General features: G+C 58.1%; 52 protein-coding genes and 1 riboswitch (1 of these 53 running past the window's edge). Of the genes, 38 read left to right on the top strand and 14 right to left on the bottom strand.

Going from position 1 to position 57,671, the window contains the following annotated elements; genetic code table 11:
* Positions 1-562: the 3' portion of a cysteine synthase A gene (gene cysK / locus BCM02_RS26305; RefSeq protein ID WP_148932125.1), read on the top strand. Its footprint begins 371 nt before the window's first position; the window shows 562 of its 933 coding nt (coding positions 372-933); its start codon lies off the left edge, out of view; the stop codon is at positions 560-562.
* Positions 563-760: 198 nt separating this feature from the next.
* On the opposite strand, the gene BCM02_RS35450 is transcribed toward cysK, so the two are convergent.
* Both BCM02_RS35450 and BCM02_RS26300 read right to left on the bottom strand, forming a co-directional pair.
* Positions 761-898, bottom strand: coding sequence for a hypothetical protein (locus BCM02_RS35450; protein WP_187434417.1), 138 nt, complete (start codon positions 896-898; stop codon positions 761-763).
* Positions 899-1,243: 345 nt separating this feature from the next.
* Positions 1,244-1,504, bottom strand: a complete 261-nt coding sequence (locus tag BCM02_RS26300) for a hypothetical protein (protein WP_148932124.1) — start codon at positions 1,502-1,504, stop codon at positions 1,244-1,246.
* Positions 1,505-1,782: 278 nt separating this feature from the next.
* Here BCM02_RS26300 and BCM02_RS26295 point away from each other — a divergent pair, with 278 nt between their 5' ends.
* On the top strand, positions 1,783-2,499 hold the full coding sequence (locus tag BCM02_RS26295; protein WP_148932123.1) for a DUF4386 domain-containing protein: 717 nt from the start codon (positions 1,783-1,785) through the stop codon (positions 2,497-2,499).
* 25 nt (positions 2,500-2,524) lie between these two features.
* Here the strand turns inward: BCM02_RS26295 and BCM02_RS26290 are convergent, their stop codons facing one another.
* Complete coding sequence (locus BCM02_RS26290) at positions 2,525-3,109, bottom strand: Crp/Fnr family transcriptional regulator (protein ID WP_148932122.1); 585 nt, start codon at positions 3,107-3,109, stop codon at positions 2,525-2,527.
* A 260-nt stretch (positions 3,110-3,369) separates the two neighbouring features.
* Here BCM02_RS26290 and BCM02_RS35445 point away from each other — a divergent pair, with 260 nt between their 5' ends.
* A complete protein-coding gene (locus tag BCM02_RS35445; RefSeq protein ID WP_187434416.1) occupies positions 3,370-3,513 on the top strand; it encodes a hypothetical protein in 144 nt (47 codons plus the stop codon).
* A 76-nt stretch (positions 3,514-3,589) separates the two neighbouring features.
* Positions 3,590-4,102 carry a DUF402 domain-containing protein gene (locus tag BCM02_RS26285; protein ID WP_148932121.1) on the top strand — a complete coding sequence of 171 codons (513 nt, stop codon included), beginning with the start codon at positions 3,590-3,592 and terminating at the stop codon, positions 4,100-4,102.
* Between the two features lie 136 nt (positions 4,103-4,238).
* Here BCM02_RS26285 and BCM02_RS26280 read toward each other — a convergent pair whose 3' ends face one another.
* Positions 4,239-4,670, bottom strand: a complete 432-nt coding sequence (locus BCM02_RS26280) for an organic hydroperoxide resistance protein (RefSeq protein ID WP_281288237.1) — start codon at positions 4,668-4,670, stop codon at positions 4,239-4,241.
* A gap of 148 nt (positions 4,671-4,818) precedes the next feature.
* On the opposite strand from BCM02_RS26280, the gene BCM02_RS26275 reads away from it, so the two are divergent.
* The 3 genes from BCM02_RS26275 (at position 4,819) to BCM02_RS26265 (ending at position 8,128) form a co-directional block, all read left to right on the top strand.
* Entirely contained in the window at positions 4,819-5,079 is a 261-nt protein-coding gene (locus tag BCM02_RS26275) for a YqkE family protein (RefSeq protein ID WP_148932119.1), read from the top strand.
* Between the two features lie 322 nt (positions 5,080-5,401).
* Positions 5,402-7,678 (top strand): GDYXXLXY domain-containing protein, encoded by a 2,277-nt coding sequence (locus tag BCM02_RS26270; protein WP_187434415.1) that lies wholly within the window; start codon positions 5,402-5,404, stop codon positions 7,676-7,678.
* 183 nt (positions 7,679-7,861) lie between these two features.
* Positions 7,862-8,128, top strand: a complete 267-nt coding sequence (locus BCM02_RS26265; protein WP_148932117.1) for a hypothetical protein — start codon at positions 7,862-7,864, stop codon at positions 8,126-8,128.
* A gap of 85 nt (positions 8,129-8,213) precedes the next feature.
* Here the strand turns inward: BCM02_RS26265 and BCM02_RS26260 are convergent, their stop codons facing one another.
* Positions 8,214-9,149: a GH25 family lysozyme gene (locus BCM02_RS26260; RefSeq protein WP_148932116.1), complete on the bottom strand. Its 936-nt coding sequence runs from the start codon at positions 9,147-9,149 to the stop codon at positions 8,214-8,216.
* Between the two features lie 190 nt (positions 9,150-9,339).
* Between BCM02_RS26260 and BCM02_RS26255 the strand changes: the two genes are divergently transcribed.
* Positions 9,340-9,957, top strand: coding sequence for a phosphatase PAP2 family protein (locus BCM02_RS26255; RefSeq protein ID WP_148932115.1), 618 nt, complete (start codon positions 9,340-9,342; stop codon positions 9,955-9,957).
* Between the two features lie 231 nt (positions 9,958-10,188).
* Positions 10,189-10,409: riboswitch (cyclic di-AMP (ydaO/yuaA leader) on the top strand.
* Between the two features lie 233 nt (positions 10,410-10,642).
* Positions 10,643-11,827, top strand: a complete 1,185-nt coding sequence (locus tag BCM02_RS26250; protein ID WP_148932114.1) for a KamA family radical SAM protein — start codon at positions 10,643-10,645, stop codon at positions 11,825-11,827.
* A 151-nt stretch (positions 11,828-11,978) separates the two neighbouring features.
* Here the strand turns inward: BCM02_RS26250 and BCM02_RS26245 are convergent, their stop codons facing one another.
* Positions 11,979-13,520, bottom strand: a complete 1,542-nt coding sequence (locus tag BCM02_RS26245) for an MDR family MFS transporter (RefSeq protein ID WP_148932113.1) — start codon at positions 13,518-13,520, stop codon at positions 11,979-11,981.
* A gap of 290 nt (positions 13,521-13,810) precedes the next feature.
* Between BCM02_RS26245 and BCM02_RS26240 the strand changes: the two genes are divergently transcribed.
* The 3 genes from BCM02_RS26240 to BCM02_RS26230 all read left to right on the top strand — a co-directional run bounded on the left by BCM02_RS26240 (position 13,811) and on the right by BCM02_RS26230 (position 16,252).
* Positions 13,811-14,662 carry an alpha/beta hydrolase gene (locus BCM02_RS26240; protein ID WP_148932112.1) on the top strand — a complete coding sequence of 284 codons (852 nt, stop codon included), beginning with the start codon at positions 13,811-13,813 and terminating at the stop codon, positions 14,660-14,662.
* Between the two features lie 99 nt (positions 14,663-14,761).
* Positions 14,762-15,346, top strand: coding sequence for an RNA polymerase sigma factor (locus BCM02_RS26235; RefSeq protein ID WP_148932111.1), 585 nt, complete (start codon positions 14,762-14,764; stop codon positions 15,344-15,346).
* A gap of 396 nt (positions 15,347-15,742) precedes the next feature.
* Positions 15,743-16,252, top strand: a complete 510-nt coding sequence (locus BCM02_RS26230) for a CBO0543 family protein (RefSeq protein ID WP_148932110.1) — start codon at positions 15,743-15,745, stop codon at positions 16,250-16,252.
* Here the strand turns inward: BCM02_RS26230 and BCM02_RS26225 are convergent.
* Positions 16,247-16,636, bottom strand: a complete 390-nt coding sequence (locus BCM02_RS26225; protein WP_148932109.1) for a hypothetical protein — start codon at positions 16,634-16,636, stop codon at positions 16,247-16,249. The genes BCM02_RS26230 and BCM02_RS26225 overlap by 6 nt on opposite strands.
* Before the next feature lie 704 nt (positions 16,637-17,340).
* On the opposite strand from BCM02_RS26225, the gene nrdI reads away from it, so the two are divergent.
* From nrdI to BCM02_RS26190, 7 genes are all read left to right on the top strand, one after another.
* Positions 17,341-17,700 (top strand): class Ib ribonucleoside-diphosphate reductase assembly flavoprotein NrdI, encoded by a 360-nt coding sequence (nrdI, locus tag BCM02_RS26220; RefSeq protein ID WP_148932108.1) that lies wholly within the window; start codon positions 17,341-17,343, stop codon positions 17,698-17,700.
* The gene (gene nrdE, locus BCM02_RS26215) at positions 17,687-19,771 is read left to right on the top strand and encodes a class 1b ribonucleoside-diphosphate reductase subunit alpha (RefSeq protein ID WP_148932107.1); all 2,085 of its coding nucleotides are present in this window, start codon (positions 17,687-17,689) and stop codon (positions 19,769-19,771) included. The genes nrdI and nrdE overlap by 14 nt, the downstream gene beginning before the upstream one ends.
* 42 nt (positions 19,772-19,813) lie before the next feature.
* The gene (nrdF, locus tag BCM02_RS26210) at positions 19,814-20,764 is read left to right on the top strand and encodes a class 1b ribonucleoside-diphosphate reductase subunit beta (protein WP_148932367.1); all 951 of its coding nucleotides are present in this window, start codon (positions 19,814-19,816) and stop codon (positions 20,762-20,764) included.
* A 311-nt stretch (positions 20,765-21,075) separates the two neighbouring features.
* Complete coding sequence (locus BCM02_RS26205) at positions 21,076-21,882, top strand: (2Fe-2S)-binding protein (RefSeq protein ID WP_148932106.1); 807 nt, start codon at positions 21,076-21,078, stop codon at positions 21,880-21,882.
* Between the two features lie 147 nt (positions 21,883-22,029).
* Positions 22,030-23,442: a SulP family inorganic anion transporter gene (locus BCM02_RS26200; RefSeq protein WP_148932105.1), complete on the top strand. Its 1,413-nt coding sequence runs from the start codon at positions 22,030-22,032 to the stop codon at positions 23,440-23,442.
* A 151-nt stretch (positions 23,443-23,593) separates the two neighbouring features.
* Complete coding sequence (locus tag BCM02_RS26195) at positions 23,594-24,490, top strand: RNA polymerase sigma-70 factor (RefSeq protein WP_148932104.1); 897 nt, start codon at positions 23,594-23,596, stop codon at positions 24,488-24,490.
* 500 nt (positions 24,491-24,990) lie between these two features.
* Positions 24,991-26,310, top strand: a complete 1,320-nt coding sequence (locus tag BCM02_RS26190; protein ID WP_148932103.1) for a phytoene desaturase family protein — start codon at positions 24,991-24,993, stop codon at positions 26,308-26,310.
* Between the two features lie 153 nt (positions 26,311-26,463).
* Here the strand turns inward: BCM02_RS26190 and BCM02_RS26185 are convergent, their stop codons facing one another.
* From BCM02_RS26185 to BCM02_RS26155, 7 genes are all read right to left on the bottom strand, one after another.
* Positions 26,464-27,240 carry a pirin family protein gene (locus BCM02_RS26185; RefSeq protein ID WP_148932102.1) on the bottom strand — a complete coding sequence of 259 codons (777 nt, stop codon included), beginning with the start codon at positions 27,238-27,240 and terminating at the stop codon, positions 26,464-26,466.
* 42 nt (positions 27,241-27,282) lie between these two features.
* Entirely contained in the window at positions 27,283-27,666 is a 384-nt protein-coding gene (locus BCM02_RS26180) for a DoxX family protein (protein WP_148932366.1), read from the bottom strand.
* A gap of 84 nt (positions 27,667-27,750) precedes the next feature.
* Entirely contained in the window at positions 27,751-28,209 is a 459-nt protein-coding gene (locus BCM02_RS26175; RefSeq protein WP_148932101.1) for a MarR family winged helix-turn-helix transcriptional regulator, read from the bottom strand.
* 211 nt (positions 28,210-28,420) lie between these two features.
* Positions 28,421-29,389, bottom strand: coding sequence for an ABC transporter ATP-binding protein (locus BCM02_RS26170; RefSeq protein ID WP_148932100.1), 969 nt, complete (start codon positions 29,387-29,389; stop codon positions 28,421-28,423).
* 44 nt (positions 29,390-29,433) lie between these two features.
* A complete protein-coding gene (locus tag BCM02_RS26165; RefSeq protein ID WP_148932099.1) occupies positions 29,434-30,225 on the bottom strand; it encodes an ABC transporter permease in 792 nt (263 codons plus the stop codon).
* Positions 30,222-30,998, bottom strand: coding sequence for an ABC transporter permease (locus BCM02_RS26160; protein ID WP_148932098.1), 777 nt, complete (start codon positions 30,996-30,998; stop codon positions 30,222-30,224). Before BCM02_RS26160 ends, BCM02_RS26165 begins: the two co-directional genes overlap by 4 nt.
* A 308-nt stretch (positions 30,999-31,306) precedes the next feature.
* Positions 31,307-32,077, bottom strand: coding sequence for a hypothetical protein (locus BCM02_RS26155; RefSeq protein ID WP_187434413.1), 771 nt, complete (start codon positions 32,075-32,077; stop codon positions 31,307-31,309).
* Between the two features lie 340 nt (positions 32,078-32,417).
* Here BCM02_RS26155 and coxB point away from each other — a divergent pair, with 340 nt between their 5' ends.
* The 19 genes from coxB (at position 32,418) to BCM02_RS26065 (ending at position 57,493) form a co-directional block, all read left to right on the top strand.
* Positions 32,418-33,461, top strand: coding sequence for a cytochrome c oxidase subunit II (coxB, locus tag BCM02_RS26150; protein WP_148932097.1), 1,044 nt, complete (start codon positions 32,418-32,420; stop codon positions 33,459-33,461).
* 66 nt (positions 33,462-33,527) lie between these two features.
* Positions 33,528-35,336 (top strand): cytochrome c oxidase subunit I, encoded by a 1,809-nt coding sequence (gene ctaD, locus BCM02_RS26145; RefSeq protein WP_148932365.1) that lies wholly within the window; start codon positions 33,528-33,530, stop codon positions 35,334-35,336.
* On the top strand, positions 35,333-35,953 hold the full coding sequence (locus tag BCM02_RS26140; RefSeq protein ID WP_148932096.1) for a cytochrome (ubi)quinol oxidase subunit III: 621 nt from the start codon (positions 35,333-35,335) through the stop codon (positions 35,951-35,953). The genes ctaD and BCM02_RS26140 overlap by 4 nt, the downstream gene beginning before the upstream one ends.
* A gap of 3 nt (positions 35,954-35,956) precedes the next feature.
* A complete protein-coding gene (locus BCM02_RS26135) occupies positions 35,957-36,274 on the top strand; it encodes a cytochrome C oxidase subunit IV family protein (RefSeq protein ID WP_148932095.1) in 318 nt (105 codons plus the stop codon).
* Between the two features lie 85 nt (positions 36,275-36,359).
* Entirely contained in the window at positions 36,360-37,280 is a 921-nt protein-coding gene (ctaG, locus tag BCM02_RS26130; protein WP_148932094.1) for a cytochrome c oxidase assembly factor CtaG, read from the top strand.
* A gap of 145 nt (positions 37,281-37,425) precedes the next feature.
* Entirely contained in the window at positions 37,426-37,893 is a 468-nt protein-coding gene (locus tag BCM02_RS26125; protein WP_187434441.1) for a DUF420 domain-containing protein, read from the top strand.
* A gap of 513 nt (positions 37,894-38,406) precedes the next feature.
* Positions 38,407-46,014, top strand: coding sequence for a pullulanase (locus BCM02_RS26120; RefSeq protein WP_148932092.1), 7,608 nt, complete (start codon positions 38,407-38,409; stop codon positions 46,012-46,014).
* 146 nt (positions 46,015-46,160) lie between these two features.
* Entirely contained in the window at positions 46,161-46,769 is a 609-nt protein-coding gene (locus BCM02_RS26115) for a uridine kinase family protein (protein ID WP_148932091.1), read from the top strand.
* A gap of 394 nt (positions 46,770-47,163) precedes the next feature.
* On the top strand, positions 47,164-47,979 hold the full coding sequence (locus tag BCM02_RS26110) for a hypothetical protein (protein WP_148932090.1): 816 nt from the start codon (positions 47,164-47,166) through the stop codon (positions 47,977-47,979).
* 23 nt (positions 47,980-48,002) lie between these two features.
* Positions 48,003-50,183 carry a GAF domain-containing sensor histidine kinase gene (locus BCM02_RS26105; RefSeq protein WP_148932089.1) on the top strand — a complete coding sequence of 727 codons (2,181 nt, stop codon included), beginning with the start codon at positions 48,003-48,005 and terminating at the stop codon, positions 50,181-50,183.
* Positions 50,184-50,816, top strand: a complete 633-nt coding sequence (locus BCM02_RS26100; RefSeq protein ID WP_187434412.1) for a response regulator transcription factor — start codon at positions 50,184-50,186, stop codon at positions 50,814-50,816.
* 422 nt (positions 50,817-51,238) lie between these two features.
* Positions 51,239-51,970, top strand: coding sequence for a hypothetical protein (locus tag BCM02_RS26095; protein ID WP_148932088.1), 732 nt, complete (start codon positions 51,239-51,241; stop codon positions 51,968-51,970).
* A gap of 72 nt (positions 51,971-52,042) precedes the next feature.
* Positions 52,043-52,432, top strand: coding sequence for a GntR family transcriptional regulator (locus BCM02_RS26090; protein ID WP_148932087.1), 390 nt, complete (start codon positions 52,043-52,045; stop codon positions 52,430-52,432).
* A gap of 19 nt (positions 52,433-52,451) precedes the next feature.
* Entirely contained in the window at positions 52,452-53,357 is a 906-nt protein-coding gene (locus tag BCM02_RS26085) for an ABC transporter ATP-binding protein (protein WP_148932086.1), read from the top strand.
* Between the two features lie 44 nt (positions 53,358-53,401).
* Positions 53,402-54,304, top strand: a complete 903-nt coding sequence (locus BCM02_RS26080; RefSeq protein WP_148932085.1) for an ABC transporter ATP-binding protein — start codon at positions 53,402-53,404, stop codon at positions 54,302-54,304.
* Positions 54,297-55,646: an ABC transporter permease gene (locus BCM02_RS26075; protein WP_148932084.1), complete on the top strand. Its 1,350-nt coding sequence runs from the start codon at positions 54,297-54,299 to the stop codon at positions 55,644-55,646. The genes BCM02_RS26080 and BCM02_RS26075 overlap by 8 nt, the downstream gene beginning before the upstream one ends.
* Positions 55,647-55,738: 92 nt before the next feature.
* Positions 55,739-55,909, top strand: coding sequence for a hypothetical protein (locus BCM02_RS35440; RefSeq protein WP_187434411.1), 171 nt, complete (start codon positions 55,739-55,741; stop codon positions 55,907-55,909).
* 107 nt (positions 55,910-56,016) lie between these two features.
* A complete protein-coding gene (locus BCM02_RS26070) occupies positions 56,017-57,225 on the top strand; it encodes a TraB/GumN family protein (RefSeq protein WP_148932083.1) in 1,209 nt (402 codons plus the stop codon).
* 46 nt (positions 57,226-57,271) lie between these two features.
* Positions 57,272-57,493 (top strand): hypothetical protein, encoded by a 222-nt coding sequence (locus BCM02_RS26065; RefSeq protein ID WP_148932082.1) that lies wholly within the window; start codon positions 57,272-57,274, stop codon positions 57,491-57,493.
* The last annotated feature ends 178 nt before the right edge of the window (positions 57,494-57,671 follow it).

Raw genomic sequence — 57,671 nt, 5'->3', positions numbered from 1 at the left:
GGGGGGCGCGATCCGCAAGGCGGAAGAGCTCGCGGCCGAGCTGCCGAACGCGTTCATTCCGCAGCAATTCGAGAACCCGGCCAACCCGGCGATTCACCGGCAGACGACGGCGGAGGAGATTTGGCGCGATACGGAAGGCACCGTCGATTTATTCGTCGCTGGCGTCGGTACGGGCGGCACGATCAGCGGCGCGGGCAGTCGCTTGAAGGAGCTGAAGCCGACTCTTGCGGTAATCGCGGTCGAGCCATCCGACTCGCCGGTCCTCTCCGGCGGCGCGCGCGGCGCGCACCAGATTCAGGGCATCGGCGCCGGCTTCGTGCCGGGGAACTTCAACCGCGACGTCGTCGACGAGATCGTGCAAGTCGGCAATGAGCAGGCGCTCGAGACCGCGCGCCAGCTGAGCCGGCGCGAAGGGCTGCTGGTGGGGATTTCCTCCGGCGCTGCCGTCTTCGCCGCGGCCGAGCTTGCGAAGCGGCCGGAGAACGCGGGCAAGACGATCGTCGTCATGCTGCCGGATACGGGCGAGCGATACTTGTCGACGCCGCTCTTTTCGGAGGACTAAATGGAATAAGCAATGGGGCGTTTCCGCTTGCGGGAGCGCCTTTTTTGCGTTCGGGGGAGCGCGTGGATATGTACGCCCTGATTTGTTCCTATTCAGCTTTAGATGGCCATAGCTCGAGTCGACCTCGACGGTTCTGCACATTCGCGTTCCCGGGCGGTCTTGCGATCCATGTCTTATCGACGTTGCTTCCCCGTTTGCTTACCGCGCGTTTGCCTGGAGCGAGGGGAGTTGATGCGTTGCCACGGTGCGTTCGGCATTCGCCGCGCCGACGCCGAGCGCCGTGGCGATCAGGACCGTGAGCGCGAGGGCTGCCGCGGCAGCGTCGAGCTTTTTCATAGGTGAGAGATTCTCCTTTATGCAAGTTCGCTTGATTTGGTTCTCGTCTTATCATGGTAATCGATTAGGATGAGGCGCAAATGAACGGTAAGAACCAAATTGAACTGGAAATAATTCCAATGCATTATGCGACGAAATGTCGTATACAGGCGGCGTGCAATAGGAAGGGGATACTAGGTTGCCGATGAAGGATCCTCGTTTTCTGTTCCATTCGACAAAAGAAGAAGATACTTCTAGAGGAGAAGGGCCGGGGTAATCCCGGAAGATCAAAATGGCGCCGCGGGGAACAGTCCCCGGGACGCCATCGTCATTGACGGAGCGCGGCTTGGGCCAGCGCGCTGTCGGTTAAATTTCGATCGGGATTTTGCCGCCTACCGGCTCGAACGGTTCGGCTTCTGCTTCATACGCTTCGTAAGTCCGCGTATCGAGGAACAACGGCAGCCCTTCGGCCACATGAAAGGTCGTGCCGGAGAAGGAGCAACGGTCAAATCCGAAATCCATCGACGTTATGAGTACGGTGCAGTCCTTGAAGGAACACCCGATATAGTGAAAGCCATCGAATTGAATGGTTTCGTTCTCGAATACCTGGTTCATGACAAAGCGCATGCAAAGTTCAGCTCCTTTTGGGGTTGGTTCGGTGCAAATAGGGGCGACGCAACTTGTCCCTATGTTATCAGGAGCGGCGTGCGCAATTTGTCGGATTATGATGCGGATGGGTACGAAACACCTTAAGTTTTATTAAAACTTCGGGGTTAAAAAAGTAAGCGTTTTCTTCTTCGGATGGGCGGACCGGTTGCTATCCCCGCCTCTTGATTTAAGTCAATGCCGCTTCCGCAGGAGGCGTATTACACTACAATCAAGAACCAATATCGGGAGGGAATAGAATGATCGCACAGGATAGCAGAGGGGAGCGCCGCATGTTAGCGTTGACGGCCGGCGTCGCGCTGCTTGCGATGGCGGCAGCCGCGGCTTTTGCGTATGGTTACGCGCATGGGCGTCTGCTTGCGGAAGGAGACGGGGCAGCGACCTTGCATAATCTACAGGCGCATTCATGGCTGCTGCGGGCAGAGCTATTCGGCTGGCTCATCATTCTCGTCTGCGACATCGTGGCGGCGTGGGCGCTGTATCTGTTTCTGAAGCCGGTTCATCCCGGGCTCGCGCTGCTTGGCGCTTGGCTGCGGCTGGCCTACGCGTCGATGCTCGGGATCGCGGTGGCCTGCTTGATCGGCGTGCTGGTTCTGACGAGCGGAGAGGTAGATTTCGCGGACGTTCAGACGCCTTCGCTGGCGCTTGCGGGGATGCGCGCCTTCGATACGGTCTGGTCGACGGGGCTGATCGTATTCGGCGTCCACCTGCTTGTCGTCGGCGCGCTCGCGCTGAGGTCGGCGGATATTCCCCGCGTCTGGGGAATTCTGCTGCTTATCGCCAGCGCCGGCTATATCGCGACGCATGCGTGCGGCGTCTTCTTCCCGCAATACGCCGGGATCGCGGCAGGTTTGGAGGCGGCGTTCACCGTGCCGATGGCGGCGGGGGAGTTGGGCTTTGCCCTATGGCTGCTGCTGCGAGGCGGCCGTATTGGACAGCGCCCGACCGCATTATGAGCGAGCCTCGCTCGCATCGCTCATGTCAACGTTCGCCTTCCCGCACCCTTTTCTTGATCCGGCTGAGCGATTCCGGCGTCATGCCGAGGTAGCTGGCCAGCTGATGCTGAGGGACCCGATCCGCGAGGCCGGGCCTTCGCCGCAGCATGGAACGATAGCGCTCTTCCGGCGTGGCGGCGATGAAGGCGGCGAACTCTTCCTGCATCTGCCCGAAGTTCGCCTCCATCATCCGGCGCGTCAACGTCTCGAGCTGCGCGTGCTTGCCGTACATGTCCTGCTCGATCGCAAGCTCGCCGACGACCAGCACGCAGTCTTCGAGGCAGGTCAGCGCATGCTCGGACGCGCGGTCCGGTCGATGCTCGTTGAATAACGCGATGGTCTGCTCCTCCGTGTAGAAATTGGAGGTGATGTCTCGGCCGGCCTCGTCGACCGCGTGCTGCCGGACGCAGCCCTTCAGCACGAAATAACACGAGGTCGTCTTCTCGCCCTGACGCAGGAGGATGGTGCCTCTCCCGAATTGCTCCACCCGAATATCGCCGGCGATCGCCTGCTGCTCCTCCGCGCTCAAGGTCGTGTACCGGCTCATATAGCGGAACAAAATGTCTTTCATCCGTCATGCCTCCCGTCGTCCGTCGGCTTCTGCTCTCATTATAAACCGGGCGAACGATTAGGGGCGTGAGTCATTCGTATCCTAAATCGTCTGCCCGGTAAAAAGCTGTCAAACCAATCCGCTTTGGCTGAATGCTGCATTCCCGCTCTTACGACCGTGAACGCAAACCAATCCGCTGTGTGGCGTCTAATTTTCGAACTCGACAAACTTCGCGGCCGCCTGTTCCGTCGTAACGATATAACGGCGGAGGGGATGGAGCGATGATTATTTTTATTTCTTCCAAATTGACCGGCAAAGTGAACCGGCTGGTCCGGCAGCGCCAGACCCGTCTGCTCATCAGGAGATTGCAGCCCGAGTTCGATAAACTGAAGGCGAGCCGGCGTCCGAGCGGACAGGACGCTTGACGCGGGCAGGCCGCGGCGCATACGATCGTGTGAAGAGACTCCCGCGGCGAGCGGGAGAGAGCGGAGGACAGGACCGATGCCAAGCAACATGACGGTGCGCGCGTTCAAATACGGCGCGCGCCCGCATTACGAGTGGGAGACGACGCTGCTCGAGCGGGGCGACGCGCATGTTTTCGTACTGAGCGCGCTAGGGCGGCGGTTGCGCCATTTTACGAAGAACGCCGTGTTTACGATCGACCGCTGGACGGTAGAGTATTTCGCGGCGGACTGCTGGTTCACGGTGAGCGCCGACGTGGTTGACGGTCGGATCGTGCATTATTATTGCAATGTGAACGAACCGGCCCGCATAAGCGAAGACGAGGTGTCGTTCGTCGATCTCGATCTGGATTTGTTGGGCGCGGACGGGCTGTGGCGAGTCGTCGACGAAGACGAATTCGCTCAGAACTCAGTCGCCTTCGGTTATCCGGAAGCGTTGATCGCGCGGGTGAGAGAAGAGCTTGCCGCCTTGCGGCGGCGCATCGAAGAAGGCGGGTTTCCGTTCGACGGGACGCTAGAGCGGCTGGCGGCGAAGGTGCCTCGGAATATGTAAAGATGCGGCTTGGCCATCTCGTCAACCGTTCTGCCGGCGGCGGGAACGAGAACAAGCCTGCGGGCGCTCCGCATTGCACGCGGAGCGCCCGCAGGCTTGTCTATTGCAGGGCAGGCCGAAAGAGCGGCCGCGCGGATCAGCGCTGAGGCTGCTCCGAAGCTTGCGCGATACGAAGTTCGACGTCGATATTGCCCCGGGTCGCGTTAGAGTATGGACACATCTGGTGTGCCGCCTCTGCCAGCTCGCGGGCTTGCGTCTCGTCCAGGCTGGGAATCGCGATCTCCAGCACGACCGACAGCTTATATGTATGGCGCTCGTCCTTGTTCAGCGCGACATGGGCGGTGACTTGGGAGTCCGCCGCTTCAATTCCTTTGCCGCGGGCGATCATCTTCAGCGCGCTGTGGAAGCAGGCGCCGTAGCCGGCCGCGAACAGCTGCTCCGGGTTCGTCCCGTTCTGCGCGCCTTCTTGCGGCATGCCGAGCTTCACGTTCAATTGGCCGTCATCGGAGCGCACGAAGCCTTCGCGGCCCCCGTGGGAAGTGACATGGGCGGTATAGACCGTTTTCAATAACATCCTTCTCCTTTCGCTATGACGCTTACGAGCTTCTTTACCCGCTTGGCCCGCGGCGTGAATCGCGGCGTCGTTCCGCCGGGCCGCGGAGGAGACGTTCGTGCTATAATGACAGGAGAGCTAACGAACCCGAGGTGATCATCCTATGGCGAAAAAAAGAAAACCCGCCGCGCCGTCCGCGCCCTCCGCGCAGGACAAACCGGCGACGCTGGCGGACCTGCTTCGTCCCGAGATGGTGCAGAAGCTAAAGGCGCAATCCGACCAGCTGAAGGCGGCCGAGGCGCAGCAGCGGGAAGACGCGCGCGTCCGGGCCGAAGAAGCGCGCAAAGCCGAGCAGAAGCGGCTGGATAACGATTTCGAACATTTGCTGAACAACAGCAAGCTCGACTGGCGCAAGCACAAGTAGCGCGGCGTACCGCGCGAACGGGAGCTGCCGAGCGGCGAACCAATCAAGACCGGCGGTAACCCCGCCGGTCTTATTCGCGTTGCTGCCCCACTCGACTTGCGTATACCAGCCACGAAGCGTGGATGACCGCGAATAGGGGTATACCATATTCAACTTGGCATTAGGCGGGCTTAAGTACCAGGTACCAGACGAAGATGGTACTTATTCGACCTTCGTTCGGCCGCTATACTGAGAGCATCGGCAGCGAGTGCGGTCGTACAAGGCTGCTCGCAGCTGCCGATCTTTGACCGAAGCCATGACTTCAACTAGGAGGGTTCTTCCGATGCAGAAGACCTATGTCATCCGAACGGGATACGCGCTCGGGGCGGCCATGATCGCCGCCGCGGCGATTTACTTTTTTGCTTCGGGATGGGGGGCGTTCGGCCGCGCAACCCGGATTGCGCTTAGCGTGCTGCTGACCGCCGCGTTGTACGGCGCCTCCTATGCGCTCTGGCGCCGTCCCCGCACCGCTTGGCTCGGGCGGATCGCGGCGGTGACGGGCTGCGTCGCGTTCGGCGTCAGCGTCGTCTTGCTGGGGAGGATCTATAATTCGCACGCGGACAGCTACGGGCTGTTTCTGATGTGGAGCGTGCCCACGCTGCTCTTCGCTTGGTTCGCCGGGTATTGGCCGTTCAAGCTGCTCGCCTACGCGCTGCTGCACCTGGCGTTCTACGCCTACGTCGACGCGGCCGGATGGCGGAGTCCGGACGAGACGCTGGACTTTATCGTCGGCGCGCTGGTCGCCGCGGCGAATCTCGCGCTGTTCCTGCTGCTGGCGAAATACCGCGGCGAGGAGAAACTGCTGCGCACGCTCGCTTTTCTGATGACGGGTTTCCAGCTTGTCTATCTGTCGAACTCCTTGAGCTTCGATTCGGCAGGACTGCTGATGAATGCGGGATTCGTCGTATGGGTCGCCGCCGTTACCCGTTCCGCGCTGCGCCACCGCCGGGACGGCAAGCAGCTATTGGCGATGGCCGGCCTGCACGCGGCGTGTTTTCTCATTCTGAAATATATCGAGCTGGTCGTCCATTACCCGAACGTCCTGTTCTTCGCGCTTGGCGTCGCCTTCGTAATCGGGCTGCTCGCCGCGAGCGCCGTCTTCATCCGCTTCTTGAACCGGTTGGATGCGGATGAGCCGGGTGCCTACGGGGAGGAGGGCCTGCAGCGGGAGCATGAACTTGCGCAACCTGCGGATGCGCCGACTTCGGCGGGAGCGGGGCGGAAGCGCGCAAGCCGCAGAACGGTGGCGGCGCTCGATATTCAACGCGTGCTGTGGGCCGTCGTCAGCGGCGTTGGCGTCGTGATCGGCGCGGCCTGCATCGTCGGGCTGACCGTGCTGGCGGCGGAGGACGCCACGCCCGAGGCGCTGGCGGTTATCAGCGTCCTGCTGCTGCTCGCGGCGGCATTCGCGATGAAGGCCGTGCCGGCGCCGATCCGGTTCACGGTGCTGATGACCGCCGTCCTGCTCGGCCTCGTGACGGCCGCGTGGGCCGGCAAGCCGATGTACGCGCTGCTCTATGTCGCGCTGTCGCTGATCGCGTGGGCGCTAACCAAGGGAATCGCGAAGCCGCTCCTCTTCTATGCATTGGCGAACGTGTATGCCTTCTGGCTGATGGATGCGGCGCTGCCCGACTCGCTGCGGGGCGGGTGGAACCAGCTGGCTGCCCTGTTCGCGGTCAACGCGCTGGCTTGGGCGGCGGGCTCGCTCGTACGGGACGCCGACCGGAAGCGGTCGCTGCGCTATGCCGCCTATTTGGCGCTGCTGACGCTTGGCCTGCTGCTCACGTGGGAAGAAGCCGGCCAGATGACGCGTTTCATCGCCGCCAGCTTGATTTATTTCGGCGCGCTGACGGCGCTGCTGCTGACGCAAGCGCACGGGGCGAACCGCTTTTACTATCGTTGGGGCGCGGCCGCATGGGCGGTCTTCCTGGCCGTCAAATATTACGATACCGCGTGGAAGCTGCTGCACAAATCGTTCAGTCTCGCCTTAGCCGGCGTGCTCGCCATCGCCTTGACGGCGCTTTACGACCGCAGATTCGGCAGCCGGGAAGCCGCGGAAGCGCCTTCTGTAACGAGTCTAGGCGCCAAAGCATTCGTGTCGATTCTGCTGCTCCAAGGTTTGCTGCTGGGCGGTACGATCACGGTCAACGAGACGGCGCTGGCAGGCGGGACGACGGTCAAGCTGGAGCTGGCTCCGCTGGATCCGCGCTCGCTGCTGCAGGGGGATTACGTCGAGCTGAATTACGGGATTTCAACGCCTCCCGATCGGGCGGCCAGCGCCTTCGAGCAGCTCGAATACGGCGCCAAGATCAAGGTTGTGCTCGCGCCGGACGCTTCGGGCGTGTATCGGTTCAACCGCTTGCACCATAGCGGAGAGAAGCTCGGGGCCGGCGAGGTCGCGTTGAACGGCCGATGGGAAGGGTTCCGGATCGAATACGGCATCGAGCACTTCTTCATTCCGGAGGGAACGGGAGGCGAGGTCGAGCGAACGGCCAAGTTCGCGGAAGTCGTCGTCGGCCTTTCGGGCAACGGCATGATCGTCGGCCTGCTCCCTCGTTAAGATGCGGGACCGGATAGATTGCGGGCGGCGTCCGATAGGCGCCGCTTTTTGGCGCGAGCGTTGCCGTGGCGCGGCGGACGCAGGTATATTCGCTAGCTCGGCGGGGTACAATAAATTGACAACAAGAGGTGTAACACGCTATGCTATTTTACATAAAAATCTTGAAAATAGGCGGTCTGAACAATGGCATTCAACCCGAAAATTACGGACATGGAAGTGTCGGATATCAATGACAAGACGCAACTGTACCAGTACGTTGTGACCCTTAATGACAAGTCAAAATATCGGTTGTTCCTTAGCAAAAACCCGGAGTGGAACCTGCAAGCGGCCAATCGCCTGCTGAACATTCCATGCCCGATGTGCCGCAAGGACTACTACTGCAAGTGCATGGATAAGCACCTCGACAAGCTCGAGGCCGAGTTCCTTACCAAGATCGAAGCGCAAGCGTAAGTGTCCCAGCCCAAACATAAGCCGCGCCCGCCGAGCAGCATGCTGCCAGGCGGGCGCGGCTTTTCGTTTCGGGACAGGCAGGCCCTTATCCGCGATAGTAGATGTGTACTTTCTTCGTCTCGCCGTCCCAATACGCGTTGCCGCCGAGCAAATTGGCCGCCGTTCGCACCGGCACGTACGTCGTGGAATCGATCACGGAGAAATTAGTGACGGCGGTCTCGCCGAATTGCGGCTGTTTGTCGACGTTGTCCCACGTGACCGGGTTGCTCGTCGCCGCGCCGATCTGGCGAAGCGGGGCGTACACGTGACCGTCGATGCTGCGTCCATACCCGGCCAGTTTGTCGTTGATGACGATTTTGATCGTGTCCGGCTTCGTCGTATCGTCGTCTTCGACCTCGGTATGCGTGCCGGTATACTGGTCGAAGAAAGCGCGTTCCATCACGTTCAGGTCGACGTTGCCGCTAATGCCGTCCGTCTGTCCGCTCTGGGAATATTGAAAGACGGCCCATCGGCTCCACGTGCTGTTGGCCATCGGCTTGTTCACGCCGTAGTGGGCGATCCAGAGCGGATACTCTCCCAGCTCCTTGCCAAGATAAGACCGCGCGAAGCTCGCGCCCGAGTAGATCATGACGGGATGTCCGGTCTGCCTGCGCACGTCCTCCAGCCAAGCGTCGACCCAGTCGGTGAGGGCCGCCGCGCCAATGGAAGACGCGGCGCCTTCCACGTCGAGAACATGAGGGAAGTCGGCGTCGTAGCCGCTGATCGTGCCGACGAAGTGCGCCGCTTCGGCGGCCGGGGTATTGCGCTCCGGATGCGCGTAGTGATAGAATCCGATTTTTACGTCTGCCGCCTTGGCGCCCGTGACGTTGCGTTCGAACCGAGGGTCGGTCGAACTGTTGCCCTCCGAAGACTTGATGAAGGCGAACAATTTGCCAGCCGCTTTGACCCGGCTCCAATTCACGTCGCCTTGATACCTGCTTACGTCAATGCCATCGACATTGCTATCGCTTCTCGCCTGCATATCGCCATCCTCCTTATTATGATCAGTCTATGCGGCTCGTCGCGCCTCCGACACGGCCAGGCTGCCGGAGGTAAGGAATGTTACGGACGGATTTCATACTTGCGGGCGCTTGGCCTATAATAAATATTTGTAAACGTTCCGGCTGGATCCGGACCCGGATACATAAATCGGCTTGGGGGTTCTTATCATTATGCTATGGTGGGTGTATTTGATTTTGGCGGCAGCGGGGTTTCAAGGGCTTGCGATGCTCGTGTCGCGCGAGAAATTGCTGCGGTTCGACTTGGCGGTCATCGATTTCATTCAAGGATGGGAATCCGAGGGATTTACGGCGTTCGCCAAGACCGTGACGACGATCGGCTCGGGCAAGGTCGTCATACCGCTCGTGCTGGCGACGGCGGCCGTGCTCTTCGTCGTGCTGAAGCACCGGAAAGAGTTATATTTGCTCATCGGCGGCATGCTCGGTTCGACGCTGCTGAACGAAGGGTTGAAGCAGCTCTACGAGCGCGCGCGGCCGGATATTCACCGAATTATCGAGGAGACGGGCTACAGTTTTCCGAGCGGGCATTCGATGGCGTCGTTCACGTTCTACGGCCTGCTCACGTATTTGCTGTGGCGCCATATGCCGTCGAAGCGCTGGCGCGGCGCGCTGGTCGCGTTCAGCGTGTTCATGATCGTCTGCATCGGCACCTCCCGCGTCTACCTCGGCGTGCATTATACATCCGACGTGCTCGGCGGGTATTGGGTCAGCGCCTGTTGGCTGGCCGTCTGCGTCAAATTATTCCGCCGCCTGGCGCATGTGCGCCGATAGCGAAATCCTGACCTGCACAAAGCCGTAGCACACCCGGCTTCCAGCGATGAAAGCGAGTGTGCCTACTTTACCTTATGGGGGTATGCGCTTGGATTATGACCGCTTCCGAACGGGGCGGTCATTTTTTATGCCCGATTGGCCGGAGAGGAGGCGATTTGGCCCGGAATAACGCGCGACGGGAGAGGGTGAATGACCGAATATTCGTTTGACAATTCTGACAGATGGGGGTACACTTAGCGTACGCTTAATTCCCGTGACGCTAAGGATCGGGAAGCGGGGGAACCAATTTCGGCCCCGTTGGCGCTTCGCTTGCCACGCGCAAGAGGAACGCTGCGGCCGGAACGCTTGCAGGCTTAATCGTCTGCGGGCAGGGGCGAATCGTTACGCCGGTAACGTAGGGAACCATCTATCCCGAGTCCGTCAGCTAACCTCGTCAGCAGAAGATGGGTCCCGTGATCAGCACCAACTTCGCTCACATTCAGGAGACCCGAACGAACGGGTCTTTTTGTTGTTTCATGAAGACCCGGTTGCAGTCCGAAGGCTTGTCGCGCCGTGCGCGCGTGAGGCTTTCGGGCGAAAGCGCTGGTCTTTTTTTTCTCCGGAACGAAACGCGCCGCCGACGCTTCATGAAGAGGCCTTTATCCATCATCTTACCCGATCATTATACGAGAAGGAGGTTTCTGCCATGCCAAGCCAGGACCCTATGAATCCGGCCGTCATCCAGGAGTCTGCCGCCCTAGCCGGCGGCCATCCGCGGACAGACGACGTCTTGCCCCACCTTCCCGAGGAAGCGGAATATTACGCGACGCTGATCGATTGGAACGACCCGCATGATCCGCTCCGCCTGTTGCATGATCCGCAGAATCGGCTGAACGGACGCGCCGGGGCGATTACGCCGCACGACGGGCTGCTGGACACCGTGCCGGGCTGCCAGCATGCGTTCGGCTCGAACGCGCTGCTGAACATCGCGCCGGAATGGTTGACCGATACGGCCAATCTTGAACCGGGACTCGCGTACATTGCCGGCCATCCGGAGATTAACCACGTGCTGCTGAGCGGATTCGACGGCTTTGGCCTCTCGATGCAGCAGCTGTCGATTCTGCTTGGTCGGCTTCGCGCGATCAGCCACGTGCAGATCATTCGGCTGACGACGGAGCTTCCCGTTCGCCAGCCGCGGCGCATTTACGAGAATGAGCAGCTGCTGGAACTGCTGCGGGCGCATTCGACGCCCGAGCGACGGATCTACGTGACGGCGCATATTACGCATCCGCGCGAACTGACCGCCGAAGCGAAACTGAGCTTGGAAGCGCTGCAGCAAGCGGGCGCGATCGTCGTCAACCGGACGCTGTTGATGCGCGGGATCAACGACGACGCCGCGGTGTTGGGCGAGCTGCTCGATAAGCTCGTTTGGGCGGGCGTGGCGCCGTATTATTTGGCCATGACGAACCCGAACGGCGCGCATGAGGCGCATGCCATTCCGCTCGTCCGCGCCTATGAATTGGTCGAGGAGGCGAAGGCGCTTACGACCGGTCTCGGCAAACGGGTACGGTTGTCGATGAATCATGCTTCCGGCATCGTCGAAGTGCTGGCGGTCGAGGATGGCCGCGCATACATGAAGCTGTACCGGGCGGGCGACGCGCGGCAGGGGCGTTTCGTCATGCGGGATTGCGGACCGGAGCTGACGTGGTTCGACGAGCTGCACGTGACGGAATCGGAAGCTCGCGCCGCGGCGGAATCCGAAGCCAGCGCCGCTCTGGAGACGGGCGGCGATCTCTGGCTGGAGCCTGCCCCGGACGTACGCATCGACTGGAAACAAGGCGAGCTCAGCGAGGAGATCGTCTCGATCAACATGATGCCGATCGGAGACTAAGCGGTTGATCCGACTTGCGTAGCGTTCCATATAGCGACGAACGACCGACAGGCGAATGCGGCCTGCCGGTTGTTTGGCGTTCAAATCGTTGCGACGCGCGCCAAAAAGCCCGGGACCGACTCGCGGTTCCGGGCCTTTCATAATTGCAACGTCAGTGCGATGCCGCGTACTCGGCTTCTTCGGCTGCCGGGTCCATGCGTTCCTTGCTCATGATCCATGCGGAGACGAAGGCGAGGGCGGCAGGAATAACGCCGATCGCGAACGTGAACGTGATCGAAGAGGATAGCCCCTCCGTGACTTTGTCCAGCACGTCGCCCGGGATGTTCTGACGGACGGCCGGGTTCAGCAGCGCATGCGGATCGCTGAAGTCGAGTCCTTCCGGCACGGTCTGGCCGGTGCCGGCGAACGAGTCGGACAGCTTGCGCGTCAGCGCGTGGCTCTGCAGAATGCCGAAGATCGTGATGCCGAGCGTCATGCCGAGCGAACGCAGGAAGTTAAGCGTCGAGCTTGCCGCTCCCCGCTGCTTGGCGGAGAAGGAGTGAATGGCGGCGTTGCTCAGGACGGAGAACGAAGCGCCGATGCCAAGACCGACCAATACCATGTACGCCGTCACCGTGACCCGGGACGAATCCGGCGACAGCGTCGTCAGCAGGGCAAGACCGACGACGAGTATGAGCAGTGTCGGGAGCATGATCGAGCGGTACGGCAGCTTAGTGAGCAGGAAGCCGCCGCCGGTAGCGGTGACGACGGAGCCGAGCATCATCGGCAGCAGCACCAGGCCGGAATTCGTCGCGCTGCCCCCCAGCACGCCTTGTATAAAGATCGGGATGTAGACCGACGCCGTAATGAATGCCGCGCCGCTTAGCATCGCGATGAGGTTGCTCGACGCGTACAGGCGGTTCTTGAACATGCTGAACGAGATGATCGGCTCCGCCGCGCGAGCTTCGATGAACAAGAACGCGATGCCGAACGCCGCGAAGCCCGCGAACAGGCCGAGTATCTGGCCGGAGCTCCATGCGTACTCTTTGCCGCCGAGTTCCAGCGCGAAGATGAGACAGACGATCGCGCCGATGAGCGTGACGGCGCCGAACCAGTCGATCGGTTGTTTGCTGTGCTCGTGCGATTCCTTATAGAAGAACGCGATCATCGCGAAGGAAAGCAGGCCGAGCGGCAAGTTGATGTAGAAGATCCATTCCCAGCCGATGTAGTCGGTGATGTACGCGCCGAGCAGCGGGCCGAATATGCTCGACATGCCGAAGACGGCGCCGAACAGGCCGCCGAGCTTGCCGCGGTCTTGCGGCGGGACGGCATCGAACATGATCGTGAAGGTGATCGGAATTAGCGCGCCCCCGCCGATGCCTTGGATGACCCGGTAGAGCGACAGCTCGACGATCGAGTCCGCGGTGCCGCACATAATCGAGCCGATCATGAAGACGATGATGCCGAAGACGAAGAAGCGTTTGCGCCCGTACATATCGGACAGTTTGCCGAAGATCGGCATGCCGGCCATTTCGGCGACCATGTAGGCGGAGGTGACCCAGACGAATTTGTCCAAGCCGCCCATCTCGCCGATGATCGTGCCCATCGAGGTCGCGACGATCGTGTTGTCCATCGATGCCATCAAGATGGCAAGGAGGAGGCCGGCGATGACGACGCCGGAGGATTTAGGTTTGGTGCTTATTTTCGTGCTCATGTAAGGGTAGATTCCTTTCTCGCTTGGATTGGTCCACGTGCGTCGGTCGTGGAAGTTTCCATAATTGACCTTCACATATGATACCTTGGCGCCGCGTAATTTAAAACAGTTGTTTTTCGGCTAGTTTTAGTATAGCCATCTATTCCTGACAGCAGTTTGTCAGGGTTCGAACGAGGGGACTTCTTTTTATTTCGGGGAGCCGGCGCCCCGCTTGGACGGGAACGAGCGCGGGCGGGTATACTAATGAGAGAAGGTCCATCTGCGAGTTTGGAAAAAAGGAGGCGGATCGCATGATCCACAAGGAACTCGTTTGGAAGGCAGCGGACGGCACCCGCATGTTCGGCTGCGAATGGACGCCGGAGCCGGGCGCGTTCGTCAAAGGCGTCGTCTGCATCGTGCACGGCATGGGCGAGCATGCAGGGCGCTACGAGCACGTAGCGGGCATGCTGACGGTCGACGGCTGGGCGGTGCTCGCGTTCGATCAGCGTGGGCATGGGCGCACGGAAGGCAAGCGCGGCCATACGCCGACGTACGAGGCGCTGCTTGAAGGCGTGGATTGGCTGCTAAAGCAGGCGGCCGAGCGCTATCCGGGCTTGCCGTGCTTTTTGTTCGGACACAGCATGGGCGGCAACGTGGCGATCAATTATCTGCTGCGCCGCAAGCCGGAGCTGGCGGGAGCCATTATCACGGGTCCCTGGCTGAAGCTGGCCTTTCAACCGCCGAAGTTGTCGGTCGTCGTGGGCCGGATCGTGGAGAAGGTATACCCGGCCTTCTCGAACGCGCGCCCGCTGGCCGTGCAGAACTTGACGACCGACCCGGAGATGGCCAAACGGTATATCGAGGATCCGCTCGGGCACGGGAATATTACGGCGGCGTTCTTCTTCGGCGTGCAGCGGGCGGGGCTGTGGGCGCTTGCGCACGCGTCCGGGCTGACCGTGCCGACGCTGCTTATGCACGGCGGGGATGACAAGGTGACCTCGCTTGCGGCCAGCCGACAGTTCGCCGAATACGCGGGCGAGACGTGCGAATTCATGGCCTGGCCGGGCTTCAAGCACGAGCTGCACAACGAGCGGGGCCGAAGCGAGGTGTTCGCCAGCATGTTGTTATGGCTGAATGCGCGGCGCATCGCCGTTGAAGCATAAACAACGCGGCCATCCTCGGCGGCCCGCGCGGACATCGGTTGTTCACATTGCGCTGGTACACTGGTAGCAGACGAACTTGCGACCGGGAGGGAAAGAGCGATGCCGCCGTGGACGACCGAGTTCGAGGATGCCGTGACGCCGCATTTTGCGCATCTTCGGACGTACTGCCGCTATTTGACGGCGAATGCATGGGAAGCCGAGGATTTATTTCAAGACGTTATGCTGCGAGCTTACCAGCATTTCCGCAAAGCCGGCGAGTTTCGGCATCCGCGTTCGCTGCTGTACAAGATCGCCCGCAATCTGACGATCGACGCCCACCGCAGACGGCGAAGCGTGCACGTCCCGGTGGATGAAGCGATGCAGCATCCGACCCACGACCCGAATTACGCGACCGTGCGGGGGATGATGGAATGGATGGCCGAGACGCTGTCGGAGCGGGAAGTCGAGATGCTTATGCTGGCCGAGGTGCTCGGGTATTCTTATCTGGATATCGCGCAGCGGCTAGGCTGCACGGTGCCCGCGGTCAAAATGGTGCTGCATCGCTCCAAATCCACGCTCCGCAAGCGAACGGCCGCATCGTACGAGACCGGCTTCAGGCCGGAGCGCCCGGGTCCCGTACGCCAAGCGGGCGAACGAGCGCTTGCCGTGGACCGCTGGACGGATGCGTTGATGCGGCTAGGGTAGCCGGAATAACCGCAGTCCGCGATAACAAGGGAAGCCGGAGCGGAATCCGACTTTCCCGGGCGCGACGGGAAGCAACGCGTTCCGTAACGCTTCATAATAACCTCTGTTTCCCCGTTCTTTCGCCAAAGCCGGTCAAGGGCCGGCCTTAATCCTCGATCCTCTCGGCTTCCGCCGCCGACGAGCGAAACCCGAAACCCGAAACCCGAAACCAAATTAAATCCGATATAAAGGCACGGCCTTCGCTTGCATGGTCCAGCTAAATTAGAATAGGCCATAGTCGTCGTAACCTGCGTCATTGAGAAAATTTACAATTAATTGGAAAATAACTCGTATGAGGGCGGGAGAAAGCGTCCATAATGTTGGGAAATCCTGTAATTCGAAAGAGGTAACCGAGGTATGATGCATATCGGCGTCGTCGCGGCGCTGCTCGTCATCAATTGGAAGCAAGCCGCGTTCGCGAAATGGAGGAGCTATCATGCCACCATCCTGTACATTATCGTTTGCGATTTGACCTACCACTATCTCTGCTCGCGCTATCCGTTATGGGTGTATGAGCTGCATAGACCGATAGGCAGCCGCTTCGCGACCGAATTGCTGTACACGCTGCTGTTTCTGCCGCTAACGGCGCTGCTGTATTTGGCGCGTTATCCGTGGGAAAGAAATTGGGCGGCGAAGGGGCGGTATATGTTGGGCTGGATCGCGGCGTACGCGTCGTGGGAGTGGTTGTTCCTCTCGCTGAAGGGGATTTCGCATCATAACGGGTGGAGCATGACGTGGTCGCTTCTCTTCTATTGCGAAATGTTCCCGATGCTGGCGCTGCACAGCAAGCGACCAAGGACGGCCTATGCGCTGAGCGTCGTTTGCGCGGGCGTATGGCTGGTCCTCTTCCGGGTGCCGCTTCTATGACCGTCCGACGGTCGGAGGACGTCGCGCGGCCTCTCCTGGACGCGGCTCTGGCGAGCTTCGCAACGACCGCATATCGCGAACCGCGCGCGACACGGCCAGCAGCATGGCGCTGACGGCGGCCAGATCGACCGCGATCAGCAGGCAGAGTCTAGCGAAGAAGCCGAGCGGGGGACCGGGCTCCGGCAGCCGCGTGCCCATGATCCTCTCCGCAACCGCGGATTTGACGTGAGCGTGCAGCGCCGGACCGCCAGGCGCTCCGGCCGTTCGTGCCGTCCCGGCGAACCAGCGGTCCGCGGACGCCAGGGCGGCCGCGCCGGAGGCGAACAGAACCAGCGAGAGGATGAGGTTAAGGGCGAGCCTGGCGCGTCGTCGCGTGGTGGTCATCGGCGGGCGTTCCTCCTTTAGCGTGCTTGCGGCATCATGCCATTGTTTCCCACTATAGCGCGGCAAGCTGAAGCCTTCCTAAAGCGTAGCTGAAAATTATCTTAAAAAGAGGTTCGCTCGCGCAGCCGCCTTAACAAGCGGTTCGCCCCCGTCGCGACTCCCCGATTTTCAAAGTCCTGCAATCGACCGTATCAACTCCGTCCTCCGGTACCGTACTCGCCTCCGACCCAACCATAGGCAGGCAACACTATATCTAGTGTCGGACTGTTGATAAATGTCGCGCGCAACGAAACCGCTCCAATGTTTTCCTCCCCGCATTCGACAATCGTCCACACGCCATCCACACCCCGTCCACAACCGCTTCGCATCCCGTCCACAAGCTGTCCACAAGGGCAAAAAAAATTCCGGAATAACGGAATTTCGGGCAGGAATTCCAGAAGTGCCGCAGTGAAAAGGCTTACCGCCGATTGCTACGAAACGGCGCTTTTTTTGTCGAAAAATTTTTAGAATCTAGCAAAGGCGCGCAGTTGCTGGGCAGAGGGCTTTCCATGCGAGATTCTGAGGGGGAGAACGATTGACAAACACTATATATTGATATAGATTTAGTTTCGGCCGACTACATATGGTTGAAGTCGAGGCAGACTGTGTATAGCATACTTACGAACGCGTTTCGTAGTATCTGTGTATAAGGAGAGAGAATGGCCATGTTGATCGCTTATGATTCCCGTACAGGAAACGTACGAAGATTTGTCGAAAAGGTCAAAGCCCGCGCGGTTCAAATCGATGAAACGATGACGGTGGACGAGCCTTTCGTGCTGATCACCTATACGACCGGATTCGGCCAAGTGCCGGATAAGGTGCAATCTTTCCTGCACCGGAATCATGAGCGCCTCAAGGGCGTTTGCGCAAGCGGGAACCGGAACTGGGGAGAAGGGTTCGCCAAGAGCGCGGACACTATATCTCGTATGTACGGGGTACCGGTCTTGCATAAATTCGAGCTCGCCGGCACGGCGAGAGACGTAGAGCGATTTGAACAGGGGGTGCGGGCAGTTGAAGCATATTGAATTGAACAATTTGCTCATGCAGCGCGACGCGGACGGATTTTTTCAGCTGGAACGCGATCAAGAAGCCGTAGAGGCGTTTATGGAAGAGGTCTACCGGAAGAGCGTGGTGTTCACGAGCACGGCGGACAAAGTTCGATATATGATTGATAACGACTATTACGAGGACCTGTACGAGAAGTATACGGCCGAAGAAGTCGAGGACGTATATCGCATCACGCACGATTACAATTTCCGCTTCCCGTCGTATATGGCCGCATCGAAGTTCTATACGGACTATGCCGTGAAGAGCAACGACCACTCCCTATACCTCGAGCATTACCCGGACCGCGTGGCGATCGTCGCCCTGCATCTGGGACGCGGCAACGGCGCGACGGCGCGCACGCTGGCGGCTTCCATGATGGAGCAGCGGCTGCAGCCGGCGACCCCGACGTTCCTGAACGCGGGCAAGAGCCGCCGCGGCGAGATGGTATCCTGCTTCTTGCTCGAAGCGGACGATTCGCTTAACTCGATCAACTACGTGCTGGCGACGTGCATGCAGCTGTCCAAGATCGGCGGCGGCGTAGCCGTCAACCTGTCCAAGCTGCGCGGGCGCGGCGAATCCATCAAGGGCGTCGAAGGCGCGGCGAAGGGCATCATGCCGGTGCTGAAGCTGATGGAAGACGCGTTCTCCTACGCGGACCAGATGGGCCAGCGTAAAGGCTCCGGCGCGGCGTACTACAACATTTTCGGCTGGGACGTCATGGAGTTCCTCGACAGCAAGAAGATCAACGCGGACGAGAAGTCCCGCATCAAGACGCTGTCGATCGGCCTGATCGTGCCGAACCGCTTCTACAAGCTGGCGGAAGCCAACGAGATGCTGCACGTGTTCGCGCCGTACACGGTGTATAAGGCGTACGGCCGGCATCTGGACGACCTGAACATGGACGAGATGTACGACACGCTGCTCGCGGACGACCGCGTCAAGAAGAAAGCGGTTATGAGCGCGCGCGACATGCTCGTGAAGATTGCGACCATCCAGCTCGAATCGGGCTATCCATATATTATGAACAAGACGAACGCAAACGCGGCGCATGCGCTCTCCGGGATCGGACAGATTAAGATGTCCAACCTGTGCACGGAGATCTTCCAGCTGCAGGAGACGTCGGAGATCGGCGACTACGGCATCGAGGACAAGATTCTGCGGGACATCAGCTGCAACCTGGCTTCGCTCAACATCGCGAACGTCATGGAGCACAAGAAGCTGCGCGAGTCGGTATTCGAAGGCATGATCGCGCTGACGGCCGTCAGCGACATGACGACGATCGCGAACGCGCCGGGCGTGGCGAAAGCGAACCGCGAGCTGCACTCGGTCGGTCTTGGCGCGATGAACCTGCACGGCTACCTCGCCAAGAACAAGATCGCGTACGAGAGCGACGAAGCGAAGGAATTCGCCCGCACGTTCTTCATGATGATGAACTTCTATTCCATCGAGAAAAGCATGGAGATCGCGCGCGACGCGGGCATCACGTTCGAAGGTTTCGAGAAGTCCGACTACGCGAGCGGCACGTACTTCGACCGTTACGTGGCGACGGATTACCGTCCGGCGAGCGAGAAGGTCAAAGGGCTGTTCGACGGCATGGACGTTCCGGGACCGGAGCAATGGGCGGCGCTGCGCGAGCAAGTGAAGACGCACGGCCTGTACCATGCTTACCGGATGGCGATCGCGCCGACGCAGAGCATCTCGTACATTCAGAACGCGACGAGCAGCGTTATGCCGATCGTCGAGCAGATCGAGACGCGCACGTACGCGAACTCGACGACGTACTACCCGATGCCGTTCATGAACAAGGAGAACTTCTTCTTCTACAAGTCGGCCTACCAAATGGACCAGCTGAAGGTGCTGGACCTGATCGCGGAGATCCAACCGCACGTCGATCAAGGCATCTCCACGGTGCTTCACGTCAACAGCGACGTGACGACGCGCCAATTGGCCCGTTACTATATCTACGCGGCAAGCAAAGGGCTCAAATCGCTCTACTATACGCGCACGAACCGCCTTTCGGTGGAAGAGTGCATCAGCTGCGCGGTGTAAACCGCGCAGTTTTACCGATGGGAAGGGGAAACACGCATGAGCATGAGAGCTGTCAATTGGAACCGACCGGACGATGATTTTACGATCACGTTCTGGAATCAGAATATTATGCAATTCTGGACCGACGAGGAAATTCCGCTCTCCGACGACAAAATGTCGTGGTTGACGCTGAACGACGCGGAGCGCGAGCTGTACATGAAGGTGCTGGGCGGCCTGACGCTGCTCGATACCGTACAAGGCGGCGTAGGCATGCCGAAGATTCTCGAGCATGTCGACGGCCTGCAGCGTAAAGCGGTGCTTGGCTTCATGGGCATGATGGAGCAGATCCACGCGAAGTCGTACTCCAGCATCTTCACGACGCTGGCGTCCACGGAAGAGATCGACGGCGTGTTCCGCTGGGTCGAGAACAATGAACATCTGCAGCTCAAGGCGGAGACCATTTCCCAGTACTACAAGGACATCGACTCGCCGAAGAGCCTCTATTTGGCGATGGCGGCATCGGTGCTGCTGGAGAGCTACCTGTTCTACAGCGGCTTCTTCTACCCGCTCTACCTGGCCGGCCAAGGCAAAATGACGAGCAGCGGCGAAATCATCGACCTTATCCTGCGCGACGAGAGCATTCACGGCTTGTACGTCGGCGTCCTGGCGCAGGAAGTGTTCGCGAAGCTGGACGCGGAAGAGCAGCGAGAGGCGCTCGAGACGTTCCACGGCTTGCTGCAGCTGCTGCACGCGAATGAAGAGAAGTACACGGAGTCGCTCTATGACTCCGTCGGCTTGACCGAGGATGTGAAGAAGTTCGTGCGCTACAATGCGAACAAAGCGCTCATGAACCTTGGCCTTGATCCGATCTTCCCGGAAGAGGACGTTAACCCAATCGTGTTCAACGGCATCAGCACGCGCACGAAGCAGCATGACTTCTTCTCGAAGAAGGGCAACGGCTATGTGCGCACGATCCACGTCGAGCCGCTGACGGACGACGATTTCCGGTTCTAACGATAATGATCGCATAAGCGGGACCGGTTTCGGCTGGCCCCGCCTTCAGACGCTTTCTCCGAATCGGAGGAAGCGTCTTTATTTTTTGTAATTGAAACTAGTTCTCAGTTCGCAAATCGGCTATAATGAATTGAGAATGAGAATCAATAATGGTGGGATACGATTCCCGATATCGGAATATTCATGCTGCGTATAGGTTGTTGGCGGACTGCAGAGGATCCCAAGCCTATCGCTGCTAAGCATATAGAAGAGCGAACGATGAGAATGAGATCTGGACCGTAACCGGTCGGGAACCAAGGAGGCGCGCGAGGATGGAGAACACGATCGATTACGGCAAGCTGGAGCAGACGTTCGGCATACGCACGAGCTTGCAGGAGCAGGCGCTCATGACGGTGCCGGCGGCGGATTTGCTCCGTCCGGAAGTCGTCCGCCAAGTGCTGGACACGTACGTGCCGCTGCTCAAGGCGGAAGGCCTCGATACGGTGGGCGCGATTTTCGGCAGCACGTTCGGCAGCTTCGCCCAAGGCTTTCAAGCGGCGTTGTCGCTCTGGAATCGCCGGCTGCCGGCTTCGCTCGATCAGATAACGCTTCAACTCATCTCCATGGGCACCTATTATAAAATCTCGTTCGTCATCGGCACGGATTGCCCGGCAGGCCCGATCGGCGAAGCGGAGCGGGAAGAGTGGGTAACGGATGCGCTGGGCGAATTCTACAACGAGACGATTCTGCCGATCTTCCGCTCGATCGAGACGGTCTCCGGCATCAACATCGGCCACCTGTGGGGCCAAATGCCGACCTACTCGAACTACTACGTGGACTATCTCCTGACTACGCTGGAAGACGAATCGGCGAAGAACCGGCTTACCCAAGACTACGAGCTGCTGAAGCAGCTGGATCCGGCGCTTCTGGACCGCGCGAAGAACCCGTTCACGGCCAAGCCGAGATACATTGAAGATATGCGCGACTGCAACAAACAGATGCGAATGAAGAACGTCTGCTGCATGTATTACAAGACCGGTTCGAAGGAATATTGCTACTCGTGTCCGAAGCTGAAGGAGAGCGATCGCGAGGCGAAGCGCGAGGCTTACCGCCAAGCGAACGCGGTTGCGGCGAAGTAATCGGCACGCGATTACCAATAGGAAGTAACTAATGAAAATGCTTGACTGCATCATCCTAAAGAGGGTATCATAACCGAAGCGAATCACCCCCGGCTGGGACGGTATGGTACGGGATCTTCTTTCAGGACGAGGTGGACTATGGCTTTAATGGCAACTTCATGGCGCGAGCAGTGGACGACGGATGTGAAAGGCAATGTGCTGGCGGGGATGACCGCCACGCTTGCCCTCATCCCGGACTCGCTCGCGTTTTCGTTCATGGCGGGCGTACCGCCGCAGGTCGGTATTTACGCGACGATCTGCATTTTGATTTTGATTACGTTCTTGGGCGGCAGGCCTGGCATGATCTCGGCGGCGGCAGGGTCGATGGCGGTGCTGATGCTGACGCTGGTGGAAGAGCACGGCATTCAGTATTTGTTCGCGGCCACGGTGCTGACGGGCGTCATTCAGTATTTAATGGGCGTCTTCAAGCTGGGGAAGCTAATGAATTTCGTGCCGCAAGGCGTACTGATCGGCTTCGTCAACGCGCTGGCGATCCTGATTTTCATGTCGCAGCTGCGCTATTTCAAGGATGCGTCGTGGACGATGTACGCGCTTGCTGCGGCCGCGCTGGCAATCATTTATATTTTGCCGCGTTATTTCAAGGCGATCCCATCGCCGCTCGTCGCGGTCGTGCTGCTCACGTTCGCGGTGTGGGCGAGCGGGATGGACGGCGTGGCCCGCGTCGGCGACATCGACGCGTCGCTGCCGGCTTTCCTGTTCCCGGATGTGCCATTCACATGGGAGACGCTGATGATAATATTGCCGACGTCGTTCTCGCTTGCGATCGTCGGGTTCACCGAGACGCTGTTGACGCATAACCTGTTGGACGAGATGACGGGGGAACGGACGGACAAGAACCGCGAGATGCGGGGACAAGGCATCGCGAACTTCGTCGCGGGCTTCTTCGGCGGCATGGCCGGCTGCGCGCTCGTGGCGGAATCCGTGCTGAACGTGAAGATGGGCGGGCGGAACCGGTTGTCCACGCTCGTGGCGGCGCTCTTCCTGCTGCTGCTCGTGCTCGTGCTTGGCGACGTGCTGGCGATGGTGCCGATGGCGGCGCTCGTCGGCATTATGCTCATGGTGTGCATCTCGATTTTCGACTGGAAGTCGATCTTCAAGATGAACGAGGTGCCGGCCAGCGAGACGATCGTCATGCTAATTACGGTCGGGGCCGTGGTGGCCACGCATGATCTGGCGATTGGCGTCCTCATCGGCGTGCTCATCAGCTTCATCCTTTTCGCCGTGAACGCATCGCGGATGCAGATTGGCAGCGAATGGGAAGGGAAGAAGCGGACGTATCGCATCCAAGGCCAATTGTTCTTCGCCTCGGCTGCCGAACTGGAGACGCGCATCGAACATGCGTGCGAAGCGGAAGAGGTTCACATCGACCTGACCGGCACGAAGGTATGGGATCATACGGCCGAACTGGCGCTCGCGAAGACCGTGGATCGATTGACGAAGGCGGGCAAGCGGGTAACCGTCAGCCGGACGGATCGCGGCGCCGCGCAGACGGCGCAATAAGAGAACGCGGACCAAGACAAGCACATCATGACTCGGATGACGAGGTGGATGTGCTTTTTTATTTGGGCGACGCATCATTGTCACGAACGGACGTCGCCGTTCGTCGTATTGGGTAAGGGAATAGTTATGCGGATCGGAGCGTGAGGCGGATATGGAGACAGAACAATTATACCGCGAGCATCGGAGCATGCTCATTGGGCTTGCCTATCGGATGCTGGGGAGCGCGGCGGACGCGGAGGATATCGTGCAGGATACGTTCATTGCCTTCGCCCAGGTGTCGGAGGAGAACGTGCGCAGCGCCAAATCGTATTTGTGCAAAATGGTCGCTAACCGCTGCATCGACAAGCTGCGCGGCAGCGCGAGCAAGCGTGAGACCTACATCGGGCCGTGGCTGCCCGAGCCGGTCATCACGGACGATGGCGGAAGCTTGGAGGGCGATCCGTTGAGCCGGTATGTGCACAAAGAGTCGCTGTCCACCGCCTATTTGCTGCTGCTGCAGCAGCTGACGTGGACGGAGCGGGCCGTGTTCCTGCTGCGGGAGGTGCTGGACTTCGAATACGACGAGATCGCGGAAGTCGTGGGGAAAAGCAGCGTGAATTGCCGTCAAATTTTCCGCCGGGCCAAGCGCGGCATCGGCGAGGCGCCGCTCGCCACGCCGTCGCTGCAGGGGAAGACGATGGAGCTGGTGCAGCGGTTCGCGGAAGCGATGCAGAGCGGCAGCGTGCCGAAGCTGCTCGAGGTGCTGGCCGCGGATGCGGTCATGCGCAATGACGGCGGGGGCAAAATTCTCGCCGCGACGAAGCCGATTTTGGGGGCGGACCGGATTATTCGCTTCTTCATGGGCATCCAGGCCAAGTCGGAGGGCGCGTACAGTTTCGCGTTCACCGAAGTGAACGGGCTGAGCGGCATCGTGACGCTCAAGAACGGGCGGCCGCACGGCGTCATGTCGTTCGAGGTGCGCGACGATCAGATCGTCAACTTGTTTTACGTCGTCAATCCGGAGAAATTGACGCTGCTGCAAGCCGATCGCATTCGCCCCATCGCCTAGCGCATGGGGCTTTTTTGCGCCCGGCTAATCATTTGAACGGGCAATGCTGTCAGGTTAAGGAAAAACGTCCGATGAAGCAAACAAGGGCCTATAATTGACAGGCTTAAGTCTTAGGACGAACTTCAAAACCCACTGAAGCTTTGACCGTCAGGACAAAAGCGTGCCTCGCTGAAGCCCAATCGCCGACCGCGAACAAGTGCGTCAGCACGAAAAAGGGAGTCCAGAGGGCAAAGCCCTTTGGAGCCTCCTCGGCGGAGGAGGTGGGAGGAGGGAGCAACAAAAGTGGTGGGGTCAAAGGGGCGGAGCCCTTCTTCACCTGACAGCATTGTTTGAACGGGGCGGCTCATTATCCGTTGGTCGTCCGTTCACAGGTGTTTCGGACGGCGACGCATCCAATGAATCGCTCCTGTCACAAACGAACGTGCGCGAACCGTCTTGTTAGCAAAGCCCGATCAGCAACGCAAGTGGCAAACGGGCGATTACGAAGGGACGGATGAGCGATGACAGGGTATGGCGGGCAGCCGGGAAAAACAATCGTGATTGGCGGCGGGTTGGCGGGATTAATGGCGGCGGGTCGTTTGGCGAAAGCGGGTGAATCGGTCGTGCTGCTAGAGCGGTCGGCCGTGCTGGGCGGCAGGGGACAGTCCGTACGCAGAGGGGAGGCATGGTTGAATCTCGGCGGGCATGCGTTCTACAAAGGCGGCGCCTTCGACCAGGTGCTGACCGGCTTGAACGTCAAGGTGACGGGCGCTGCGCCGCCTTCGAACCGGGCGCGGTTGATGTGGGGCGGCCGGCTCGTTAGCCTGCCGAAGCTGCTTGCCTCGGGCAGCTGCTTGTCTCTCTCCGGGAAGGCGAGTTTGGCCGGGATGCTGCTCAGAATGGGGCGTCCGGCATCCATGCCGGATGCGCAGATGACGCTGCGCGAATATGCCGAGCGGATGGCCGGCGATCCGGCGGCCCGGCATATGCTGTATGCGCTGCTCCGGACGGCGTCGTATACGCTGGACCCGGATCATCAGCTGGCGCGCCCGGTCGTTCGCACGCTGCTGCGCTCGTTCAAAGACGGACTTCTGTACGTGGACGGCGGTTGGCAGCAAATCGTGGATCAGCTTGCAACGGCTGCCGTTCAAGGCGGCGCGGACCTTCGAACCGGCCAGCCGATCGCGGAAGTCGTCCGGGGCGCTGAAGGCGAAGGCGTCAGAGGGGTCAGGCTGCAGGATGGAACGATCGTGGAAGCCGACCGGGTGATCATGGCGGTATCGCCGTCGGAATGCATGCGCCTTGTGCCGGGGGCAGAGCTGACCGTGCTGCGCCGGTGGAAGGAGGAGGCGCGGCCCTCCGCGGTGGCCAGCTTGGATCTATGCCTGCGCAAGCTGCCCGTGCCGGGACGTCCGTTCGTGCTCGGCATCGACCAACCGCTGTTCTTCTCGAATCATTCGGCTTCGGCGCGGCTGAGCGATGACGGTTCGGTCGTCGTGCATGTGACGAAATACCACGGAACGGAGCCATCCGATCCGAAGGCGGACGAACGGATGCTGGAAGGGTTTGTGGACCTTGCCCAACCCGGCTGGCGCAAGGAGCTGATTGCCAGACAGTTTTTGCCCCGTATTACGGTCGTCCCCGACTATATGCATACGCGCCGTACAGAGATTAATGTTGGACCTTGCGTGCCGGAAGTGGACGGATTGTTCGTTGCCGGCGATTGGGCCAGTCATGATGACGAGCTGCTCGCGGACGCCGCGGCGGGGAGCGCGATCCGTGCATCGGACGCGATTATCGCGGGCAGGCGAGCGGCGGGTGCGCTGCAAGCGATCGTATAGCAAGTCGGACATCGGTATGCGGCGATGGCGGGGACATGATTAATCATGGCGGCTCCGCGGGAAGTCGGTTCGGCGAAATAAAAGAAGGTCGTTCTGCCCATGCGGCGGAGAACGGCCTTCTTATTACGCGTATCCAACCATGCCGCAACGCGTTCAGCGTCTCGGGTACAGCGGATAATCGACTTTGGAGGGGACTTCGATCAGCAGCAGGCGAAGCGGCTCTTCCGCACTGGCCGTGAAGGCCACCTCGTGCGTCCGTTCGGCGCGTTGGATGAGAAAATCGCGATGGGCAAAGACGGAGGGCTCTCTGTCTTCGTCGACAATGTCGACCCGACCGCCGCCCCGGATGGCCAAGGTCGTGAGCGTCCGGTCTTTCGGCACGATATGGCGAATTGTACGACCCGGCTGAACCTCGATGTCCCACATGCGCGCGTCGGCCACCAATTCAATCGGCGAAGCCTCGCCGAGCACCGTTTTTCTCGTGTATCCGTCGCCTTCCTCCAGCGGAAACCGATCGGGCTCGACTTGGGTATACGTAGGCTGGCGAAGAAGCGCAAGACGCATGTGGGGCTCGAACCAGATCTGGAACGCCTCCATCTCGGGACCGAGGAAACGCTCCTCGTGGCTGACGCCGGAGCCGGTCTGCATCACTTGGACGCCGCCCGCGCCGACCGTGCTTTGCGTGCCGAGCGTATCGCCGTGCTGCGCTTGGCCTTTCGTCACGTACGTCATAATTTCAAAGCCTTGGTGGGGGTGGAGCGGAATCGCGCCTTCGCCGGATGCGGTCGCCCACGCCCAGTAGAAGAGCGGGCCGATTCCTTTATTTACAGAGCCTTCGCCCGGGAAGCCAATCGGCTTTTGTTCCAAAATTTTGCCGTTATCGAACGCGCCCTTCCCCTGCAGCGCCGGTCCATAGATCATCGTTTGCATATCGTACGCCTCCTCATTCAGATCGATTATGACCAGGATACCTTACAAGACCGAATAGCTGCCAGCGCCGATCAAGGCCAGGCCGAGCAGAGCGGCAATCAGCACGAGGTTGTATTCCATCCCGTTCTGTGTCGCCCACAGTCCGTTCTTGCCATGGACGGTCGCGATGGCGCCGATCATCGTGGCGATGAGGATGGCCGATCCGAGCGGAAGCCATAAGCCCGATGCGACGAGCAGGCCGCCGACGAGTTCCGCCAGACCAACCGCGACAGCCATGAGCACGCCCGGTTTGACGCCGATCGAATCGAGCCAGCCGCCGGTGCCTTTAATGCCGTAACCGCCGAACCAGCCGAATAGCTTTTGAGCGCCATGCCCGACGAAGAGAATGCCGATTACCAGACGAATAAGAAGAAGACCAAGATCCATGTTCATCGTGAAAACCTCCATATTTTTAAGTTAAGTTTCTTTAAATCAAGATATTAGTTGGAATAAAAGCTGCCGCTTGTGGCGCTATGGCAGCTGTTGTTCTTGCGCTGCGCGACCCAGCTTCTTCAGCAAGGCGGCGGCTTGGAGCCGTTCTTCGTGCGTCAATCCGCTTACCGCCCGTTCAAGGACGCGTTCGTGTTTCGGAAAAACCTCGTCTAAGAAAGCGCGGCCTTGCGCGGTAATCTCCGCGTAGATGACGCGACGGTCGGAAGGACTGGATTTGCGCCGGACGTATTCCTTTTTCTCGAGCTTGTCGACGACGTAAGTAATATTCCCGCTGGACATGAGCACCTTCTCGCCGATCTGCTGCAAGGGCATTTCGCCTTTATGATAAAGTACGTCGAGCACGCCGAATTCGGTCGTATTCAAGCCGTAGCTACGGATATCCGCGGCCGCATGAGCGCTTACCGACTGGAACGACCGAGAGAGAACGATGAATAAGTGAAGCGCGCTGTCCAGTTCCGCATCCCGTTGTTCGTTCATGATGGTCACCTGCCTCGTGAATCTTTACATCGAATATCTTGATTTAAAGATAAAGTATTTCGGCAGCAATGTCAATCGTTTATTTCAAAAAAAGTTCATCTCGATCTAGGTCAGTATGACCGAATCCGACTTGAGCCATGTATTCGGGCTTGCGTATGCTTGTCTACAACGGCGAATAGGAGCCAGCCTCTCGGCCAGCTCCGCGTTCCTTCTAATAAATATGATGCACGATATCTTCGAAGTTCGGCTCCTCCATATGGATGTCCTCGATTTCGCCGAGCGTCTCGAGTAAACGCAGCGCTTCCATCGCGCTCATCTTAGCCCGGTTGCATGTGGCGATGACGGTACGGCCGTCGATTTCTTTAATGCTCAGGGCATCAAAGACGCCGGAATCGACGATTACCTCGCCTCGGTATGTAACGGACATCAACGTTGGCAGCCCGATCCGGCGGCGCAGCTCGGGAATCGTGCCGTCGAAGCTAAGCGCGCCTTCATTAATCACGATCACGCGGGTGCACAACTGCTCGATATCATCCATGTCGTGGGTGGTGAGCAGAATCGTTTTGCCGAGCTCGCGGTTGATTTGCCGCAGAAACTCCCGAATGTTTTTCTTGGCGGTCACGTCCAGCCCGATCGTCGGTTCATCGAAGAACAGAATGTCCGGGTCGTGCAGCAGCGCGGCGGCGATGTCGGCCCGCATGCGCTGGCCGAGCGAGAGCTTGCGGACCGGCGTCGCCATAAACGGATCCAGCTCAAGAAGCTCGGCCAGCATCCCGATGCGCTCCCGTTTGCGCTGCGGCTCTAAGCCGTACATTGCCGCGAGTATGTCGAACGAGTCCGCCGTCGGCAAATCCCACCAGAGCTGCGTGCGCTGTCCGAAGAGCACGCCCAACTTGCGGGCGACGGCGCGTCTGTGGCGATGCGGACTTAGCCCGTCGATCTGGACGGTGCCGGATGTCGGATGCAGAATGCCGGCCAGCATTTTGATCGTCGTGGACTTGCCGGCGCCGTTAGGACCGATATAGCCGACGAATTCGCCTTCCGGAATCGTGAAAGAGATGTCCGAAACGGCATATTTGACCCGGTAGTCCCGCGACAGCAGCGTTCGAATGCCGCTAAATCGACCTTCTTTGGGTACGGTCTGTCGGAATTGCTTCGTTAAGTTCGATACGGTTATCATGCGGTGGCCTCCTTGATCTTTCATTCGCTCGGTATGGAATCCGGCTAGCTGCCGGTGCTCTGGTAACGGGATAGTCCGACGCGCCATAAGGCCATGCCTGCCGCTAGCGCGAGCAGAGCGATTAAGGCGGATGCCGCCACGAGCCACCAGCCGCCTTGACCTCGGAGAATATAGAGCGCCGGCATATAGTTGGCGAAGGCGATCGGAATGATGCCAAGCAGCAGACCTTGCATCCATTTGGGGTAAATCGTCAGCGGGTATTGCGCGGCCGTTCGAGCGGCGTCTTCCGTAATGTTCTGGAGCACTTCGATGCGCGTAATCCAAAATCCGACCGAAGCGGTCGCAAGGCCGATGCCGAACATCAACGCCGCGCCTGATACGATGGCGATGAACGTAAGCGGCAGGGCGGCGAACCCGATTTGTCCGCTGGCGATCAGCCCGTGCAGCGACCAGATGAGGATGGCTAATCCTTGCACAAGCTCGCCGATGCGGATGGAGACATTGAGCGTCATTAACCCGAGCAGCACGGGGATGGGTCGGAGCAGCAAGCCGTCGAGATCGCCGCTGACCAAATATTTCTCGAGATGATGCACATCGGAGGCAAAGGTGCGGTATATCGTTCTGCCCAGATGCAGCACCGCGTACAAATACCCCGATTCCGTAAGACTCCACCCTTGAATGTGGCCGAATTTGTGGAGGATGACGGCCAGCATGGCGAATTCGACGGCGCTGATGAAGGCGGACATCGCCGAGGAGAACCAGAAATTGAATTTATACTGCATTCGGCTGCGTATGCTGGAAGCGACTAGTAGACGATATATGCGCAAAGTTTTCATCCGCCTTGCACCTCGACATTCCGCCTCATCAATCCGGTCACGGCCAGGCATAGCAACGTAAGTCCCGCGGCCCAAGCATACGCGGCGAAGAGCGCGTCCGCCCGTTCGAGTCCGAGGTAGATTTTTGCGGGTATATAATGAAGGAACGGATAGAAGGAGGCGCCGCTCGCCGACTGCAGCCAGCCGGGCAGCCAGTCGACCGGGATCAGGAAACCGGATAACAGCTGGCTGAACGCAATGTTCACCCAATACAGCCAATGCGATTCCGTTGTCCACAGCGCCGCGGCGCCGATCAGGTAATTGACGCAGATCGAGATGTACGCGCCCGCGAGGAGCGCGGCAGCCGTCCATGCGACTGTCGCCCAAGAACCGGGCACGTGAAGCGGGAACACGATGAAGTAGAGGAGATAGATAGGGACGAATTTGTACGTGAACTGGTAGGCGATTTGCCCCCATTCCTTGCTCATGGACTGGTAGAATAAATGAGCGGGGCGCGTCAAATCCGTGGCGATCTGCCCGGTCCGGACGGATTGGCCGATCCCCAAGCCGTGCGTCAGGAATGTGGTGACCCAGAGACTGCATTGATTGAACGCGACGTAGCTGATCATCCCGTTAACGCCGTATTCGCCAAGCGAGTTGTCGTCGGCTATGCCCACCCAGATATAGATGTAGATGAAGCCGAATAAGCAGCTGGCGATATTGTGAATCATGTGGGAGCTTCGGTACTGCAGGTTGCGCAAATACGATTTGCGCGCCAATACGAGGAACAGCATGGTCCACCTCTTTCATCGGGTGCTGCGGGGAGCGGCGGTAACGGCGCCGGTGCCCTGCGCGGATGCGGTGGTGAAATGCGTAAATTCAGCGGAACGTTATCATAACCTAATGCGGCGATGGGTTCAACCCTTATTTTTACAATCGTCATGCGTGTACGTTCCTATATTTAATAGAAGAGATTTTTCTGGGGGATTGCCGCGCGGATATAAGCGGAGGGGAGAACGGTCGCATGCGGGGGGCAAGTAGCGCGAATAAGGCCGCTTCGTTCGAAGCGGCCTTGAAGGTGAACAGGCGATCTCCTAATGGCTCAATGCTGTGGGTTCGGGCGGATCGTGCCGTCAGCTCCACCCGCGTGCTGAAGCTTCTGGACGTTAATCGGCGTGGGCACTTCATTGCCGGCTTCGAACTGATGCTTCACTAGCTGATTGAACGAATCGTGCCACGGCGCAAGCGGCCGGCCAGCCCACGCTTCCTGCGCGTACTGGACGAGATGGTTGACGAACTCCTGGTTGGCCGAGATGTGTACCTCTTGCACGGTCGGCGCGATGCGCCGGATCTGAACGGCGATCGTTTGCTTCAGCTCGCTCGATATTTGATTGTGGTCGTTGACCGTGAAGTACGAGTTATATGGCCCCGCTATGCGCTGGTTATTCCAATAAGGACTTCCGTTATCTACATTATAGACGCCTTCGTTGGAGCCGGTATTGTCTTGTTCCCTCGATCCCGCGCCGCCCGTCTTCTTGGTGCCTGTCGCGGTCCAATCGAGCGTCATGCCGACATAAGCGTTCTTATCGGTCAAGAAGACGAGCGCCCCGGCAACTCCGTTAATATTGGAGACGTTGGCGGAGAGGATGGAGCTGTATTCGATCCAGTTGTTGTCGTGCTGGTACGGATTGGCGGTAGCTGTGCCGTACATTCGGCTGCCGAGCATTTTCGGATCGCTCTTCTGCTTCGTCCCGTAATCGTAGGTGCTGTTTTGCACATATCGCTTGTACCCGCAGCCGCTCAAGCCCGGACCGAACGCGAGGGCAAGGACGATCAGAGGCACGAGCGCCCTCCGCAAATATCCCCTGGTCATGATCAGTTACTCCTTCCGTATCGGATTGGTCTTATCATGAGCCAGTCCGATCGAAATATGCGCCAAGGCCCGATACATAAAGAACCATGGTTTTGGAGCACAATGAAGGATAGAGATGGCGGATTTTTGAGGTGCAAAGCCTTTGAAAAGAGTCAAATTTCAAATATGACAGCTTTGAGAACAATGTGTGAACTCACATTGACAAAAAGCACCTCCAACTTTATATTAATTAAAGTGATTAGATTGCGGAAGTTGTCTACACAGCTAGGTATTTCACGCAGTAGGTCGTTTTTTTTTGCCATCACGGCCGAAGCGAAAACGTCAAAAGTGGGGTTGATTGATGATGAATCGGTGGCACGTTCTAAAACGGCTCATGCCGCTTCTTGCCGGAATGGTGTTGCTGCTGTCAGCATGCGGACGAGCTGACCTGTCGACGCTAAGACCGCAGGGACCGGTAGCCGAAGAACAATTCGGACTAATGAAACTGTCCATCACGATCATGATTTTGGTTGTCATTGTCGTGTTTGCAATCGCGCTCTACGTAATTATTCGATTCCGCCGTCGCCCAGGCGACAAAACGGTTCCGGTCCAGGTGGAGGGCAACCATAAGTTAGAGGTCATTTGGACGGTCATTCCGATTATCCTGCTGATCATCCTCGGTGTGCCTACGATCAAGACCGTTTTCGGCCTTGCAGAAGATTACACCAAAGATCCTAACGCGGTACAAGTCAAAGTGACGGCTCACCAATACTGGTGGGAGTTCGAGTATCCTACATATGAAATCAAGACGGCCCAAGAATTGCTCATTCCGGATGACGCGGTCATCTCGATCGAAGCGAAGACGGCTGACGTGCTTCACTCGTTCTGGATTCCGTCGCTGGCGGGCAAGATAGATACGAACCCGGGCGGCAACGTGAACATCATGTACTTCGAAGCACCGAAACAAGGCGTATATCTTGGTAAGTGCGCCGAGCTTTGCGGACCTTCCCACTCCTTGATGGACTTCAAAGTCAAGGTCGTGGATCGCGCATCGTTCGAACGGTGGGTAGTCGCTCAGAAATCCCCGGTAGCGCTTCCGGCCGACCAAGAAATCGCAGATGTGCTCACGAATCAGTGCTTGTCCTGCCATGCGGTAGGCGCGAACGGCGGTCTCATGTATCCGAACCTGACGGGTATCGGCAGCCGCGAATCGGTAGCAGGCATTTTGATCAACACGGACCAACCTGAGTATGCCAACGAAGGCTCGGTTGAAGAGAACCTGAAGAAGTGGATCAAAGATCCGGAAGCAATTAAACCGGGAACGTTGATGCCGAAGGTCGATCTGTCCGAGCAGCAATTGGATGCGATTTCGAAATACTTGGCCGATCTGAAGCTTGACTATTAATACTGGCGGATTAAGGGGGTACCTACTTTGGCTCATGGACATGCGGTCAAACGTTACAGCGGTCTGATGGACTGGCTGACGACGGTTGACCATAAGAAAATAGGCATTCTGTATTTGATCTCCGGCGGTTTCTTCTTCCTGGTCGGCGGCCTGGAAGCACTCCTGATCCGGATTCAATTGTGGAAGCCGCTCAACGACTTCGTTGGCGCCGATACTTACAACGAGCTGCTTACGATGCACGGCACGACGATGATCTTCTTGGCGGCGATGCCGCTCTTGTTCGCGCTTATGAACGCGATCGTACCGCTCCAGATCGGCGCGCGCGACGTCGCATTCCCATTCGTGAACGCGCTTGGATTCTGGACGTTCTTCTTCGGCGGCGTGCTGCTGAACGTCAGCTGGTTTACGGGCGGAGCGCCGGATGCCGGTTGGACGTCGTACGCACCGCTTTCGACAACAACATTCAGCTCCGACCATGGCGTCGACTACTACGTGCTCGGTCTTCAGATCGCGGGTATCGGTACGCTCGTCGGCGGCATCAACTTCTTGGCGACGATCATTAACATGCGCGCGCCAGGCATGAGCTTCATGCGCATGCCGATGTTCACTTGGACGGCGTTCATCACATCCGCGCTAATCCTGTTCGCTTTCCCGGCACTGACCGTTGGTCTGGTTGCCTTGATGTTCGACCGTCTCTTTAGCGGTAACTTCTTCGAAGTTTCCAATGGCGGTAACGCGGTTTTATGGGAACACATTTTCTGGATTTTCGGTCACCCTGAGGTTTACATTCTCATCTTGCCGGCTTTCGGCGTGATTTCCGAGGTTATCAGTACGTTCTCCCGCAAGCGTCTGTTCGGTTACAGCTCGATGGTGTTTGCAACCGTGCTGATCGGCTTCCTCGGCTTCATGGTATGGGCGCATCACATGTTCACCGTCGGTCTCGGACCGGTAGCGAACGCGTTGTTCTCCATCGCCACGATGTTGATCGCGGTACCGACCGGTATCAAAATCTTCAACTGGCTGTTCACGATGTGGGGCGGTTCGATCCGTTATACGACGGCCAACCTGTTCGCAGTAGGCTTCGTGCCTACGTTCGTTATGGGTGGCGTAACGGGCGTCATGCTCGCGGCTGCGCCTGCGGACTTCCAGTACCATGATTCGTATTTCGTCGTTGCCCACTTCCACTACGTCATCGTAGGCGGCTTGATTCTGGGTATCTTCTCGGGTCTGTTCTACTGGTGGCCGAAAATGTTCGGTCGCATGCTGCATGAAGGATGGGGCAAACTTTGCTTCTGGACATTCTTCATCGGCTTCCACTTGACGTTCTTCGTCCAGCATTTCCTTGGTCTGATGGGGATGCCGCGCCGCGTATGGCAATACTTGGACGGCCTGGGCTTCAACAACTTGAACTTGATCAGTACGATCGGCGCGATGCTGATGGGTCTTGGTACCGTGTTCTTCATCATCAACGTAATCATCACGGCGTTCAAACCGCGCGATGCGGCGAACGATCCGTGGGAAGACGGCCGTACGCTGGAGTGGACGATTTCCTCGCCAGCGCCGGAGTACAACTTTGCACAGACTCCGCTCGTACGCGGTTACGATGCATACTGGAAAGAGAAAATGGAAGGCAAGAAGGCCATGACGCCGGCAGAACCGCTCGGACCGATCCATATGCCTTCGCCATCGATTCTTCCTTTCGTTATGTCGGTGGGACTATTCATTGCAGGTTTCGGCTTGATGTATCACTGGCACATAGTTACGATCGCAGGTCTGGGCATTACGCTGCTCTGCATGTTCCTCCGCTCGGTGTACGATGACCATGGCTTCCATATCGAGCCAGACGAGCTGCAAGATAAGGGGGTAAAAGGATGAGCGCATCGCACGTAGAAGGCAAACTGCCTCATGAGCCTGAGAAGGCGACCCTGGAAGGCCGTAATAAAGTACTTGGCTTCTGGTTGTTCCTTGGCGGCGAGACGGTCCTGTTCGGTACCCTGTTCTCCGCTTTCCTAGCCCTTCGCCATCAAGTCGGCGACGGCAACCCAACGGCCGATGAGCTCTTCAAGCTCTCGACCGTCGCGATCGCGACGGCTATACTGCTTGTGTCCTCGCTTACGAGCGTGTTCGCGATTCAAGCGATGCACCGCAACCAAGTGAAAGCGATGCTGAACTGGTTGATCATTACCGTAATTTTGGGCTTTGGCTTCCTTGGCCTCGAGATTTACGAGTTCTATGAGTACGTGCACGAGGGACATAAGTTCTCGACTAGCGCATTCAGTACCTCGTTCTACACGCTGGTCGGTTTCCACGGCGCGCACGTCTTGTTCGGCGTATTGTGGATCACCTTGCTGATTATCCAGATTTCGACTAAGAAAGGTCTAACGGTCGTTACCGCGCCGAAAGTATATGTCGCCGGTATGTACTGGCACTTTATCGACGTCGTATGGGTATTCATCTTCACCGTCGTGTACCTGATGGGAAAGGTGGGCTAATCAATGGCAAATCATCATTCCGCTGCGGAAGAGCATGGCAAACGCCATAAGCATGAAGGCCCGCAGAAGCATATCGTAGCGTTTATCTTCTCGGTCGTGCTGACGGTCATCGCATTCGCGATGGTCGCAGCCGGCGAGATCAACTCGACATTTGTCTATATCATGCTGCTGGTCATGGCCGTCATTCAAGTGTTTATTCAGATGTCGTTCTGGATGCACATGAAGGACCGCGGACATTTGTATCCGATTATCGCGATTCTAACCGGCGTGTTCGTCGTTTTGACAATTGTCGTTATGGCCGAGTATTGGACTTGGTGGTAAAATCGAATGAGGGAGAGGGAGGTCTTTTCGACTCCCTCTTTTGTCGTACGTAACGTTTGTTTCCGAAAGGGGAGTCCAACTGGGCGTGCTAGGCTTACAATATTTCAGCTTTGAAGAGTTGTGGAGTCCCATGTTCTTCTTCTTTATGGCTGCGCTGGTGCTGCTTTATTTCTATATCGCCGGTCCATGGCGATTGAAGCATCAATCCGACGCGCCGCCTGTAACGGCCGGGCAGAAGACATGGTTTGTCGGCGGCGCGATCTTGTTCTATTTGGCGCAGGGAGGACCGATCGATTTGCTGGGCCACATGATGTTTTCGTTCCATATGGCTAGCATGTCCCTCTCTTACCTCATTGTGCCTCCAATGATGATGCTCGGCGTGCCGGTGTTCATGTGGCGATTACTATTCGGGGCTTCGTTCTGGAAGCGGTTGAGTCTGTTGATGAATCCGATTTTGACGCTGCTGGCGTTTAACGTGCTATTCTCTGTCTATCACTTCCCGGTCGTGCACGACTATGTCATGACGCACTTCTTCGTGCATCGCGTCTATTACGTTGTCCTGCTCATCTCGGCGTTCATGATGTGGTGGCAGATCGCGGGACCGGTACCGGAATGGAATCGTCTGGCGGATGTACGCAAGATGGCTTACATATTCGCGAACGGTCTTCTGCTGACGCCTGCGTGCGCGTTGATCATCTTTGCCGGAGCGCCGATGTACGCCACCTATAACGATCCCGAGATTTGGGCATACGCCATGGGCTATTGCGTCGGCGGCGATGTTTCCACCTTGTTGAGCCAGTTCAGCGGGCCGACGTTCTTTAATCTCATGGGCGCGCTCGAAGACCAGCAGACGGGCGGGATTATTATGAAGCTCGTGCAGGAATTCATGTATGGCGGCATTTTGATTTATGTGTTTAAACAATGGTACAAGCGCGAGCATGCCGATGACGTGGATACCGATGATACGGGAAGCGGCAGGTTGGATCCGGCCGGAGCGAACACGTAGAGCTCGAATTTTCGGCATCGGTCGCAGATGGGTGTGTTCGCCGCTCTCCGCACGCAGCGTCGATGCAAGCATTCGGCGGATGAGAAGGGCTCGTCCGCCCGTAGGAAGATTATAGGATTGATCAATGAATTGGTGGGATGCGCAAGTGTCGATTTATACGTTATTTCCGACGATCAGCACGACGTTCATCGTGATTAGCGCCGTGCTCGTCGCGATCGGGTGGAATCTGGCGATCAAGCGCAAGCTGGATGCGCACAAGAAAGTCATGATTGCGGGCGCCGTGTTCGCGACTTTGTTCTTTATCGTGTATTCGTCGCGGACGATTTTCGTCGGCAACACGGTGTGGGGCGGTCCGGACAGCTTGGAGCCGTACTACAGAGTGTTCCTCATCTTCCACATCGTCTTGGCCACGGTTGCCGCCGTGTTCGGAATATCGACCCTCGTGTTGGGATTCAAAGAGCGGTTCGCCAAGCACCGGAAGATCGGACGCGTGACGTCGATCATGTGGTTTTTTACGGCCATTACGGGCGTGGCCGTCTACGTTCTGCTGTACGTGATGTATCCGGGCGGCCATACAAAGCCGATGCTGGACGCCATATTTGGCTTATCATAGTTAGACAAGCAGTGCCCCTATGGGGGCGCTGCTTTTTTGATATATAGGAACGTATAAGATTCACCTTACCGCTCTATATAGACATGCGTTCCGCCCGCAGTATGCCCCTAACGCCGTTAATCGTTTAGGGCGCTAATATTCAATCCGCTGTAGCATCTCAAAATGACACCGTTTACATTATAGGGCTGCTCATGCTAACATAGTAGTAAGAATTTGTGCAAACGTTTGTACAACATAGAACCTTGGAATTCGACAAGCGACAATATTAAACGCTAAATGCGACAAAACGAGCCAGAAATGCATGGGTTTTTGTCGAATTTTGTGCAAACGTTTGTGCAAACCGTAAAGGATAAGCCATGAGAGGGGGCTATCGGATCCGGAGGAGAGGTGTCGCTAGGGAGAAATGCAATCGTAGGTTGTAACGGCGGAAAGACCGCTGAGCTTGAATGACGAGCATTGATAATAGCTAATTATGAAATCGCTTGCAATAGCTACATAGGAGGTTACGCGAACATGAAATTCAGGGGAAATGTGCGGCGTGCTTTTGCGTATGTGATGATTGCCGCGCTGCTGATATCCAGTATCGGGCTGTATCCGAACGGTGCGGGGGCGGCGAACCGAACAGCCTATCTCGTGGGCGATCTGCAGTCGAAGTTAATACTTGGCAGCGGACAGACGCCGCCGACCGATTGGAAGCAGGATGCGGAAGCAACTCGTATGACGGATCTTGGCGGCGGCTATTATGCGTTTACCGGGGAACTGCCGGCGGGAACGTATCAGTATAAAGTCGCTTTGGACGGCAAGTGGGACGAAAGCTACGGGTTCGGGAGCTACACGAATCCGCAAGGAACGAACAAAGACGGCAATATCCAATTCACGTTGACCGAACCCAAAACGGTCACGTTCTACTACAACGACACCACGAAGAAAATCGCGGATTCCACCTTCTACGCGCCGGTAGCGGCCGATAAGCTGCCTTTCGTGGCAGGGAATGTAAAGGTGGTCGATGACGCTTCGGATACGACGCCGTCGGATGCGGCGATCGCGCTGTCCGATCCGGATTTTGACAACGTTTACACGAGTCAAGTCTACGTACCGCAAGGCAGCTACGGCTACCAAGTGTCGGTACCTGGCGCGGATGGAGCGGACAATGCGCTATATCCTGCTCAGGCGGCGAGTCTGACGCTGCCGTCGACCTTGCAGGTCACGTTCAAATTCAACGCGGTTACGCACGATGTGAACGCCGATTTCACGGTACCGCCGGTTGAAGTTCCGGAGGAAGAGAAGCCGGAAGCGGAAGTGCCGCAAGTCGAGGCTCCGCCGGTGCCGGAAGGCCATATGCGCGTGCATTATCAGCGGACCAACCATGACTATGCCGATCAAGGCCTTTGGACATGGGACGACGTGCAAACGCCTACGTCCGGCTGGCCGAACGGCGCTATGCCATTCCCGGCAGGGCAGATGGACGATTATGGAGCTTATATCGACGTGCCGTTGAAGGCAGGAGCGAAGAAGATCTCCTTCTTGGTGGTCGATCGCGTATCGGGATCCAAGGACGGCGGCGACAAAATCTACACAATCCCGAACGCGCAAACGAACGAGTTCTGGATCAAGCAGGGCTCGGACGTGGTAACGCCGTATCCGCCGGCTGCCGATCTGGCAGAGGGCTCGGTGCGAATTCACTATACCCGTTCGGACGATAAGGAAACCGACTACGGCCTCTGGCTGTGGGACGATGTCGCGAAGACATCCGATGCGAACGGCGGGCAATGGCCGACCGCCGCGACGCCATTCGCGAAGACGGACCGGTTCGGCGCTTACGTCGACGTGCCGCTGAAGGCGAACGCGCAGAAGATCGGCTTGATCGTCATGAAGCCGGTCGGCGGGGACAAAGACAACGAGAACCGCACGTTCGCGATGCTCAGCCGCTACAATCAGCTGTGGCTGAAAGAGAACGATACGAAGGTGTACGTATCTCCGTTCGGCGAAACCGCGGACATTTTCCAATCGGCCGAAGTGCTGTCGACGAGCAAGCTGCTGCTCGGATTCGCGCTCACGAGCGGTTTGAACGAAGCTGCGCTGCTTCAAGACCTGACCGTCAAAGACAAGGATGGAGCGGCCATCAAAGCGACGGGTGCGACCATTCTTGACGGGACGCAGGTGCAAGCCGTGACCGAGCCGTTCGAACTAGCGAAGCTGCCGCTCAGCATCAGCTACGAGGGCAAGACGGTAAGCGCCGCATCGGGCTGGCGTCTGCTGGATGAGATGTACCGCTACACGGGCGACGACTTGGGTGCCGCCTATGATGCCGCGAACAAGACTGCGACGCTTAAACTATGGGCTCCGCTTGCGACCCGGGTCGTCGCGAAAGTCTATGACAAGGCGGACGCTTCGAAGCTGGTCGGCAGCGTCGATCTCGCCAAAGGCGAGCAAGGCGTCTGGTCCGTCGATTTGAAGCCGGCCGACTTGACGGACGCGCTGGATGTGCGCGGCTACTACTATCAGTATGAGGTCACCAACAACGGCGTCACGAAGCAAGTGCTCGACCCGTATGCGAAGTCGATGGCCGCGTTCACCGTCAACACGAAGGACGAGGCGGGCGCGGACGGCGACAACGTGGGCAAAGCCGCGATCGTCGACCTGAGCGGGACCGATCCGGAAGGTTTCGGGTATGCCGACATCGCAGGATACGAGAAACGCGAGGATGCGATCATGTACGAGGTGCATGTACGGGACTTTACGTCCGATCCTTCCGTCGAAATCAGCTTGAACGGCGAAAGATGGGGCTCGTACGATGCGTTCATTCAGAAGCTCGACTATATTAAGTCGCTCGGCGTGACGCATATTCAGCTGCTCCCCGTCATGGCCTGGTACTATGGCGACGAGACGAAGATGGGCGAACGCGAACTGGACTATTCCGCAAAGGACAACGAGTTCAACTGGGGCTACGACCCGCACAGCTATTTTTCGCCGGACGGCGCGTACTCCCAAGATCCAACCGATCCGGAGCTGCGGATCCAAGAGTTGAAGCGTCTGATCGATGCCGTGCACGAGGCGGGAATGGGCGTTGTCCTGGACGTCGTCTACACGCATATGTCGAAGCAGTCGCTGCTTGGCGATATCGTGCCGAACTACTATGCGTTCCAGGATGCGAACGGTAACTTCCTCGGCGATTTCCATAACAATCTGGCGACCAGCCACAAGATGGCCGAGAAGCTGATGATCGATTCCGTGAAATATTGGTTCGAGGAATACAAAATTGACGGCATGCGTTGGGACATGATGGGCGACGCGACGCAGCAATCGGTGCAGAACGCGTATAACGCGGCGATCGCGATTAACCCGAAAGCGCTGTTCATCGGCGAAGGCTGGAAAACATTCAAGGGCGCGATCGCCGATCCGTCGCTGGCAGGCCAAGGCGCCGATCAGGCTTGGATGGACAAAACGAACGACGTGGGCGTGTTCTCCGACGAGATTCGCAACGAGCTGAAATCCGGATACGGCTCGGAAGGGGAGCCGCGGTTCATTACGGGAGGCGCGCGTCCGATCGCGACGATCCTGAACAATATCAAGGCACAACCAGCCAATACGCCGGCTGACGATCCGGGCGATATGGTGAACTATATCGAAGCGCATGACAACTTGACGCTGCACGACGTCATCGCGCAGTCGATCAAGAAGGATCCATCGGTACCGGCGAACGAGCTGGAGATCCAGAAGCGGATTCGTCTGGGCAATACGCTGATCATGACCTCGCAAGGAACGGCGTTCATGCAGGCGGGCCAGGAGTACGGCCGCACGAAGCAGTGGAAGAGCGAAGGGGTGCCGGAACACAAGCACACCGAGCTGAAAGACGCGAGCGGCAAATCCTTCGGGTATTTCATCCATGATTCGTACGATTCCTCGGACGCGGTCAACATGTTCGACTGGTCCAAAGTCACGGATGCGTCCGCCTATCCGGTACAGAATCAAACCAAAGACTACACGGCGGGATTGATCGAGCTCCGCAAGTCGACGAACGCGTTCCGCCTCGGCGACCAAGCGGCGGTGGACCAAAACGTCACGCTGGTTACGGGGCCGGAGATCAAAAGCAGCGATCTGCTGATCGCGTACAAGAACCGGTCGACCGATGGCACGGGCAGCTACTACGTGTTCATGAATGCGGACAGCACGCCGAGAACGCTCACGCTGCCGGAGGATTTGACGGCGGGGCAAGTGCTGGCCGATAACGACCAAGCAGGCGTGGAAGCGATCCCGGCCGCGCAGCAATCGGGCTTTGCGCTGACGGCGACTACGCTGACGCTTGATCCGCTGACATCCGTCGTTATTCGGATGGAACCGAACGCGGAACTGCTTACGCTCGAGATCGACAGCGAGGCCTACGCGCTTCAAGTCGGCAAGACGCACCAAACGACGGTAACGGCGAAGTATGCCGATGGCAGCAAGCGCGCGGTAACGGGGGCAGCGGTCTATGCGTCGAACAAACCGGGCGTGGCCACGGTAACGAGCGCGGGCGTCGTACAGGGCGTTAGCGCGGGCACGGCTAAGATTACGGCGTCCTATGGCGGCGTAACGAAGACGCTGCTGGTGAACGTAACGAACGAAGCGGCCGACAACAAGCGTTACGTGCTTTTCACGTACGTTCGTCCGGACCGCGATTACACCGATTGGAACATGTGGGTGTGGGGAACGGGCGCCAAGAACGATCAAATCGACTTCACGATGTTCGAGAACGGTAACGCAAGCGTCCTGATCGAGGTGCATCCGCAAGCGACAAGCGTCGGATTCGTGCTTCGCAAAGGGACGGACTGGAATACCGCGAAGCAGGATTTTCCGGATGACCGCAACATCCCGCTGACGGCCGGCCAAGCGCTGACCAAGGTCGTCGTCACGAGCATGGAGCGTGAGATCAACCTCGTGCCGGCCAACAACGGTCCGATCTACGAGGACGGCGGCATCACGCTCGTCTATCGGGACGAGGCGCTGTTCAAGAGCGGCGACATGGCCGAGATTACCGACGTCAAACTCAAAATCGGCGGCCAAACGTATCCGATGGTCTACGACGCGGCCAAGGAATGGTTCGCATATAAACTGACCGGCGTGCAGGAAGGCGATCACCCGTACTCGTTTCTCGTGACGAAGAACGGCGAGACGACCGAAATCGCCGATCCGAAGAACGGCGACACGGCCCTGGTTTACCGTAATCCGGAGGTAACGATTACTTCGGCCGCGGCACCGAACGTCATGAACGCCAACACGAACGCAGTATTGACGGTGAGTGCGAAGACAGAAGAAGGCATCCTATTCACGAAAGGGTACTTGGATCTGACCGCACTCGGCGGACCGTCCAACGTAAGCATCGATACGACGCTGATGAAGCATACGATCGCGGTGAAAGATACAGTCGGCGCAGGCGCGAAGACGATTCCGGTCGTGCTCGTCGATCAGTACGGCAATGTGCACCGCCATAACGCGACGGTTACGGTGCAAGCCCGCACGTATACGGGCAGCGAGCTTGATTTCGACTGGGATGAAGCACGGATTTACTTCGCGCTGACCGACCGGTTCAACGACGGCGACGCGACGAACAACAAGAACGTGGACAAAACGCATCTGGAAGCGTACCACGGCGGAGACTTCAAGGGCATGATCGACAAGCTGGACTACTTGGAGGAGCTTGGCATCAACACCCTCTGGATTACGCCGATCGTCGACAACATCGACTTCAACCAAGGCGCAGGCGAGAAGTGGGGCACACAATATGGCTACCACGGCTACTGGGCGAAGGATTTCACCCAGCTCGACGAACATCTGGGCGACATGGACACCTTCAAGGAATTGATCGACAAGGCGCATGACCGCGGCATCAAAATCATGGTCGACGTCGTGCTGAACCATACTGGTTACGGGCTGAAGCCGGGCGATAAGCAAGACGTGGCGATTGAGGATAAGCAGCGCTTCAACGGCATGCTCCGCACGGACGGCTTGAGCGCGGACGTGAATCCGATCAAAGGCGAGCTGGCTTTCTTGCCAGACTTCATCACCGAGGATGAAGCGGTTCGGAATCAGGTCATCGAGTGGCAGACCGGCTGGCTAGAAAACGTTAGTACGGACCGCGGCGACACGATCGATTACTTCCGCGTCGATACCGTCAAGCACGTCGAGGACACGACGTGGAAGGCGTTCAAGAATGCCTTGACCGCGATCGATCCAAGCTTCAAGCTGGTCGGCGAGTATTTCGGCGGCACCGTCAATAACGACGGCGGCATGCTGCAGTCCGGTCAAATGGATAGCTTGCTCGATTTCGGCTTCAAGGAGCGGGCGAAGCAATTTACGGATGGCCAAATCGATGCGGTCGATACGTATCTGCAAGATCGCGAGAACAGCATCGACAATACGAAGATGATGGCGCAATTCCTGAGCAGCCATGACGAGAACGGCTTCCTCTCCGATTACGTAGGCGGGGACAAAGGCAAGCTGAAGATCGCGGCAGCGCTCCAAATTACGGCGAAAGGCCAGCCTGTCGTCTACTACGGCGAGGAGCTGGGCAACTCGGGCAAGAACGCCAATATGCAGAACGGATTGTTGAGCGAGAACCGCAAGGATATGCCGTGGAACAAGCTCGAGGAAGAGAAAGCGCTTCATGATCATTACGAGAAGCTGCTGAACATCCGCGCCGAGTATTCCAAAGTGTTCGCCAAAGGAACGCGCACGAAGCTGGCGGGTTCGGATGCCCTCGGCTACCTGGCCTTCAACAAGCATTATGGCAATGTCGACATCGTCACGGCCATCAATACGAAGGCGGAAGCCGTAAAGGCGACGATTCCGGTGCCTTTCGGGGCATACGCAATCATTAAGGACATCTACGGCGGTTCGGCCTACACGGTATCTTACGACGGTACGGTAGCGGTTGACCTGCCAAGCCGGAGCGACGGAGGCACCGCGATTTTGACCTTCGTAGCGAATGGTTCCGGCTATGTGCCTGCGCCAACCGCGCCGAACGCATCGGCAGACGCGCAGGTCGTTACGGAAGCCGAACTCAAGAACGGCAAGGATGGCCAAGCGGAAGTGACGCTTTCGGCAGGCAAAACCGAGGCCTTGCTGCCGATCGACGCGGCGAAGACGCTCGGCGCGAGCGACCTGCTCGTGAAGTCGGGCGACATGACGGCCGTCGTGCCGAACGAAGTATTGAGCGCCATTAGCCAGCTCGTATCCGGCGCGGAGGCGGCCGGAGCGCGCATCGCGTTCGCGGCGAATCCGCTGCCGAATAGCGAAGCGCAAGCCCTTGTGCAAGGACTCTCGAAGGGCAGCACATCGGCGAACGCCGTCTCCGAGGTGGTCGATTTCACGCTCGCCGTCGTGAAGAAGGACGGCACCCGCCAGAACGTGAGCGCATTCGAGCAGCCGATTACGCTTTCGTTCCGTCTGAAGGACGGCGCGAACCCGGATCTGCTGGGCGTGTATTTCATCGGCGCGGACGGGAAGCTGGAATGGATGGGCGGCACGGTGAAAGACGGCATCGTCACCGCGCAAGTGACGCATTTCAGCACGTATGCGGCTCTTGAAATCCGCAAATCGTTCGCCGATGTGCCGGCGGGCTTCTGGGCGCAAGATGCCATCCAGTCGCTTGCGGCGAAGCAGATCGCGACCGGCGTGACGGCAGATGCCTTCAAACCGGGGCAAGCGATCAGCCGCGCGGAATTCACGGCGCTGCTCGCGCGGGCGCTCGGCCTTGCGGCCGAAGGTCAAGCGGCCTACGCGGATACGCCTGCCGGCGCTTGGTACTCGGCCTACGTCGCGGCAGCCGTGAAAGCGGGCATCGTCGATGGCGTCGGCGGCGACAAGTTCGCGCCGAACTGGGCGATCAGCCGCGAAGAGATGGCGGTCATGCTCGTGCGCGCGCTGGAAGCCAAGCAAGGCAAAAGCGCGGAGCCGGCAGCCGCCAGCGGGTTCGCCGATCGTACCGCGATTAGCGGATGGGCGGCGGTATCGGTCGATACGGCCGCGCAGCTCGGGCTCGTGCAGGGCCAAAGCGGTAATCGCTTTGCTCCGCAAGCCAAGCTGACCCGCGCGGAAGCCGCGCAAGTCGTATATACGTTGCTCGGCAAGCTGCAGCCGTAATAAGCTGTCGCATGCCATGAAGATTCGTCCCGGACGGCCTGACTCAGGCTGTCCGGGGCGTTTCTTGTTTTCGTAAGCTTTGGCTGGGCATTCATGGTAATATAGAGATACGGAAAAGGATTAGCGCGCATGGGGGGACATGCAGGATGCAGCAGGGGAAACCGATTATTATCGGCATAGGAGGCGGCTCGGGCAGCGGCAAGACGACGTTGTGCGCGCGGCTGGAAACGGAGCTGGAAGGGTACCGGGTCAAGAGCATCCATGCCGACAAGTATTATTTCCGCACGCGGATGAAGACGACGGCGCCGTTCACCGGCAAGACGTACGATGATTTCAACCACCCGGACTCGCTCGATTTTCCGAAAATGCTGGAGGATCTCCTTCGCGCGGCCAACGACGGGGAGACGGAGATCGTCATCGTGGAAGGCATATTGGTGCTGCACCACGCCTATTTGCGCGAGTGGATGGACGTCAAGCTGTACGTCGAATGCCCGGCCGACGAGCGGCTGCTGCGGCGGACGGCTCGTTTTCTGCAGAAGGGCTATGCGTACGAAGACATCGTGAACGAATATTTGGAACTGGTCCGCTATCGCCACGACGAATTCGTCGAACCGACCAAGTGGCACGCCGATCTTTTCGTGAACGGATCGCAAGGGCCGGAGACCGGCGTCAAAATCGTGCTCGAATGGATTCGCCAAGCGGCGCGCAGCCGCAAGTCGTTCGAGACGGTGCGGGACTTCAACGGGAAACGATAGGCGGAGCGGGAACTCGTCACAGCCTGCCAAGCGATTGGCTTTGGCCATAATATCGATGTGATTCAAGCGAAACGCCGCAAGGAATAAGGGGTCCCGACGTCATGAGCGATGACGGCGGGATCCTTCTTTTATTTGTGCTATAGGAACGTATAAGTTGCACATCTATACTGCAGCCTCTATGTCTCCGCAATGACGCGTTCATCCCCGCAATAGACGGCCTAGCCGTTTCGCCTTGCATGGGGGAGGGATGCCATCCATCGCGCCGCGCTCGGGCAGGGTTGCTTTCCTATCCCTTTTTCCCATTCCGCCGGGAACCGCTCTCTATAACCGGGAATACGCCTCCGGTATGCTGAAGACAAAGAAATGCTTCAAAACACGATAACGGAGGCGTACAATGAAAACGGACAACAGTACAAACAAAGCTTGGCTCGGCGCGGTGTTTCGGTTTTTCGCGGTCGTATTCGCGGGCGCGGGCTTGATCATGCTTCAAGGCTTATCGGAAGGGCTGGAACCTTGGATTCGAGGCTTCATGGCATCCTCGCCGCTGCCGGATGAGCTGCGATTCCACGCGGCGTCGCATGGCGCGCTCATCGGCATTCTGTTCAGCGCAAGCTTGCTGGCGATGCTCCGCGCGCCGCTGGCCAAGCCGCTCGTGCTCCGGTTTTATTTTATTGGCCATCTGATCTTCCTCGGCACGCTGCTGCTGACGGATCCGGCGCTTGCCAAGCAATCGTTTTTCGTCTTTATTCTATTCACGGCGGTGCTTGGCATTTTATTCGCCGTGTATCCGATGCGGCGCGACATTTTCCGACCGCGCGAACCGAAGGCGATGAATCGCGCGCTGCTCGTCATGACGGGCGTGGCGCTGCTCGGCCTGCTTCCTTTCATGATCTACGGCATAACGGGACAGATCGGCGACGCCGACATGCAATTTCGTTGGGGCGAAGGGACGGCCCTCGGCCTCGCGCTCGTCTACGCCGGTTACTTGACGGCAACGTCCCGCACGGGGGCGCGCACGATCGGCATCCTTCAAAGCGCGACGTATGTATATATGGGCGCAGCCTCGATCGCCTTGCCGGATCACCCGGGAAGTTGGGGCATCGTTGGCGGCGCCTCAGCCATCGCGTACGGGGTCGTCTATGCCGTTGTCGTGCTCAGACAACTGGCTCCCCGGGCTTCCGTCGCGAAGCCGAATGCTATTCAATCCTGAACTGAACGCAAAGGTGGAACCTCATGACATCCGTCCACATCCAGACGCAGCGCGAACCTAGAGCCGGCCGCTACCCTAAGGGGTGGCGGTCTGCCGCGCGTTGGTGCGCCTTCCTCCTATGCGCGGCCTACGCGGGACTTTTTTTGACGAAAATTCCGTCGTACTATGTTTATCTTAGGGACAGCTGCTTGCAGTCGACCTGCGAATTTGCCGCGCTTACGCCCCTCCCGGCCGACGTCGTCGACCGGTGGGGACTTTCGAACGGCGGGTATGCCGCTTTGTATACATGCATCGCCCTGTTCGACTTCGCCGTTTATTTCGCGGTCGCGCTGCTCGTCTTGCGGAAGCGGCCGAACGAGCCCATGTCGTGGATCGCGGCGACGGCCTTGATTTCCTTTCACAGCGCGAGCTTCATCGTCATTCAATGGACGGCCTTGCCATGGCTGACCCGGCTTTTGGAGGAACTGTCTTCGCTATCGTTCATGCTCTTCCTGCTGCTGTTCCCGAACGGGCGAATCGTGGTCAAACCGATGTTCTGGGCGGCAATTGGGCTTGTCGCGGTCCGCAATGCGTCCTGGTACGCCCCCGATCCGTGGGGAGCGTCGCATTGGCCGATCTGGCTGACGCTGCTATGGATGGCGCTGCTCTATGGCGCGATCGTATGGAATCAGCTCATCCGTTATCGCCGCTACGCCGAAGTCACCGAGAAGCAGCAGACCAAGTGGGTGCTGTACGGCTTGCTGGTAGCGATCGCCGGCATGTTCATCGTGTCGGTTGCCCCGTTAATACAGAACATCGATTTTTATCAATCGCCCGATCCCGCGGTCTTGTTCGCGGTGGACGTGGCGGTCATGCTCGTCATGCTGCCGATCCCGATTACGCTCGGCATCTCGATGCTGCGCAGACGTCTGTGGGATATCGATCCGCTCGTGAACCGCACGATCGTATACGGCTGCCTGAGCGCCGTCATTATCGCGCTGTATTCGGTCACGGTGTGGTATCTGTCGGTGCTGTTCCGATCCGGACCGAACATGATCTTCTCGATTATCGGCGCCGCGCTGGTCGCCTTCGCGTTCGCCCCGCTCAAGGAGCGGCTCCAGCGAATCGTCAACCGGATGATTTACGGCGTGCACAATGACCCGTTCTCCGTCTTGGAGAAGCTGGGCAACCGGCTCAAGGAGCCGTCTTCCCCGGCGGCCGTGCTGGAGATCGTAGTCCGGACCGTCAAAGATTCGCTTCGGCTGCCCTATGCGGCCATCCAGTTGATGCGCGGCGGCGAACCGCTCGGCGCGATATCGGTTGGCGAAGAGCAAGAGAACGCGATTACGATTCCGCTGATCGCCGGAGGGGAAGAGATCGGCCGTCTGCTCGTATGCGCGCGCGCGCCGGAGGAGAGCTTCAGCGAAGCCGACTGGAAGCTGCTTCGCTTGCTTGCCCGGCAGGCGGGCACGGTCGCGCAAGGCGTGAAGCAGGCGACGGAGATCGAGCGGCTGCTCGGCGATCTCCAGGATACGCGGGAGCAGCTCGTCTTCGCCCGGGAGGAGGAGCGGCGCTCGATGCGCAAGAACCTGCATGACGATATCGCGCCGAGATTGGCGGCCATGCGTCTGACGTCCAGCCTCGTGGTGGACTGGATTCAGAAGGACCCGAACAGAGCGATCGACATCATGAACAAATTCAAGCAGGACATCGGAGACACCGTCGACGAAATAAGAGGGATCGTCTATGACTTAAGGCCTCAGGCGCTCGACGAGCTGGGCTTGAACGGCGCGATCCGCCAGCGCGTGGAGCAAATCGCGCAGATTAATCAGGTCAGGGACATCGCGGCCAGCAGCCCGCCGCTGCAGATCGAGCTCGCGCTGCCCGATCAGCTTCCGATACTGCCCGCGGCGATCGAAGTGGGCGCTTACCGGATCGTGACGGAGGCTTTTCTTAACGTCGTGAAACATGCTCGGGCGAGCCGGTGCCTCATCCGGATGACGCTGGGCGAAGAGGAAGACGCGATGGAGATCGAAGTGACGGATAACGGGATCGGATTCGGGCGCAATCCGATTCCGACCGAAGGCGGACTCGGCCTTTATTCCCTTCGGGAGCGGGCTGAGGAGCTGGGCGGCAGCTGCGGCATTCGGGAAGTCGCCGGCGGCGGCACGCAAGTCGTGGCGCGGCTGCCGCTTCGCACCACGCTAAGAGGAGGGAGATATTAGATGCTGCGAGTTTTGCTTGCCGATGACCACCCGATGTTCCGGGAAGGGGTCAGAAGCATCATGGAGAGCGCGCCGGATTTGACGGTCGTCGGCGAAGCGGCCACGGGAGAGGAAGTGGTCCGGCTTGCGCTGGAGCTTGCGCCGGACGTCGTGCTCATGGATATCCGCATGCCCGGCTTGAACGGTATTGAAGCAACCGCTCGCATACGGGCGGCCAATCCGCAGATCGGGGTGCTCATTTGTACCATGTTCAAAGACGACGCCTCCGTCATTACCGCCATGAAGGCCGGCGCGAGAGGCTACATTCTCAAGGATGCGGACCGGGATGACATTATCCGGGCGATCTGGGCGGTGGCTTCCGGGGAAGCGATCTTCAGCGGGGACGTGGCCGCGCGCATGATCGATTTTGCGACGAAGCCGATGCAGCCGCTCGAGATGTTCACCGAGCTCACCTACCGGGAGCGGGAAGTGCTCAGCATGGTCGTGGAGGGCCATGCCAACGCCGAGATTTCCAAGCGGCTGGAGCTTAGCGCCAAGACCGTTTCGAACTACATGACGAACATTTTCAACAAGCTGCAAGTCGCCGATAGAGCGGGCGCGATCGCCAAGGCGAAGGAAGCGACCGGGCATTAGCCATGCGAATCATTCATGGTATGAATCACCTTCATTTGACCATGGCAAACATTCACGACGTTAATCGAAAGACCATCGCCGAGCTTGCGGCGATGGTCTTTTGTGCGCTTGGCAGCTTTCGACTAAATGCTTACATAGCTATACCGTAGCTATGCGTATAAATTTATCTCCGTCTCGCCAGGCGGATTTCTCTCGCGATGCAGCTTCCGAGCAAATTACGCAACCTGTATCGGCAGCTCGGCGTGCTTGAGAATGCGCCGGTTTGAAGGGAGTTTTCCTTTCCGTGCTCGGACACGGGTCAGGGATTATTTTACTGGAAGGTGTTGACTGTTAGGCGTCATTGTGATTATACTGTATATAAAGATATACACAGTAAACACACTAAACACAGTGAGCACAGATAAGAACTGGAGGAAACGCATATGTCAAGCTGGCAAGGGGCGCTCAGGTTGTTCCGGCACGAAATGCGAAGGTCGTGGGTAGGCGTGCTGATTACGATCGGTTTTTTCACTTATATCGGCTTCGTCTTGACCATGGTGCTCGGCGATATGCTGGACGGTATGGAATCCGGCGAGGAGTTGATTGTATTCCCGGCCGATTTTCTGATGCTGACGCTGCTGCCGAATATGGGCTTCGTGATGAACCGCACGTTGTTCCACTATTGGAAGACCAATTCCTTCACGCGCAGAATCGCCTACTGGCGCACGATGCCGATCGGGTTTCAATCGATCGTCGTCTCCCGAATGCTTCAATTGGTGGTTATGCTAGCCATCGTAGGCGTGTACTTCTTCAGTCTCGAATATGCGCTGGTAGCGGAATTGCGCGAGACGCTATCCTTCGGGCAATACATGATCTTCGCTCTCTTCTGGATGGGCTACGCGCTGATATTTGCGTCGGGTTACATGTTTGCCGAGCAGTGCTATAGCGGCCGAACGTACCTACTCGTATGTTGGGGCTACGTCATGCTGTTCGCTTTGATCGTGGTGGGGTTATGGTATTTGGACTTCTCGCCGACGCTGCTGTCCATGGAACTCGCGGAGGCAGGCAACCCGGCTGGCGCGCTGATCATGGTGGCGGTCGGCATCGGCGCGCTGCTGATATCGGGGCACTATATTCGGCAGAAACTCGAAAGACGCAGTTTATTTAACGAATGACGATTCCGGCAGCGGCGTACGCGTTTCACGACCATGGCGCGGCCGCAGCCGATACGATAGAAGGTGTGCACGGTGTGGATTCCGATACAAATTAACGAACTGAGCGCAGAGCCGTTATACCACCAGATTGAAGTGCAGCTGCGGGCGCTGATCGTCAGCGGCCAGCTGGCGGAAGGAACGCTGCTGCCTTCCATCCGCGAACTGGCGTCGATGGTCAAATGCAGCGTCATCACGGTGCGGCGAGTCTATCAGGATTTGGAGAATGAAGGGCTGCTGCGTACCCGGCAAGGGACCGGGACGTTCGTCGCGAAAGTAGGGGATGAGATGCGGGACGTTCACCGCCGAAGCGCGGTAATCGAGGCGTTCGAGTCGGCCGTAGAGGCGGGCGTTCGGGTGCAATGCGGCGAGGATGAGATGCGGGAGATACTCGAAGAGATATTGCGCAAGCGGCGAGAAGGGTAAGCGGGGGGAGATGGCGGTGATGTTTACGGAAGAGACAGTGATTGAAGTGAGAGGCGTTGTGCAGCGGCACAAGCATTTTCAACTGGGGCCGGTCGAGCTGTCGGTGCCCAAGGGATACGTGACGGCGATCGTCGGGCCCAACGGCTCCGGCAAAAGTTCGCTGTTCCGGCTGCTGCTCGATTTGAGCAAGCCGGACGAGGGCGAGATGACAGTGCTCGGCGAGCGCGTCGGCGGCGACGACCGGCAGCTCAAGGCGCGAATCGGCTACGTGCCGGACCAGGCGATCGACATCGAGGATCATCTGCGCGCCGAGGAGAAAGCGGCTTTCGCGAGCATGTGGTATCCGGGCTGGGAGCTGAACCGTTACCAGGAGTTGCTGAGGCGCTTCGAGATCGACCCGTCGATCAAGCTTGGCAAGATGTCCAAAGGGATGCGGCGCAAGTTCGACATCGCGCTGGCCATGGCGCACAATCCGGAACTGCTGCTGCTCGACGAGCCATCCTCGGGGCTTGATCCAATCGCCTGGAAAACGATGATCGATGTGCTCCACCGCTACATGGAACGAGGCGACCGCACGGTGCTGATGGCTTCGCACATCGTCGATGAGGTGAAGCGGCTAGCCGATTACATCGTGTTCATCGTGCATGGCCGGGTACTCGGCATGTTCGAGAAAGATGCGTTGCTGGAATCTTGGTATGCCCTTTATATCGAAGCCGGGAGCATGATGGCGAGCTGGAAGACGATGCCCGGCTATCGTAAGCACGAGCAGGTCGGCGCGCAGTTCAAGGTCGTTACGGGCGACGTGCCGGAGGCGGAACGATGGTGCGCCGAGCAAGGGCTTCGCATCACGGGAAGGCAGAAACTGGAACTTGACGACATTTTGACCGTACTCATCGAACAAGAACGCCTGCGAATGCACTCATAGCGTACGAGATGGATAGCCATATTTCGAAAAAGGAGCTAAACGGGATGAATCCACTGAAAGTAGACCGAATTTTCAAGCAATACGGCGACAAGACGGCGGTGAACGGCATCAGCTTCGAGGTAGGCGAAGGCGAGATTTACGGGCTGCTCGGCGGGAACGGAGCGGGCAAGACGACGACGATGCGGATGGTGCTCGGCTTGATTTATCCGGATGGCGGTTCGATCCAGTACCACGGCAAACCCTATAGCGCGGAACAGCTTCGCGGACTTGGGTATTTGCCGGAGGAGCGCGGGCTGTACGCGAAGGTCAAAGTAAGCGATCAAATTCTCTACCTGGCCCAGCTGCGCGGCATGAGCCGCAAGGACGCGGACGCCAACCTGAAGCGGTGGCTCGATCGGTTCGGGGTGCCGGAGTATTACGGGAAACGAGTCGAAGAGCTGTCCAAGGGCAATCAGCAGAAAATCCAATTCATCGCGGCGGTCATCCATCAGCCGAAAATCATCATCATGGACGAAGCGTTCAGCGGACTTGATCCGGTTAACGTCGAGCTATTGAAAGGCACCGTCAAGGAGCTGCGCGATTCGGGCACGACGATCCTGTTCTCCACCCACCGGATGGAGCATGTCGAAGAGCTGTGCCGGAACATCACGATTCTGCACAAATCGAATCCGGTGCTGCAAGGCAATTTGAAGGCGATCAAGAAGCAATTTCCTCGCGAACGCGTTAAGCTGCACACGGACGGAGATGTCAGCGGATTGGAAGCGATCGGCGGCGTATTGCGAGTAGACCGCCGCGAGAACGGCTACGAGCTGCTCATCGACCGGGAAGAAGCGGCGCGGCCGATCTTGGAGCTGGCGCTTGCGCAGACGAACGTCCAACGCTTTGAAGTGATGGAACCCACGCTCAATGAAATCTTTATTAAGACGGTAGGTGAGAGCCATGAGTAATAGTTTTTGGACAGTCGTCGGCTTCACGGTTCGCAATAAATTCAGAGGCAAGGCGTTCGTCATTACGACGCTCGTAATCGCCCTCATACTAAGCATCGGCATCAACTTGCCTTATATCATTCAGAAGTTCAGCAGCGACGATAACGAGGCAGTCTCGATCGGCTACCTTCAGAAAACGGAAGATATGCTCAAATCGTCGACATTCAATAACGCGACCTTGGCACAAGCGCTCAATAAGCACTTCGAGGCGTCGCCGGAACCGGCGCTCAAACTCGTGCCGTTCCAAGAAACAGGAACGCCGCAGGGCGACGAGAAGGCGCTGAAGCAAGCGATCGATGACGGCAAAATCAAAGGCTATATCGAGTTCCAAGCCGGCGCGACGGGCGCTTTCCCGGATGGCTTCCCCGACGTGGTCTATAAATCCGAGAAGCTGATGGACACGAACGTGACCGAATCGCTCGCCGGCGCCCTGCAGGCCGTGAAGACCGAGATGGTGCTGCAGGACTCCAACTTGTCGCAAGCCAAGCGCGATCTGCTGCTGGCGCAGGTGGACGTCCAGACGCTGCAGATTACGACGACCGCCGGCGCCGGGAACGTAGGCGAGGGCAAGACGTCTTCCGAGCAAGCGATGGATATGGGCCTGGTCTATGTCATTCTCATTCTGCTGGTAATGGCCATTATGGTCACCGGCCAGATGATCGCCAGCGAGATTACAGCCGAGAAAAGCTCGCGCGTCATGGAGATTCTGATTACGAGCGTTGCGCCCGTCACAAGCATGTTCGGCAAAATTTTCGGCATGTTCCTCGTCGGCTTGGCTCAAATGCTCGTGTTCGTAGGCGTTATCCTGCTGAACATGGCGCTGCCGCACAATAGAGAGCCGCTGGCCGACCTGAACATTCGTTTGGCCGACATCGATCCCGTTCTCTTGGTCTACGCGCTCGTGTTCTACTTGATGGGCTACTTCCTGTTCGCGACGCTGTTCGCCGCGGTCGGCTCGCTCGTCAGCCGCACCGAGGATCTGGGCCAGGCGGTCATGCCGATCACGGTCGTGTCGCTCATCGGATTCTACGTGTGTATGTTCGGCGGCCTGAGCAATCCGGACACGACGGTCATGAAAGTGTTCTCGTTCATCCCGCTGTTCTCGCCTTATGCGATGGTCGTTCGGCTGGGGCTCGCCAATCCGGCCGCTTGGGAAGTGTGGGTCTCGATCGGCTTGCTGCTGATCACGATTCTGGTCGCCGGTTGGCTGTCGGCTCGCATTTATCGCGCGGGGGTGCTTATGTACGGCAAACGCCCGACGATCAAAGAACTGCGCAAGGCGATGAAAGCTTACAAAGTATAAGGCGTCGCATGCAGCAAGAGTTCTGAAACAAAGTAATCCACATTGTGGAAAACCATCGAAAAATATCGAAAAGTATTTGGGAGGTTTTTCAATTGAAAACGTATATTCCAATGTTAGGCTTGCTGCTGTTGGTCGCTTACTCACTGGTGACGCGTTCTGAAGCGCCGATTCACGATGCGGTGACAGGCGGCATGCTGGGTTTGTCCGTTGCGTTCAACGTCTACGCGTTGGCGACATTCAGAAGAAAACCGTCCGTCGCCTAGTCTAAAGCCCGAACTACCGCAAGGCCCGCTCTCGGACAAATCCTCCTCTGCGAAAAAATCAGCATGGGAGCGGGAAGCTTCTTATTTATAGGGAGGAACGAACCACGATGACAAGAAAGAAGAAAACCGCGCTATTATCCGTCGCATTATCCGCCGCCATGCTCGCATCCGCCTTCCCGGCAATCGCCGCGCCGAGCAATCCGAACGTCGAGGTGAATGGCAAGAAGCTCGAATTCGCGTCGAACGCGCCGATCGCCCAAGACGGGACGACGCTCGTTCCGCTGGAAACCACGTTCAAAGCGCTTAATATTTCGCTCAAGGATACGAAGAACGGCACGATCACGGCCGTGATCAACGGTAAACAGGTGACCCTTCAGGCGAAGGCGAAGACGATCGACGGCGTGAGCTACGTTCCCGTTCGCGTCATCGGCGAGGCGGCCGGTTACGAGGTGCGTTGGGACGCTACCTTCAATCGGGTCGAACTGACGTCGAAGATCGTTAAAGAAGGCGGCAAGGGCTTCCTTTGGGAAGTGAAGAACGGCGGCAATACCGTCTACCTCGTCGGCTCCATGCACATCGCGGACGACAGCTTCTATCCGCTGCATCCTTCCTTTGAGGAGGCGTTCGCGGAAGCGGATTACCTCGGCGTCGAGGTGGACGTATCCAAAGCGGCCGACCCGGATATCCAGAAGTTGATCTTGCAGATGGGCACGTATCAGGACGGTACGACGCTCAAGGATCACATCTCGGCGGATACCTATAAGCAGGTAGGCGAGATTCTGACGAAGAACGGATTGAAGGCCGACGCGCTGGATACGTTCAAGCCGTGGGTCGTCGAGACGACGCTTGCTTCCTTGAAGTCGATGGAAGCCGGTTACGAGGGCAGCGTAGGCATCGACCTCTACTTCGTGCAGAAGGCCATGGAGCGCAAAATTCCGGTGATCGAGCTGGAATCATATGAATCCCAGTTGACGATGTTCAACGACTTCTCGAAGGAGCTTCAAGAGACGAATCTCAAAAATACGCTGACCAATTTCGAAATGGTGGACGACAGCGTCGACCAAATGGCGGACATGTGGAAGAAAGGCGACGATGCCGCGCTGCTTGAGCTGACCAAGAGCTTCTCGCAGAACGAGGAATATCGCAAAGCGATGCTCGACGACCGCAACAAGGTTATGGCAGATAAGATCGACGGCTACCTGAAAGGAACGGAGAAAGCCGAATACTTCATCGTCGTCGGCGCCGCCCATTACCTCGGCGACACCGGAATCGTGAAACTGCTGCAGGACAAAGGCTACACGGTCACGCGGAAATAATGGTTCTACAAAGATGGTGGTCTCCCCGGTAATGGGGAGGCCTTTATTGATTTATGCGAATGGGATATTTTACAACTTGCTTTTGGGTGCCGGTGCGGTGTATTCTATAAATCCGCCCGCTGAACAAGCGGACAAGCGGATAATGCAACTGAATGTTTTTACGCCGGTTCATCCGGTAACGCAAAATAAAAACAAAAAAACAGTTGCAAAGTATGAAGGAAGTATGATATATTCTAATTCCGGTCGCGAGAGCGAAACGGAAAAGTGAGTAACTAACTTGTTCCTTGAAAACTGAACAATGAGCGATATATGTCAACGTAAGAAATGAGCTAAACAAAGCTCTGTAGTTAAGACAAAATGCTGCTCGTAACCTCCGGTTACGGCAATCCAATTTGTCTTTTATGGAGAGTTTGATCCTGGCTCAGGACGAACGCTGGCGGCGTGCC

This window comes from Paenibacillus methanolicus (genome assembly GCF_008124765.1).
Taxonomy (GTDB): domain Bacteria; phylum Bacillota; class Bacilli; order Paenibacillales; family Paenibacillaceae; genus Paenibacillus_Z; species Paenibacillus_Z methanolicus.
The sequence above is the reverse complement of the archived record's forward strand: the minus strand, read 5'-3'. Positions and strand labels throughout refer to the sequence as shown.

What these genes read in the sequence shown, in the direction of transcription:
- BCM02_RS26155 (WP_187434413.1), bottom strand. Translation starts at nt 32,077, where the DNA reads ATGACCAGGGGATATTTGCGGAGGGCGCTCGTGCCTCTGATCGTCCTT.
- BCM02_RS26225 (WP_148932109.1), bottom strand. Translation starts at nt 16,636, where the DNA reads ATGACCACCACGCGACGACGCGCCAGGCTCGCCCTTAACCTCATCCTC.
- ctaD (WP_148932365.1), top strand. Translation starts at nt 33,528, where the DNA reads ATGGACTGGCTGACGACGGTTGACCATAAGAAAATAGGCATTCTGTAT.
- BCM02_RS26085 (WP_148932086.1), top strand. Translation starts at nt 52,452, where the DNA reads ATGTTTACGGAAGAGACAGTGATTGAAGTGAGAGGCGTTGTGCAGCGG.
- BCM02_RS26285 (WP_148932121.1), top strand. Translation starts at nt 3,590, where the DNA reads ATGCCAAGCAACATGACGGTGCGCGCGTTCAAATACGGCGCGCGCCCG.
- BCM02_RS26205 (WP_148932106.1), top strand. Translation starts at nt 21,076, where the DNA reads ATGGAGAACACGATCGATTACGGCAAGCTGGAGCAGACGTTCGGCATA.
- BCM02_RS26260 (WP_148932116.1), bottom strand. Translation starts at nt 9,149, where the DNA reads ATGCAGGCGAGAAGCGATAGCAATGTCGATGGCATTGACGTAAGCAGG.
- BCM02_RS26105 (WP_148932089.1), top strand. Translation starts at nt 48,003, where the DNA reads ATGACATCCGTCCACATCCAGACGCAGCGCGAACCTAGAGCCGGCCGC.
- BCM02_RS26110 (WP_148932090.1), top strand. Translation starts at nt 47,164, where the DNA reads ATGAAAACGGACAACAGTACAAACAAAGCTTGGCTCGGCGCGGTGTTT.
- BCM02_RS26170 (WP_148932100.1), bottom strand. Translation starts at nt 29,389, where the DNA reads ATGATAACCGTATCGAACTTAACGAAGCAATTCCGACAGACCGTACCC.
- BCM02_RS26290 (WP_148932122.1), bottom strand. Translation starts at nt 3,109, where the DNA reads ATGAAAGACATTTTGTTCCGCTATATGAGCCGGTACACGACCTTGAGC.
- BCM02_RS26095 (WP_148932088.1), top strand. Translation starts at nt 51,239, where the DNA reads ATGTCAAGCTGGCAAGGGGCGCTCAGGTTGTTCCGGCACGAAATGCGA.
- BCM02_RS26195 (WP_148932104.1), top strand. Translation starts at nt 23,594, where the DNA reads ATGGAGACAGAACAATTATACCGCGAGCATCGGAGCATGCTCATTGGG.
- BCM02_RS26190 (WP_148932103.1), top strand. Translation starts at nt 24,991, where the DNA reads ATGACAGGGTATGGCGGGCAGCCGGGAAAAACAATCGTGATTGGCGGC.
- BCM02_RS26080 (WP_148932085.1), top strand. Translation starts at nt 53,402, where the DNA reads ATGAATCCACTGAAAGTAGACCGAATTTTCAAGCAATACGGCGACAAG.
- BCM02_RS26075 (WP_148932084.1), top strand. Translation starts at nt 54,297, where the DNA reads ATGAGTAATAGTTTTTGGACAGTCGTCGGCTTCACGGTTCGCAATAAA.
- BCM02_RS26230 (WP_148932110.1), top strand. Translation starts at nt 15,743, where the DNA reads ATGATGCATATCGGCGTCGTCGCGGCGCTGCTCGTCATCAATTGGAAG.
- BCM02_RS35450 (WP_187434417.1), bottom strand. Translation starts at nt 898, where the DNA reads ATGAAAAAGCTCGACGCTGCCGCGGCAGCCCTCGCGCTCACGGTCCTG.
- BCM02_RS26270 (WP_187434415.1), top strand. Translation starts at nt 5,402, where the DNA reads ATGCAGAAGACCTATGTCATCCGAACGGGATACGCGCTCGGGGCGGCC.
- BCM02_RS26250 (WP_148932114.1), top strand. Translation starts at nt 10,643, where the DNA reads ATGCCAAGCCAGGACCCTATGAATCCGGCCGTCATCCAGGAGTCTGCC.
- BCM02_RS26115 (WP_148932091.1), top strand. Translation starts at nt 46,161, where the DNA reads ATGCAGCAGGGGAAACCGATTATTATCGGCATAGGAGGCGGCTCGGGC.
- BCM02_RS26295 (WP_148932123.1), top strand. Translation starts at nt 1,783, where the DNA reads ATGATCGCACAGGATAGCAGAGGGGAGCGCCGCATGTTAGCGTTGACG.
- nrdF (WP_148932367.1), top strand. Translation starts at nt 19,814, where the DNA reads ATGAGAGCTGTCAATTGGAACCGACCGGACGATGATTTTACGATCACG.
- BCM02_RS26070 (WP_148932083.1), top strand. Translation starts at nt 56,017, where the DNA reads ATGACAAGAAAGAAGAAAACCGCGCTATTATCCGTCGCATTATCCGCC.
- BCM02_RS26120 (WP_148932092.1), top strand. Translation starts at nt 38,407, where the DNA reads ATGAAATTCAGGGGAAATGTGCGGCGTGCTTTTGCGTATGTGATGATT.
- BCM02_RS26255 (WP_148932115.1), top strand. Translation starts at nt 9,340, where the DNA reads ATGCTATGGTGGGTGTATTTGATTTTGGCGGCAGCGGGGTTTCAAGGG.
- BCM02_RS26235 (WP_148932111.1), top strand. Translation starts at nt 14,762, where the DNA reads ATGCCGCCGTGGACGACCGAGTTCGAGGATGCCGTGACGCCGCATTTT.
- BCM02_RS26165 (WP_148932099.1), bottom strand. Translation starts at nt 30,225, where the DNA reads ATGAAAACTTTGCGCATATATCGTCTACTAGTCGCTTCCAGCATACGC.
- BCM02_RS26245 (WP_148932113.1), bottom strand. Translation starts at nt 13,520, where the DNA reads ATGAGCACGAAAATAAGCACCAAACCTAAATCCTCCGGCGTCGTCATC.
- BCM02_RS26185 (WP_148932102.1), bottom strand. Translation starts at nt 27,240, where the DNA reads ATGCAAACGATGATCTATGGACCGGCGCTGCAGGGGAAGGGCGCGTTC.
- BCM02_RS26175 (WP_148932101.1), bottom strand. Translation starts at nt 28,209, where the DNA reads ATGAACGAACAACGGGATGCGGAACTGGACAGCGCGCTTCACTTATTC.
- coxB (WP_148932097.1), top strand. Translation starts at nt 32,418, where the DNA reads ATGATGAATCGGTGGCACGTTCTAAAACGGCTCATGCCGCTTCTTGCC.
- BCM02_RS26135 (WP_148932095.1), top strand. Translation starts at nt 35,957, where the DNA reads ATGGCAAATCATCATTCCGCTGCGGAAGAGCATGGCAAACGCCATAAG.
- BCM02_RS26300 (WP_148932124.1), bottom strand. Translation starts at nt 1,504, where the DNA reads ATGCGCTTTGTCATGAACCAGGTATTCGAGAACGAAACCATTCAATTC.
- BCM02_RS26160 (WP_148932098.1), bottom strand. Translation starts at nt 30,998, where the DNA reads ATGCTGTTCCTCGTATTGGCGCGCAAATCGTATTTGCGCAACCTGCAG.
- BCM02_RS26100 (WP_187434412.1), top strand. Translation starts at nt 50,184, where the DNA reads ATGCTGCGAGTTTTGCTTGCCGATGACCACCCGATGTTCCGGGAAGGG.
- nrdI (WP_148932108.1), top strand. Translation starts at nt 17,341, where the DNA reads ATGTTGATCGCTTATGATTCCCGTACAGGAAACGTACGAAGATTTGTC.
- BCM02_RS26200 (WP_148932105.1), top strand. Translation starts at nt 22,030, where the DNA reads ATGGCAACTTCATGGCGCGAGCAGTGGACGACGGATGTGAAAGGCAAT.
- BCM02_RS35445 (WP_187434416.1), top strand. Translation starts at nt 3,370, where the DNA reads ATGATTATTTTTATTTCTTCCAAATTGACCGGCAAAGTGAACCGGCTG.
- BCM02_RS26265 (WP_148932117.1), top strand. Translation starts at nt 7,862, where the DNA reads ATGGCATTCAACCCGAAAATTACGGACATGGAAGTGTCGGATATCAAT.
- BCM02_RS26240 (WP_148932112.1), top strand. Translation starts at nt 13,811, where the DNA reads ATGATCCACAAGGAACTCGTTTGGAAGGCAGCGGACGGCACCCGCATG.
- BCM02_RS26140 (WP_148932096.1), top strand. Translation starts at nt 35,333, where the DNA reads ATGAGCGCATCGCACGTAGAAGGCAAACTGCCTCATGAGCCTGAGAAG.
- BCM02_RS26275 (WP_148932119.1), top strand. Translation starts at nt 4,819, where the DNA reads ATGGCGAAAAAAAGAAAACCCGCCGCGCCGTCCGCGCCCTCCGCGCAG.
- BCM02_RS26180 (WP_148932366.1), bottom strand. Translation starts at nt 27,666, where the DNA reads ATGGATCTTGGTCTTCTTCTTATTCGTCTGGTAATCGGCATTCTCTTC.